The sequence below is a fragment of the Pseudomonas sp. T1.Ur genome (assembly GCF_023516725.1).
GTDB lineage: Bacteria > Pseudomonadota > Gammaproteobacteria > Pseudomonadales > Pseudomonadaceae > Aquipseudomonas > Aquipseudomonas alvandae.
The window spans coordinates 55,353-113,023 of record NZ_JAMGSN010000001.1 but is presented as its reverse complement, the minus strand read 5'-3'; the positions used below and the strand labels follow the sequence as shown (position 1 = coordinate 113,023).

The window sequence follows — 57,671 nt, the reverse complement described above, 5'->3', positions numbered from 1 at the left end:
CTTCGCAGACCGGCTCCTCAGCTAGCAAGCTGAAGCAGCTACTCGGTAGCGATGCACAAGACGCCGAGGAAATCAGCGCCGAAGAATTGTTGGACGCTGCTGTACAAGCGCGCCAACCGAACGAGCGCATCAGCTACTACGCTTTCACTGCGACGCCCAAACCCAAGACCCTAGAGCTGTTCGGTCGTCCGGCTGACCCTACGCTGCCGGCCAGTTCCAGCAATAAGCCCGAGCCCTTCCACCTTTACTCCATGCGCCAGGCTATCGAGGAAGGTTTCATTCTCGACGTGCTGCGTAACTACACCACCTACAGCACCGCCTGGAAGATCGCCCACCCGGATGGCGAAGATGACGAGGTGGAGAGCAAAAAGGCGCGTATCAAGCTAGCTCGCTGGGTGCGCTTGCATCCTTACAACATCAGTCAAAAGGTTGAAGTGATCGTCGAGCACTTCCGCGGCAATATCCGCAATTTGCTCAATGGCCAAGCCAAGGCCATGGTGGTGACCAGCAGCCGCCAGGAAGCGGTGCGTTATCAGTTAGCGGTGAGGGCTTATGTAAAGCAGATGGGTTACAACGATGTGCACCCGCTGGTGGCATTCTCTGGCAGCGTGCTGCCCGATGAGGCGATCCCTGAAGAGGTGACGGAAAGCAGCAGCCTGCTCAACCCTGGCCTAAATGGCCGCGACCTGGCGCTGGCATTCGATACCCCAGACTTCAACGTGATGATCGCGGCCAACAAGTATCAGACTGGATTCGATCAGCCCAAGCTGTGTGCCATGTACGTGGATAAGAAACTGCAAGGCGTGGATTGCGTGCAGACCCTGTCGCGGCTGAACCGTACTTTCGGCGACAGCAAAGAAACTTTCATCCTCGATTTCTTCAACGAGCCGCAGGATATTCTCGACGCCTTCTTGCCGTACTACACCAAGGCCGAGCTGAGCGATGTGACCGACCCACAAATAATCTACGACCTTCAGAAGAAGCTGGATGCCGAGGGAATCTACTACTGGCAGGAAGTCGAGGCGTTCGCCATGGCCTTCTTCGACCCCAAGGCTGCGGCCAGTAAGCTCAGCTATTACTGCGCGCCGGCCAAGGAGCGCTTTGCCAAGCGTTACGCCATGTCGTTAGAGTCGCGCCAGCAGGCACTAGACTTCAAACGTGTGGCCGAAGCCAACAGTGATAGTAACGGACTGAAAAAAGCAGAGTTCGCGCTGAAAGAGGCTGGCGAACAAATAGATCAACTCGACCTGTTCCGAAAAAACTTACAGAGCTTCGTGCGCCTGTACGAATTCCTCTCGCAGATTGTGGCTTACGAGGACCGCGAGCTGGAGCAGCTTTGCGTCTACGCCAAGCATTTGCACCCACTGCTGCGGTTGGATCGCCTGCAACAAGACGACGTGGACGTGGGCGAGCTGCAACTGACCCATTACCGACTGAGCAAGCGTGCCGAGCATCAACTGCACCTGAGCGAGGAACAAGGTAAGTACCAGTTAAAGCCTGGCAGCGACGTGGGCAGCGGTAAACCTCATGACCCGGAGAAAAAACGCTTATCGGAAATCATTGAGGCCCTCAACGAGATATTTGGCGCCGAAGTGAGTGACGACGACCAGTTGCAATTCCTCGCTGGTATCGCTCAACGCATCAGTCGTCAGGAAGATGTGATGGCGCAGGTAAATAACCACTCGATCGAACAAGTGATGCACGGCCTGTTCCCGAAGCGAGTGCTAAACACCGTACTGGACGCCATGACCGACCACGAAAAACTGTCGCTGGAAGTTTTGGACAACGAAACCAAAAGTCGGGCGTTTGCGCTGGTGATTCTAAAGATGCTGAAGACGACGGCTGGTTTCGATGAGGATCCACGGCACGGTGCCTAATGGGTTATTCATCGGGAAAACTCAATTACTAAAACGACGGGGGAATTTACGGTGCAGGAAAGCTCTGCCACATCAGTCCTCCGGCTACACAATAGCTTACGCTTTGATAGCGCCACGACTCACTCGCTATGGGCTGCCTGAGAAACCGTAACTTATACTCGCTCCTCGACCGCAAAAAGTAGCCATCACAGGGAAGCGTCCATGTCCGTTCCAACCTACGATCAGTTCATCGAACCTATCCTGCGCTTTCTCGCTACCAAACCTGCCGGAGCCCTTGCTCGGGATGCCCATGAGGCGGCAGCCAAGATGCTGCAACTGACCGTAGAACAACGTGAAGAAGTAATCGCCAGTGGGCAAGCCACCTATAAAAACAGAGCGGGCTGGGCGCATGATCGGCTGAAGCGCGCCGGCCTATCCAGTAGCGCCAAACGTGGATATTGGGAACTGACGGAGACAGGTGCGACTTACGCCAAAGACCATCCGGCTCCCTTGCCGTCCGATGAAGTGGAACATTTAGCCATCGGCTATATGAATGTGAAGCTGAAGGTTGCCCCCGACGCTGCCCCGCTTGATGACGAAACGCCTATTGGGCCTGACGTAACCTCCGCAACCGCGAGCCCAGATGATCGCCTCGAACAAGCACTCCAGGAATTACGCAACGCAACCGCTGCCGATTTGTTGGACAACTTATTACAGGTGAGCCCTAACCGCTTCGAAGTCATCGTACTTGATGTGCTCCATCGCCTGGGTTACGGCGCCAGCCGCAATGACCTACAGCGGGTCGGGGGCTCTGGCGATGCCGGCATCGACGGCATTATTTCGCTCGATAAGTTGGGACTCGAGAAGGTTTACGTGCAAGCCAAGCGATGGCAAAACACAGTGGGTCGCCCTGAGCTGCAGGCCTTCTACGGTGCGCTCGCCGGGCAAAAAGCCAAACGCGGCGTTTTCATCACAACATCTGGTTTCACCGCTCATGCGATCGACTTCGCTAAATCGGTAGAAGGCATCGTGTTGGTGGACGGCATGCGGCTGGTGCACTTGATGATGGATCACGAAGTGGGCGTTACATCACGAATCTTGCGGCTGCCGACGTTGGATCGCGATTATTTCGATGAGGAATGAGCTGCAGCTTTTCTGACAGAGGGACCATAACCGCATAACTGTTGTGGTCTTGAGTGATGGCATATTAGAATCAACCCGCATGCCCTACTAGACCCCTCGGGTTGAGGGTTGGGGAACAGCTAGGACGGCGCCCATTAGATATGCGTAGGTCAAGGAGACCGCTATGTCAGACGCCAGAAGCATCAAAGATCAGTACTACGTCTACCATCTGACTTCTATTGAAAACCTGGATGGGATCTTCTCTGCAGGCCTGAAGCCTCGGGCCAGCCTCGCCAATTTCACTGATGTTGCCGACAGTGAGATTCTCAAGAAACGCAAAGCTCTCAACCTTGACCGCTATGTCCCCTTTCACTGGTTCGCCGGTAATCCGTTTGATGGCCGCGTGCAGCTTGATCACCCCGAATCAACGTTCGTGCTGATCTCAGTTTTCAGAACATTTGCCAAGGAAAAGGGCTGGAAGATCATCCCGCAGCATCCACTTGCAGATGAGGCAATTCAGGTCCTCGACTACAGCGCGGGGTTCCAAGCCATCAATTGGGAGCTCATGAATACCCGCGAATATCAAAACCACGAGTGCAAAAACGTTTGCATGGCTGAATGCTTGTCTCCCTACGTGGTTGCGCCAAAAAATTTTTCCAGGATTTACGTCCCAAACGATGAAGTGAAACAGCTTTGTGAGGCTAAAATGCGCCCCATCAATCTAGCGACTCCCATCAGTGTGAACCCTGGAATGTTCCTATAAATGATCTACAGCAGACTGAATCCAGAGAAGGCTCTGATTTGGCGTATTGTCCATCGGGACAACCTGCCTTGGATTCTGGACAACGGTCTGCACTGTGCAAATTCGAACGTTCAGTCACCGCAGTACGTAAACATCGGCAACCCTGACTTGATCGACAAGCGCCGAACCCGCCACGTCCCCATAGCACCGGGAGGGGTATTGGCCGACTACGTGCCCTTCTATTTCACACCCTTCTCTGTGATGATGAAAAACATCCACTCGGGGTGGAGTGTTCAACAGCGCAGCAATGACGAGATCGTGATTTTGGTTTCTAGCCTGTACCGCGTTGAGGAGATGGGCCTTCCGTTTGTCTACACGACCGCGCATGCCTACCCGGATTGGACAGACTATTACAGCGACCTAGCGAATCTCGGCCAGATCGATTGGTCTATCATCCAACGACGCGACTTTAAGCGCGACCCTGACGACCCCCGGAAGATGGAGCGGTATCAGGCCGAAGCGCTGATCCACAACCATCTACCCATTACAGGACTCCTTGGCATCATGTGCTACACCGATGCAATGAAAAAACGCATAGAACGAGACGTAGCCGCTCGAGGCCTGACGTTGGCTGTTCATGCGCGTCCAGGATGGTATTTCCAATGATCAGGTTTACCCAAGGCAACCTTCTAGAAGCCAAAACCGAAGCCCTCGTCAACACGGTGAATACCGTGGGCGTGATGGGTAAAGGTATCGCGCTGATGTTCAAAGAGCGCTTCACGGAGAATTACCGCCTGTACTTGGCTGCCTGCAAGGCTGGCGAAGTGGAGACGGGCAAGGTTCACGTGACCGCGGTCAGCGAACTGGAGGGGCCACGCTGGATTGTGAACTTCCCGACCAAACGTCACTGGCGCTCACCTTCGCAGATGGCGTGGATAACCGAAGGTCTGCACGACCTACGTCGCTTTCTGATCGAAAACGATGTGAAGTCCGTGGCGGTTCCACCGCTGGGCGCTGGTAACGGTGGTTTGAAGTGGCCCGAGGTTCGCGAGCAGATTGTTGAAGTCTTGAGCGATCTGGATATCGATGTGCTGGTGTTTGAGCCTTCCAACCAGTATCTGAACGTTGCTAAACGCAGCGGCGTGGAAAAGCTTACGCCGGCTCGTGCACTGATTGCTGAATTGGTTCGTCGCTACTGGGTCCTGGGTATGGAATGCAGCCTGCTTGAGATTCAGAAACTGGCTTGGTTTCTTGAGCGCGCCATCGAAAAGCTGCCAAACACTGAAAACCCTCTCAATCTTCAGTTTGTTGCTCATAAGTACGGACCCTATGCCAACCGGTTGGAGCATCTGCTCAACAATCTGGACGGCAGCTACCTGCATTGCGACAAGCGCATCAGTGATGCGGGTATTAGCGATGTGATCTGGTTTGACGAAGGGCGCAAAGCGTTCTTACAGACCTATCTTCAAACAGAGGCCAAGGAGTACGCCCAGGCCTTGGAGCGTACCGCCGAGTTGATCGATGGTTTTGAGTCGCCTTTTGGCATGGAATTGTTGGCTACGGTTGATTGGTTGCTGAGCCAGGATGGGATTTCCCCGACTGTTCCTGCCGTGCGCGAGGCGTTGAAGCATTGGGATGGCGGAGCGGGTGCTGCGGCTCGTAAAAGCAAGCTGTTCGATGATCAGGCGCTTGATATCGCGCTGAAGCGGCTGACTTCCAGTAGTTTCAGGCCGGAGGTTGCGACCTGTTAGGGGTAACGTATGACTTGGACAATTATCCAACAGGTTGTTGGACAATTTGGGCGCTCGTCGCTTCAGGCCAGAGTCAGCTGCCTGCTAGCTTTATTCCCTAGCGCTTACGTGGTGCAAGTAGCTCAGAGCGACCGATCTGTTCTCGATTTCTTTCTGGCGCTCGAGGCCCCGAGAAACCTGCCTCGGTAATAGCCGTATCCAGTCCCCGAAAGTGCGGAGATGATTTTGGGCTACGTAGCGTCTCCATACCTTCATTCCATGCATGCACCATGTGTTTGGCCACATCTCGCCAAGCGGGCTCGTTCTTTGCGGCTTCGATAACCTCTTTACCCACGGCGACAGCAGATTCGCACAGTTGCTCGACCATTGCCGCGTACTGACGCGGAGGGATGTTTAAGCGACCGTTGAAAAACTGCTCAAGCGTGCGCCCCGGCGTCCATGTTTGCCGACCGCCTACGGACAAACCTGGCGGGTTCGCGGCAAAACGCGGATAGGCTTGAGTGGTCACCAAGTCATAGACTGGCGTAAACGCTACGTCTGCTCGCGAGGTGTAATAAAGCGCAATGTTTTTGGCATGGCAGTCGGCGTTACGGACTACGTAGTTCGTCAGCAGATGCCAACCGAAGTGTTCACGCTGTTCTCGCAATCGCTCTCCAGAAATGTATGCCCGAGTGGCGTTCCACACTCTTTCCGTAGTGGTCGCGTATTTCTCATGGGGCGGCAAGCCCAGGAGTCCACATGCGTCCTCCAGCCCACAGCGCGGTAGGCCGTTTTCATCGACATCAAAACGATTCACCACCAGAACTCGACCATCGTCTGACATACGGCACGTTGCTACCGGTACGACCTGCAACCGCTCCAGCACACGCATGGTGTAGAACTCGTTAAAGCCCAGGTAAGGCGTCGTATCGTCTGAGCCTTTGATGATGTGAAACCCGGTACGTAGAGTGGGTTTGCCCAGGGGCAACGCGTCATGCCCAACATCCTGCGCGATGAACTTGGGCACGACGCCAGAAATAGCCGCGCGTGCATAATGGCGTACCAGCGTCGCAAAATGCTCGGTTGTGTTTTCAGCGGTCAGCAGATGATCTATTTCCAAGGGCTCCATTTCGACGCCCGGCATGATGCCTTCCGGTGTTACCGTCACACGCCCAACGCCTGCACCGCCAATTACGGCTAGCAGTGATAAGTCCGTGCCATCCAGCAAGGCGCCAAACTCTTCACGGATAACTCCCAACAAGTACCCTTCAGGTAAGTTCTGCCGAAAAAACGGGAACAGGTCACGAGGCCAGCGCCACGGCTCTTCACGCACGGGTAATGCCAAACTGACAAAGTCCGTCGCAGCTGTACCCGGAAGGTATTTCAGGACGTACTCATCACGCTCTCGGTAAAGTTTGGCGACCGTTTTGCCGCTGACGTGTACGTCTAAGATCATTATTCAGAAACTCCGGAACGCTGCTCGGCAAGAATGTCCTCAACCGTGCGCTCATGACCAGCTTTCACCAGTTTCAAGTCGTATCCAGCCGCTTCCAATAATCGGACGAGGGCCGAGACACTCATGTCCCCCTTTGCCATTGTTTCCATACGTGCCACTGTTGAACGGGATACGCCAGCGCGAGTGGCCAAGGCATCCTGGCTCAAATCGGCTTCACCTCGCGCCTGTTTCAGCATTTCAGCTACATCGAACAAGGTGGTCATTTGTAGCCCCCGAGCATCAAAAATCTAGATTCTGGCCGATACTGTAGCCCTGGAGACACAACACCACAAGCTTTCCTATTTTGCAGTAGTGCAGCACCCTGTCGCACAAATTGAGCGACGAATCTTCTGACGCTCCAAACCTGAAGCGCCTATTCAAATCTCTCGCCCACAAAAAAGGTCTTGCCAAGCAAGACCTTTTTTACGCCTGGAGGGCAGTAGCGCCCCGCCCTATCTCACCTCAACAATATCCAAAGCCCGATTCGCCAACAGTTCACTCACCTCAATCACCTGCAAAATCCCCATCGCAACACGCCGTCGCGACCCATCCAGATCAAACGCCAAATCACTGATCATGGCATTTGCCGAAGCCAGGTTTTCACTGAGGCTGGCAAGCAAACATTCCGAATCAACATCCGGCGCAATACGGAAAATGCTGTTGGGATTGTCAGACGTTTCCGTCTTCGGCGTAGGCTTCAGATAAAAATCCAAAGCCCGATTGGCAGCATCATCAAGCTTCTTGTTACGAGCAGACTGAGCGCGAGACACATGCTCATCTGGAGTTGGCGGGTTTGGTGTAATTTTAGCCATGGTAAAGCTCCTAGAGTCTGTTGGAGCTACCACCATTCGCTGCGAAACGAAGTTGGGGTGGCAGCTGTACGCGGGTTCGCAGACCGGGACTCTAGGGACCGGCAGACCCATGGGGTCTCCCACGCACAGCCACCTCTGACGAAATAACAGACATAGGACAATCTGCTTTCGAAGGTGACGTTGTGCGCCTATAGAGTCCGGGCTGCGAAACCCGATCACTGATGCTCAGTGACAAGACTCAAACTACCGACGGGCCCCAAAACGCACAAGCCGGCCGATTCTGGCGTAGTTGTAGGCAATGGCGCAAGAAAACGTCAGTCGCGCCCTGGATTCCAAGCACCCAATAAACACCGCGCCGCGCCACCCCACCAAGAGAGGATAACGTGTCGCCGTTTTGTGATTTCTGCGACACGTTCCGCCCTCATGTCGCTGCCGACGACATGAGAGTAAAACGTGTCGTCAAAACGGCGTTTTAGCGACATGACAGCTAAAGCGACTCCGCGGGCCTGACTCGCCCCTCACCCCAACGTATTCAAACAAACCACCTTCGGCTGGGTCATTTCCTCATACGCAAACCGCACCCCTTCCCTGCCCAAGCTGCCGTACTTGGAGCCGCCAAACGGCATCGCATCGAACCGGAAATCCGACGAGTCATTGATCATCACGCCCCCCGCCTCGATTCGTCGCGCAGCGCTCATTGCCGTGGACAAATCATTCGTGAAAATCCCGGCATGAAGCGCGTACTCAGGCTCATTAGCCAACGCAATCGCCTCATCGAACGTCTCGAACACCTGCAACACCACCACCGGCGCAAACGCTTCGTTGCGCCAGAGTCGGCTGGTGTGGTCGACGTTTTCCAGGACGGTGGCGGCGTAGCAATTGCCCTGACGCCGATGCCCGCAGAGCAACGTGGCGCCTTGTTGCAGCGCTTCGTTCACCACCTGCTCAGCATTTTGCGCGGCTTGTTGGGTGATCATCGGGCCGATGTCGGTGTTGGCGAGCAGCGGGTTGCCGACCACCAACGCTTGGGCCTGGTTGACGAAGCGTTCGCGAAAGGCTTCGTAGATCGGCGCGTGAATGAGCAGCCGTTGAGTACCAATGCAGTTTTGCCCGGCGGCCCAGAAGGCACCGGAGACGCAGCTGTCGACGGCGGCGTCGAGGTTGCAATCGCCCATGACGATGACGGGGGCGTTGCCGCCGAGGTCCATGGCAAGTTTTTTCAGGCCGGCGGTGCGGGCGATTTGTTCGCCGGTGACGAAGCCCCCGGTGAAGGAGATCATCCGCACGTCGCGGGCGGCGACCAGGGCTTTGCCGAGTTCGGCGCCGCCGGTGGCGACGGTGACGACGGTTTCGGGGAGGCCGGCGGCAACCAGGTACGAGACCAGTTTGAGGGCCGACAGCGGCGCCAGCTCGGACGGTTTGAGGATCACCGCGTTGCCGCCGGCGATGGCCGGGCCGAGTTTGTGGGCGACCAGGTTGAGCGGGTCGTTGTAGGGGGTGATGGCGACGATCAGGCCGAGGGGTTCGCGGGTGAACCAGCCTTGGCGCGATTCGGCGCCTTCGTAGGCGTCGAACGGGACGATTTCGCCGGCGTTGCGCTTGGCTTCTTCGGCGGAGAGTTTGAGGGTGTTGACGCAGCGTTTGACTTCTTTTTCGGCCTGTTTGAGGGTCTTGCCGGCTTCGTCGACGATCAGTCGGGCGAAGGCTTTGGCGTCGCGTTCGATGTTGAGCGCGGCGTGTTCGAGGATGCTGGCGCGGCGATGACGCGGCAGTGCGGCGCAGGCTTTTGCGCCACTGCGTCCGGTCTCGAGCAGGTGTGGGACTTCTGAGGCTTTGAGGTCGGCGACGGTGCCGACGACGCTGCCGTCAAAGGGGTTGAGGACTTCGATGTGCGGTTCGACGACCGCCAGGGCCAGGCGCGATACGTTCACAGGGTGTGCTCCTGTTTGCGGGTTGCCGATTGGTGGATGTGGATGATGTCGGACAGCAGCGCGAAGGCGGTTTCGGTGCGACCTGCGCCCGGGCCGGAGACGGTGACGGCGCCGAGCAGTTCGCTGGTGAAGGACACGGCGTTGGTGGCGCCGCTGATGCTCGCCAGAGGATGGTTGTTGCTCAGCAGGCGTGGTTCGACGCTGGCGCTGATGGAGCCGTCGGCATTGCGGGTGGCGGCGCCGATGAGTTTCCAGCGAGCGCCGTCGCGGCGGGCTTTTTCGATGTCGGCGAGGCTGAGGGCGGAGATGCCTTTGCAGTTGACGTCGTTGACGGTGAGCTTGGCGTCGAGCAGTTCGTTGGCGAGGATCACCACTTTGAGACGCACGTCGTAGCCTTCGACATCGGCCGTTGGGTCGGCTTCGGCGTAGCCCAGGGCTTGGGCCTGGCTGACGGCTTCGGCGAACCCTAGGCCGCCTTCCATGGCCGTGAGGACGAAGTTGGAGGTGCCGTTGAGGATGCCTTCGAAACCGGTGATGGAGCTGCCGGCCAGGGCTTGTTTGGCCAGGTGAATGACCGGGGTGCCGCTCATGACCGAGCCTTCGTATTCGAAGGCGACGTTGTTGCGTTGGGCCAGGGCCTTGAGTTCGGCGCCGTGCAGGGCGATGGGGCCTTTGTTGGTGGTGACGACGTGTTTGCCACGCTCCAGGGCCCAGCGGCAGAAAGAGGTGGCGGGCTCGCCGTCCACCGGGTTGGTGAAGGTGGCTTCGGCGATGATGTCAGCGCCGCAGTCTTTGATCACGGCTTCGTTGAGGGCGTCGACGGTGCCGCCGGGGAGTTGGGCCATGGCGCCTTTGCTGGCGGGCAGCCGGGCGAGTGAGGCGGCGTCGAGGCCATGGCGGTTCATCACCGAACCAAGGAACAGGTCGGTCACGCCGACGATTTTCAGGGTGAAGCCGAGTTCGGTTTTCCACTGCTGGTTGCGCTCGGCAATCAGTTGGGCCAATGCCCGGTTTACACCGCCGAAGCCGACCAGCGCCAGTTTGTATTCAGTCATTTTTGTTGTGTCCCTTGATCCGGGTGATGAGGTTTGTTGGATCAAGATTAGGGGTGCGGGGTGGGCAGTTAAATAGGCCAATTTGCTCTATTTTCTGGGCGTTTTGACCAGGGGGTGGGCGAAGTGGTGGGTGGGGGAAAGCCGACAGAATCGACTGGCCGAACACAGGCCACTGTGGGAGCGAGCTTGCTCGCGATGGGGCCAGGTCAGGCAACATTGACGGTGGCTGGGGTACCGCTATCGCGAGCAAGCTCGCTCCCACAGGTATTTCCCAGTGTTTGGTCCATCGGCGTTTAGCCATGCACCGCCGGCCGGCTCTTGTGGCGAGGGAGCTTGCTCCCTCGCCACGGGGGTTGTGGTGGCTGGCTTGTCTGTGGACACCATCAGCGGCGGCGAGTAGGCGGCGCCTGGGTGAACACATTCCTCTGTGGGAGCGAGCTTGCTCGCGATGGGGCCAGGTCAGGCAACATCGATGGCGGCTGGTGTACCGCTATCGCGAGCAAGCCCGCTCCCACAGGTACTTGGGTGCCAGCCATTATTGTGGTGAGGCTTCAGACCACCGACGACAACACAAACGACGTCACGGTGTTCTCTACCCCGGGCAGCGCCGAGATCTCTTTCCACACCTTGTGCACCCGCTCCGGGTTCGCCGCGCCGACCCGCAGCATCAAGTCAAACTCGCCGCTCATCACATCGCACTGAAGCACTTCCGGCATGGCCTGCAACGCTTGCAAGACCTCGGCACCGCGCATGCGGTCGTAGCGGTAGACGAAGATCACCGCGTTGATGTTTGACGACGCTTGCGCGCCCTCCCCCGTGCGAACGGTGTAGCCCTGGATCACGCCGTCGCGTTCGAGGCGTTCGATGCGTTGGCGGACGGCGTTGCGCGAGAGGTTGACCTTGGTCGCCAGCTCGGCGTGGGCGGCGCGGGCGTTGAGGCGCAGTTCGGCGATGATGCGTTCGTCGAGGGGGTCGAGAATTCGCTTCATGGGGCCTCCGGTTATAGCGAGCCGAGCAGTTGATGGAGGGCGCCGAGGTCGTCCGGCTGGATGCGATGGATCTGCGCCGGGCCCTGCTCTGACATCGGGCGTTTTTGCGCCGCCACGGGGATCCCCAACTTACCGAGCAACACCGCCGATTTAACCGGTGAAATCTCGCCCAGGGTCACCATCGGCGCCACCAGGCTGCGGCGGTACAAGCGCGCCGCGAGCACGCCGGTGGCGGTGTGTGGATCGATGACGTAGCCGGTGTCGCGATACAGCGACGTGATCTCGTTCAACGTCTGTTCATCGCTGACCGCGTACGAGTCGATGATCATCCGCGCCTTTAGCCAGAACTCGTTGCCAATGGTCATTTCGCCGTCGGTTTCGAAGGTGTGCATCAACGCGCTGACGGCTTGATCGTCGTGGCCATAGAGCTCCCAGAGAAGCCGTTCCAGGTTGGAAAAGATCGACAAGTCCATGGCCGGCGAAAGGGTCTTGCTCGCACGCAACCGCGAGTAGTGGTTCTTTAAAAAGAACTGATGCAGCGCGTCATTCTGGTTGGTGGCGACGATCATTTGCGTGATCGGCAACCCCATCTTCTGCGCGATGTAGCCGGCATAGACTTCGGCAAAACTCGCCGCCGGCACGCTGAAACCGATGGGCCGTTGACCGCCGCCCAACTGCAACACCGCGTGGAAATAAAACACCAGCTGCGCCATGACGCTGACCCAGTTGCTGGAGTTGAAGCTGATCGCCTCATGCGCTCGGAACAGTTGCGTGACGAGGGTCTGGCATTCATCGAAACTGCCCTCCACCGCCACTTGATGCACCCGCGGATGGGCCGTCGCTTGCAGGTCTTGAAGCTGGTCTTGCGGTACGCCGGCCTCGGGATAAATCACCACCACGTCGGTCTCGTCGCAGTGCTTGAAGGCCTCGATGGCGGCCAGGCCGGTGTCGCCGTTGGTCACGCCGATCACCACGGCGCGACGCCCGCGTTTGCGCAGGAAGTACTGCACCAGCCGCGCCTGCAACTGCGCGGCGAAATCCTTCGAGGAGCGGGTCGGCCCATGGAACAATTCCAGGACCCATTCGTTGCGGTCCACCTGATGCAACGGCGCCAGGGAGCGGTGGCTGAACTGGCTGCCGGCCTCCTTGAGCAAACGCTTGAAGTCAGCCTCGGGGATCGCCTCGCCCACGAACGGGCGCATCACTCGATAGGCCAGTTCGTCGTAGGACAAGGTCGACCAGTTGGCGATGTCCTGGGGTTCGAACAGCGGCAGCTCGACCGGGACAAACAGCCCGCCATCCTCGGCGATGGCCGACAGCACGACTTTTTCGAAATCGACCTGCACGGCGGAATTTCGGGTACTCACATAGCGCATGGTCAACTCCGCAAACTCAGATAGAACAGCTCATTTGTAGCGATGCGCCTGCTCCACCAGCCAGGTGGAAAACCGCGCCGCGTCCGGGTGTTGCTCGGCCCCGGAACTGCGCACCAGGTAGAACGATTCACTGGCTTCGATGCGCTGGGCGAAGGGCTCGACCAGGCGTCCGTCTTCCAGCAATTCACTGACCATCGACGACCGCGCCAGGGCGATGCCCTGCCCCAGTTCGGCCATGCGCAAGGTGCAGACCAGGGTGTCGAACTGCATGCCGGTCGAGGAGTCGACGCTGTCGACGCCGACCCTGTTCAGCCAGTAACCCCAGCCTTCTTCGTAGCCCAACACGTGCAGCAATGGATGCTTGGCCACGTCCGCAGGCACTTTCAGCGTCGCCAGCAAGGCCGGCGAGCACACCGGGAACAAGGTATCCCAGGTCAGCCGTTGCGACACCAGGCCGGGCCATTGGCCGTGGCCCCAGCGAATCTCCATGTCGTCTTCACCGTCCAGCTCCTTGACCCAGATGTTGCTGATGTAGCGGATGTCGACGTGCGGGTGCGCCTGACGGAAATCCACCAGTTTCGGTGCCAGCCAGTGGACGAAAAACGCCAGGCTGCCGCGCACCTTGATCGGCCGGCGTTTGTGCTGGCCGAAGATTTCGTTGGTGCCCACCGCCAGTCGCGTGATCGCGTCCTGCACCACCGGCAGGTAGGCCTGGCCCTCTTCCGTCAGGCCCAGGCCACGGGGCAAGCGCTTGAACAGCGCCACCCCGAGATGGCTTTCCAATTGACGGATCTGCTGGCTGACCGCGCCCTGGGTCAAGAACAATTCATCGGCGGCGTGGGTGAAGTTCAGGCAGCGGGCGGACACTTCGAACGCCCGCAGCCAGTTCAACGGGGGCAACGTTTTTTGCTTCATGGTCTTACCTCGTTAGCCCCCATGCACCGGGCCCGTTTGCCCGCCCCGTCGATGCGGTTTAGAACGCGTCGGACGGTTGTGCCACGAGGGCGACCGACAAGCGTCGCTCGCGGCTTTTGCGGGTAATGTAATACACGAAGTAACACCAGGCGATGAACGGCAAGCCGAAGTACAGCGCCACTCGCTGTTCAGGGTCGAAGGCGATGCCGACACACGCCAGGCTGCAGCACACCAGCGCACCCAGCGGCACCCACGGGTAACCACGAACGCGGAACTTGAGGTCGCGAATGTCGCCGCCGTTGGCGACGTAGTGACGGCGAAAGCCGATCTGGCTCGCGGCGATGCTCATCCACACCACCACCACGGCCAGGCCGGAGATCGACACCAGCGCCAGGTAGATGGTGTCGGCGGCAAACACGCTGCTGAGCAACGACGCGGCGCCGCCGGCCATGCTGACGATGATCGCGTTGAGCGGCGTGCCCATGCGGGTCAGGGCCGAGAACTGCTTGGGCAGGTGGCCTTGGTCGCTGAGGGTCCAGAGCATGCGCGAGGCGGCATACAGCCCGGAGTTCGCCGCCGACAACAGGGCGGTGATAATCACGAAGTTCATGATGTCGGCGGAGTACGGAATGCCGATGTAGGTGAAGACGGTGACGAACGGACTTTCCACCAGGCCGGCCTGTTCGCGGGGCAACAGCGTCGCGAGGACAAAAATGGTCCCGACAAAAAACACCGCCAGGCGCAGCACCGTGGTGCGGATGGCGCGGGGCACGTTGCGTTGCGGGTCCTTGGTTTCCCCGGCAGCGATGCCGATCAGCTCAGTGCCGGAAAACGCGAAGGAAACTGCCAGCAGCGTCATCGCAATCGGCATGAAGCCCGTAGGAAAAAGCCCTTCGCGAGTGAAGTTGCTTAACCCGATGCTGTGGGCCTGGTCGATGTTCAGCAAACCGAGAATCGCACCACCGCCGATCAGCAGGAACACCACCACGGTCAGCACTTTGATCAACGACAACCAGAACTCGGTTTCGGCGAACAAACGCACCGAGACCACGTTGGTGAGGAACACCACGCCGGCGAACAGCGCACTCCAGATCCACACCGGCGTGTCGGGAAACCAGCGGGTCATGAGGATGCCGGCGGCGGTGAATTCGGAACCGATCGCCACCGTCCACGTAAGCCAGTACAGCCACGCCACGGTGTAGCCGGTGCCGGGGCCGAGGAAGCGGGTGGCGTAGGTGCTGAAGGAACCGGTTTCCGGCATCTGCACCGCCAGCTCACCGAGGCACATCATCACCATATAGACCATGAGCGCGCCGATGACGTACGCGATGACCGCGCCCATCGGGCCGGCCTGGTTGACGGTGTAGCCGGAAGTCAGGAAGAGCCCGGTGCCGATCACGCCGCCCAAGGCGAGCATGACGATATGGCGCGTCTGCATTTCCTGCTTGAAGCCGTTCCGCGTGCTGCTTTGTTGTTCTGTTATGGACATGGTTGTTTCTCATGAAATGTCAGGGCGCGCATCGACGTCTACGCGAGTCAGACAAGCGCCGCAGAGCTTTTATTATTATTCCTATTCATGAACGCCCCGCTGACAGCCTTGTCGCGGGGTTATCAACTTGCTGACTTCAGTTTGCGGTCTCGGTGAGCACTTCATTGAGTTGCGGGTCGAGGGACTTCCTGGCGAAGGCGAAGGCCTGTTTCAGGTCATCCAACAAGTCGTCGGTGTCTTCGATGCCGACCGACACCCGCACCAGCCCTTCGGAAATCCCCAGGGCCAGGCGTTCTTCCAAAGTGTTTTCGACATGGCTGGTGGTGCGGGCCGGGCCGTAGATGGTTTCGACGGCGCCGAGATTGCCCGCGCAATGAGCAAAGCGCAGGCGCGGCAACAGCACCTTGACCGTCTCCATGCCACCCTTCAGCACAAAACTGACGATGGCGCCGAACCCGGACATTTGCGCGCAGGCCACGGCGTGGTTCGGATGGCTCGGCAAGCCGGGATAGTTGACCGACTCCACCAGCGGTTCGGTGCAGAGAAAGTCCGCCAAGGCACGGGCGCTGGACTGTTGCTGGCGCATGCGCAGGGCCAGGGTCTTCATGCCGCGGATGATCATGTAGGCCGAGAACGGATCGAGCGTGGCGCCGTTGATTTCGCGGTAATGACGCACCTTCGCCATCAAGGCTTCGCTGCCGCACACCAGGCCGCCGAGCACATCGCCGTGGCCGCTGAGGAACTTGGTCGCGCTGTGGACCACCACGTCGACGCCCAGTGCCAATGGGTTCTGGTTCAGCGGGGTGGCGAAGGTGTTGTCTGCCACCACCAGCGCGCCGACACGTTTCGCCGCCGCAACCAGGCGTGGGATATCGAGGATTTTCAGGGTCGGGTTGGTCGGCGTTTCCAGGTACAGGACCTGGCAGCCCTTGGCGATTTCCCGCTCGATTTCTTCATGGTCGAAGGTTTCGCACAGGGTTACGGCGACGCCGGTGCGCGGCAGGAATTCTTCGAAGATTTTGTTGGTGCCGCCGTAGCTGTCCTTGGTCGACACCACGCGATCGCCATTGGCGAGGAAGGTGTAGAGCACGCTGCTGATCGCCGCCATGCCGCTGCTGAACGCCACGGCGGATTCGGCCATTTCCAGTTCGCGGATTTTCGCTTCGACGGTCTCGACGGTGGGGTTGCTCATGCGGCTGTAGATAAAGCCCGGCGCCTTGCCCAGCGCGACGTCGTACCAGACGTCGATGTCGTCGTAACCGTATGCGGCGCTGACGACGATGGGGGTCTGGGTGGCGTTGTAAGGATGCCTGACTTGCTCCCCGCCCCACACCGCCCGGGTGCCCGCTCCTGCGTTGATAAGCCCTGCGCTGTCAGGTTTTTTGTTCATTGTGACTACTCGCACTGAGGGGGCGGACGTTGAGCCATCCGCCGGAATCTGAGGGCCAATATAGGGAAAAGCCGCGCCCCCGAGAAACGATGTTATCGGTGCCAAAGGGGTGGTTTTTTTAATGGCTGGATGAGGCCCAGCAAGTAAGTTGGTAATACAAAAAACCTGTGGGAGCGAGCTTGCTCGCGATAGGGATGTGTCTGCTGCAGAGATGTTGACTGACCCACCGCTATCGCGAGCAAGCTCGCTCCCACAAGGGGTTTGGTGGGGTGCTTGCCTATTCGGGACCAATTAAAGATTTGCCCTACAGACCCCGCCTACTTTCCTGACTTATTTCTCCAGCCATCCCCGGCAAAGTCTCGCGCCCACTTCAGCGTTGCGAGAGGCCTACATGTCCATCAACGACAAAATCCTTGCCCAGGGCAACGTCATTGGTTCGTTGGTGATGGCGCTCATGGACTCGGACCAGCCGGATGTCGAGGCGGTGTTGCAGGACTTTCGCCACTGCCTGAACGACTACGACAGTTGGGCGGAACGTTTCTGGACGGGTCGGGCGTTGGACATCGAGCAGATGTTCAAGGTGGGCAACGAGGTGTCGCTCGCACCCGCGAAAAATGGCGGCAAGCAGGTCAGCGCCGTAGTGGCGGCCTGCCCCGCCCAAGGCCCGCTGACGCTCGTGCACATGTTCCAGTCCTCGCGCTTCGTGCCGATTGGCAACACACCCGTGATGCTGGAACCGATCATTGGGGGCGAGCCGGGGAAGGAAATTTTCGGCGAGCCTATCCGTCACGAGATCGGGCCGAGCGGCATCCTGGAAGTCAGCGAATGCGACCGAGGAAAGCGCTACCGCATCACCTTTTTTCCTGATGTAACGACTGCTCATGTCGAGGCGCTGTACGCGTCCTACCAGAAGGTGATTGGCGAGCTCGAACGCTGGCTGAGTGCCGAGTGGGACGAGTTTCAACCGCTGTGGAAAGAGTTCTCCGACAGCGGCTTCGCGAAGCGCTTCAATGTGCTCCAGCAAGCCGAGCTTCGCGGCTTTGAAAGAGCCGTGTACGGACTGTGGGACAGCGTCAAACAGCTTTTCGAGCTGCTGGCGGACCTGCAAGCCAACAGCGAAAAGCTGTTGGAATACCTTACCGAGGCCGAGCTTGAGCAACTGCTGGAAGCGTCATCCGAAGCGATTGCCAAAGGCCTGATGATCCTCAGCGATGAGCCCTTGCTCTTCGTCTACACGGCGGCCTTTACGAGTTGGCTGCGGATGATGCCGCCGCAGTACAGCGCCGAGGTCATGGGTGAGTTGCGCGCCTCGGTGCTGATCAACTTCCTGTTGGCGGCGGTTACCGGTGGACTAGGCGTCGGCCTGCGCATGACCGGCAAGGTGCTGCGTCATGTCCGCTCGGAACGCGTCCGGACGTGGCTGCAGGCCTCGAGCCAACGCCTGGGACAACTCGGTGGCGACAGCCTTAACGCCCATGCCGATGTGCTCAAGCCGGTCGTGATTGCCGGCCGAGGACCATCCGTAGGCCCCGCTCCCGTCACACCGTTGCACATCACCGCTGGGGATTCCGCACCGCTGTCGGTCAGCAACCCGGCTCCGGTCGTGCGGGAAAAAGCCCAGCCCTCTACCCGATTAAGCAAACAAGAACACCACGACGACGCCTCCACTCAATCGACAAACCCCAACGGCGACCCGGCCGACAGCGCCGCCCAGACCCGCACCCACGGCTGCCCGGTGTCGATGGTCACCGGCGAAGAACTGCTGACCCTGGACGACGGCACCCTCGACGGATGCCTGCCGTTTATCTTCACCCGGCTCTATCGCACCAGCGCCGCCGAACTGGACATCGGCCTCGGCCGCGGGTGGAGCCATGCCCTGGCCCATCGCCTGTTGCTCGAAGGCGAGCAGGTCATCTGGATCGACCAGGAAAACCGCCGCACCACCTTCCCCCGGCCCAACCTGCAACGCCCGGCGATCCACAACAGCCTGGCCCGCGCGGCGATCTACCTGAGCAATGAGCCGGACGAACTGATCATCGCCCAGCCCGGCGAAGACGCTCCTTTCCTACACTTTCGCGACGGTTGTCTGATCGCCCTGAGCGATCGGTACGACAACCGCCTGACCCTCCAGCGCAACATCTACGGCGACATCAGCCGCCTGGACAACGGCGCTGGACGCTGTCTGCGCTTGCGCTACGAACACCGTCACCTGGTTGCCATCGACTATCAGAGTTTTCAGCCGACGCCGACTCGCGACGAAAGCTGGCGCACCGAACACACGCTGGTTTCCTACCGCTACGACGGCCGTTTCCGACTGATTGAAGCGACTAACGCCGCTGGCGAAAGCGAACGCTACGACTACGACGACCAGCACGTCATCCTCCAGCGGCAACTGGCCGGGGGCGCGAGTTTTTACTGGGAGTGGCAAGGCCTCGGTCCCGCGGCGCGCTGCGTGCGGCATTGGGCGTCGTTCGCGCAAATGGACAGCCGCTACACCTGGGGCGAGGACGGCAGCGTCACCGTCCATAACCTCGATGGCAGCGAGGAGGTCTACGTTCACGACGACCGCGCGCGACTGGTGCGCCAGGTCGATCCCGCTGGCGGCGAGCACCTCAAGGCCTATGACGAACAGGGCCGCTTGATCGCCGAGCAAGACCCCCTCGGCGCCGTCACTGAATACCGCTACGACGAAGTCGGACGGCTGGTGGCGCTGATTCCGCCTGAAGACGAGCCCACGTCCTACGAATACCGAAACGGTTTCCTGCACGCTCGGCAGCGCGGCAAAGCCGTGTGGACCTACCGCCGCAACGACCAGGGCGATGTCATCGAGGCCATCGACTCGGACGGCCAAAGCACCTGGTACCACTACGACGGCCAAGGGCAACTGAAAACCATCAGCTACCCGGACGCCAGCGCCCATTATTTTGTGCGCAACCGCCTGGGCCAGTTGACGGAAGAAACCCTGCCCGATGGAAGCCAGCGGTGTTTTTCCTACGACGCCCTCGGACGTTTGCTGACCCGCCAGGACGAACACGGCGCCATCACCCATTACCAATGGGACGCCGTGGGCCGCTTGCTGCAAACCACCTTGCCCACCGGCGCGACCCGCGCCTGGCGCTACAACGCCTACGGCAAGGTCATCGCCGAGCGGGACGAACTGGGCCGCACCACCCGTTACGAATACGCCGACGACCTGCACCTGATCAGCCGCCGCCTCAACCCCGACGGCAGCGAACTGAAGTACCGCTACGACTCGGCGCGGCTGTTGCTGACGGACATCGAGAACGAATCCGGCGAACACTATCGGCTGGACTACACGCCCAACGGACTGATCCGACAGGAAACCGGCTTCGACGGCCAGCGCACCGGTTATGCCTACGACCTCAACGGTCACTTGCTGGAAAAGACTGAACACGGCGCAGATGGCAGCCAGCGGATCACTGCCTATCAACGCGACAGCGCTGGCCGCCTGCTGCGCAAGATCGTGCCAGATGGCGAGGCGGTCGATTACCGCTACGACGCCCTCGGCCGCTTGGTCAGCGTCGACGACGGGCATTGGCCGCTGGCTTATGAATATGACCACCAGGACCGTTTAGTCGCCGAACACCAGGGCTGGGCGACCCTGCGTTATCGCTACGACAGCGTCGGTCGCCTGATCCACTGTCGCCTGCCCGACCGCAGCACCCTCGACTACCGCCACGCCCGCGGCGGCGCGCTGATCGCCATCGACCTCAACGGCACCTGCCTGACCGAACACCGTTTCAAGGGCGGCCGCGAAACCCAACGCCAGCAGGGCTTGCTGCTCAGCGACTACCGCTACGACGAACAAGGCCGGCTCAAGGCCCAGACCGTCTGGCAAACCCAGCAGCACCAACTGTTCTGGCGCGATTACTCCTACAGCGCCAGCGGCAACCTCGCCGCGCTTTCTGACAAGCGAAACCGCCGCAGCTATCAGTACGACGCACAAGATCGCCTGCTCCGCATCGACCATGCTCACAGCCAAGGCCCCGAACGCTTCGCCCACGACCCGGCCGGCAACCTCTTGCTGCAAGACCGCCCCGGCCCGACCACCCTCAAGGGCAACCGCCTGCTCATGGAGGGCGACCGCCACTACGACTACGACGCCTACGGCAACCTCATCCGCGAACGCCGCGGCAAGGCCCATTGCCTGGTGACGCACTACCGCTACGACAGCCAACACCGCCTCATCGGCGTCACCAGCCCGGACGGCAGCGAAACGTCCTACCGCTACGACGCCTTCGGCCGACGCATCGAAAAGACCGTGGCCGGCCACACCACGGAATTCATCTGGCAAGGCGACCAAGTCATCGCCGAAAGCAGCGATAGCCACTACCAAAGCTACGTCTACGAACCCGGCACCTTCCGCCCCCTCGCCCTGCTCGAAGGCGAAGGCCCACAAAACGCCACGCCATTCCACTACCACAACGACCACCTCGGCACGCCCCAGGAACTGACCAGCCACCAAGGCGAAATCGTCTGGCGCGCACGCTACAACGGCTACGGCAAACTCACGGAACTGCGGCACGGCGACGGCAAGCGCGTTGAACAACCGCTGCGCTTCCAGGGCCAATACCACGACCGGGAAAGCGGCCTGCACTACAACCGGCACCGGTACTACAATCCGGAGACGGGGCGCTATCTGACGTTTGACCCGAGCAAGCTCAAGGGCGGGCTCAATGGGTATCGGTACACCCTGAACCCGACGGGGTGGGTGGATCCGTTGGGGTTGGTGGATTGTCCGGGGAAGGATGGGTGTAAAAAGCCCTCGGTTGGCGAACAGGATCCGGCGGCGAAGGTTGGGGTTGATGAAGGTGAAGTACCCCCACCAAAACCGACATATCTTTATCGAGGAGACTTGAGGGGCCCAGACGTGATTTTTTCAGAAGGCTTTTTGAGCCGGGGCAAGAGTACTGACCTAGCTCTCCACGTCGCGGATAACAAAGACCCACCAAGCAACTTCGTAAGCACCACAACCGACAGAAATGTCGGAATCTACTTTGGAACAGACTACAAAACAAAAAAAGGATATCTTTACATATTAAAAAAAATACATGGGCACGACATAAACAAAGAGCTTCATCCAAATGATGTTCTATACAGTTACGAGAAGGAAATAGCCATCCCTGACCGAATAAAATCCGAGGACATTATAGGAGTTACTCCACTGAAATCTGATGGCTCCTATGTAGGATACTCACTACCCAACCCCAGAGAAACCAAATAATGAAAAATAGAAAAACCATCCCCATCATTAGAAACGACCAGAGGGAGGAAGCATTGCTGGACATCGACAGAGAAACACCATGCATCATACTTACATTAAAGAACAACGACCCAGAAACCTACTCTGGAGCGGACATCTATGACTGCCTTGGAAATATGATAAAAAAGCACGTCAATATTAAATTTCTTTGCAAGGGTGCAAAACGGACCGTGCGCCCATCAAGCATGTCCTCACAAATGTCGTCCGGCATAGCGGCTTACGAACATACACTAGGCAAGCACGTTTCACTCACCGACATCGTCAATATATTTGATTATGAAGATCAAGATATAATTAATGACCCGCAACTACAAAAAGACCACTTTCTTCTTTGGGTAGAGTCCATACGGCAGATAAACGACTGAAAACACACCTTGAATGGAGATGACACCGATAGCAAATCGGCGGTGCGCAGTGGCCTCCCCAAGCCTGCTCTAGCGGCATCCGTTATTTATTGATAACACCCCAGAACCCATAGCATTTATTACGGAGAAAACTATCAGAAGGATGAAAACTGAATTTAAAGAATTACATTATTTCTTTGATACCTACTTCCATCAAGATTGGATGTGCGAGTCGCCAGACCCTGATGACATTATAAGAAATTTTGTTTCGGCCTCTGCACCTGAAATCATAGCCATGGTTAAAAATGAAATCTCGGTACATTAAAGTTTAAATTTAGCGACGAAGAGATCAGAGAACTTATTATGGTTGAGATGCCATGCAACTATTGCTATTGGATGGATTGGGAGTCTGGCGAAATGTGGTTAAAGCATATTTTGCAAGTTATGACTCACACTGATGCCTCCCAGCTCGGCAATGATTAATGGAGGCAGCTGTACGCAGGTTAGCAGACCGGGGAAACAAGAAACCGGCGCGTCCGGGGACGCCCTGCGCACAGCCACCATCAAGTACAGGATGAACAATTCCTGACTGGATGACGCCTTGCACAACCTGTTTCACCACGAGCTGCTAAACCCGATCACTGATGAGCAGTGACGGGATTCAAGCTACCGGCGTGGGCCCAGGCGCACAAGCCGGCGGATTCTGGCGTAGTTGTAGGCAAAGGCGCAAGGCGGTGTCGGCAAGCTGTCATGGCTGCGGATTTGGATGGCATCAGGTCAGTTAAACCACTCTCGACTGACACACCGCCATCGCGAGCAAGCTCGCTCCCACAAGGGATCACCTAAAGGCCAGAGCCGTATTTCGAGCCGGCCACCGAGCCGATAATCAAAAAAACGGAACCCAATCCCAACGCTCCCTCTCAACTTTAGAGAGACCAACCCCGAGACGGAGCCCGCCGCCATGAACCACCCAACCCTCACCTTCGCCCAACTCCACCCCGGTGACCGCTTCACCTTGCCCGCCGATCACCGCTTATTCACCAAGCTCACCGACAGCACTGCCCGTGAGCACAGCGTGCATTCGATCAATCTGAAGGAAGAAGGCTACGGTTACGCCGAAGACCCTATAAAAGACCTGCCCGGGGAAGCGCCGATCGAGTACGTCCCGGTCGGTGGGCCGTTGCGGGCTGGGGGCTAGGGCTCCTGCCGACGTTATAAACGCCGCGACATCAGCCATTGCTCCTTGCCCCACGCCTCGAAGCGCTGCAGCACTTCCCAGCCAAGCTTGGCGTAGTAATCCCGTTCGCTGTGGGTGTGCAGGTACAACGTCGCGAAGCCAGCCTCTTTGGCATGGTTGCAAATGCCTTCGATCAATCGCGCGGCGAGGCCTCGGCGGCGGGCGTCCGGGTGGACGAATACGCAGGCCAGCCAGGGGCCGAGGTCGGGGCGTTCGGGCAGGTCGTCGTTTGCCAGCGAGGCGCCGCCCAGTAGCCGGTCGTGTTCCAGGGCGACCAGGCATTTCCAGCGACCATCGCGCTGCCCTGCCGAGAACTCCTCTTGCCAATGGGCCAACGACTGATGGGCAAATTCATACCTGAACTCTTGATATAGCCATTCAGCCATCAGGTTGCATGTGTCCATGTGGTTAACAAGCCAATCCACTCGCAGCATTTGTACGGTCCTTATCGAGTCGCTCCACCAGCGCGAATACCTCGGCAGATGCCTACCCGCGCGCATTCCCAGCAAATACCCACCTGCAACGCCCCAACCTATCGTAATCTCGCATCTGCACAAGCCCTGCCCCGAATCCGGCCGAGATCACAGTCCATATGCCTTCCATCTATCAACTCAAGCCCGCTTTCCAGAATCTGCTTCGCCCCACCGTACAGCGCCTTTACGACAAGGGCGTCACCGCCAACCAGGTGACCTTGCTCGCGGGCATCGTTTCCGTGCTGGTGGGGGCGGTGATTGCGTGGTTCGCCAGCCATCCGTGGGTTTTCGTCCTGGTGCCGGTGTGGATGTTCCTGCGCATGGCGTTGAATGCAGTGGATGGCATGCTGGCGCGGGAGTTTGGCCAGCAATCGAATCTGGGCGCCTACCTCAATGAGCTATGCGATATCATCGCCGACGCTGCCTTGATCCTGCCTTTTGCCCTGTTTCCCGATACCAGCCTGTTGCTCGTGTTGTTGGTCACGCTGTTGGCGTTGTTCAGCGAATACGCCGGCGTGCTCGGGGCGATGGTCGGCGCTTCGCGGCGCTATGACGGGCCGATGGGCAAGAGTGATCGCGCCTTTGTGTTTGGCGTGCTGGCGACCGGTATTGCCCTGGGTTGGCTCGGGGCGCTGTGGGTTGATGGTGTGATGGCGGTGGTTGCCGCCCTGCTGGTTTATACCTTGGTCAATCGGGTCCGTCATGGCCTGAGCCAAGTGACGGAAAACGCTCCCTCAGCATAAGGAAGTTGCAATGCGCGAAGCCCAGGAACTGACGTTCACCACCCACGATGGCGTGGAGTTGTTCTACCGGCACTGGCCGGCTGTCGAGGCCACGGCGGGTGAACCCCGCCAGGCTGTGTTGTTGTTTCACCGTGGTCACGAGCACTCGGGGCGCATCGCCCACCTGGTGGATGAGCTGGACTTGCCCGGGTTCGAATTTTTCGCCTGGGACGCACGCGGCCATGGCCGGTCGCCTGGCGAACGGGGCGACAGCCCGAGCTTTGCCACCAGCGCCCGCGACGTGCAGACCTTCTGCGATCACATCGGCGCGACGCACCAGATCGACGAGCAGAACATTGCCGTGGTGGCGCAAAGCGTCGGCGCGGTGATCGCCTCCACCTGGGTCCACGACTACGCGCCGCGCATTCGCTCGCTGGTGCTGGCGTCGCCGGCCTTCAAGGTCAAGCTCTACGTGCCGTTCGCCCGTCCGGGCCTGGCGCTGATGCGCAAGTTCCGTGGCAATTTCTTCGTCAACAGCTACGTCAAGGCCAAGTTCCTCAGCCATGACCCGGAGCGAGTCGCGTCCTACGACAGCGATCCGCTGATCACCAAGGCCATTTCGGTGAATGTGCTGCTGGGCCTGTACGAAGCGGCCGACCGGGTTGTAGCCGATGCCCAGGCGATCCAGGTGCCGACGCAGCTGTTGATCTCCGGTTCCGACTTCGTGGTGCATCGCAAACCCCAGGAGCAATTCTTCGAGCGGCTGGGCAGCCTGCACAAGGAAAAGCACATCCTGCCGGGCTTCTTCCATGACACCCTGGGCGAGAAAAACCGTGCGCCCGCCATCGCCAGCGCCCGCCGTTTCATCCTGCAGAATTTTGCCCGCCCGCTGGAACGCCCTTCCCTGCTGGACGCCGATCGCCTCGGCGTGACCTGCGCCGAAGCCGAAACCCTGGCGACGCCGCTGCCGCACAACTCGTTGCGCGATCTTTACTGGCGCATGACCCGCGCCAGCATGCGCTTTGGCAGCAAGCTGTCCGCCGGTGTGAAGCTGGGCTTCGACACCGGGTTCGACTCCGGCAGCACGCTGGATTATGTCTATCGCAATCGCCCCACCGGCACCTCGGCGCTGGGCAAGATGATCGACCAGAATTACCTGAACTCCATCGGCTGGCGCGGCATTCGCCAGCGCAAGGTGCACGTCGAAGAACTGCTGCGCCTGGCGATGGCCGAATTGCGCGCCCAGGATCGCGAGGTGCGCATCGTCGACATCGCCGCCGGTCATGGCCGCTACATCCTCGAAGCGCTGCAAGGCGTCAGCCCGTTGCCGGAGTCGATCCTGCTGCGCGACTACAGCGACATCAACGTGCGTGACGGCAGTGCGCTGATCCTTGAGAAAGGCCTCGGCGACATCGCGCGCTTCGTCAAGGGCGATGCCTTCGACCGCCAGGACCTGGCAGCGCTCGAACCGAAGCCGACCCTCGCCGTGGTCTCCGGCCTGTATGAATTGTTCGCCGATAACCAGATGGTCGGCGGCTCCCTCGCCGGCCTGGCCGAAGCGGTGGAGCCCGGCGGTTTCCTCGTCTACACCGGCCAACCGTGGCACCCGCAGCTCGAACTGATCGCCCGCGCCCTGACCAGCCACCGCGCCGGCCAGGCGTGGGTGATGCGTCGACGTACCCAGGCGGAAATGGACCAGCTGGTCGAGGCAGCAGGCTTCCGCAAGATCACCCTGCGGGTCGATGAGTGGGGCATTTTCAGCGTTTCGCTGGCGCAGCGGGTCCAGTAATGAGCGCCGTCATCGCTCCGGCCCGCGAACCCGCGCTGCTGAAACCGGCGGTGCTGTGGCTGCTGTTGCTGGCGCCGCTGTTCTTCACCACGTACGGCTTCGCCACCTGGGTCACGGCCCAGCGTGACGACGTCGGCAGCCTGGTGTTCGACTGGGAAAGCCACATGCCGTTCATGGCCTGGACCATCGTGCCGTACTGGTCGATTGACCTGTTGTACGGCTTGTCCCTGCTATTGCCCAACAGCCGCGACGAACTCAAGCGCCACGCCTTGCGCCTGCTCACGGCCCAGGTCATCGCCGTCAGTTGCTTCCTGCTCTGGCCGCTGACGTTCACCTTCCCCCGGCCGGAAATGGACGGGGTGTTTGGCTGGTTGTTCGAGGTGCTGGCGGGCTTCGACAAACCGTTCAACCAGGCGCCGTCGCTGCACATCGCGTTGCTGGTGGTGCTCTGGGTTTGTTATGAGCGCCACCTGCAAGGCGCCTGGCGCTGGTTGATGCACGGCTGGTTCGCGTTGATTGGCGTGTCGGTGCTGACCACGTATCAACACCATTTTGTCGACGTGCCGACCGGTGCGCTGGCCGGTTGGTTGTGTGTCTGGTTGTGGCCGCTGGACCGGCCGAGTCCGCTGTTCAGTGCCCGACTGGCGACAGATCCTGTCCGTCGCCGCCTGGCCTTGCGTTATGGCTTGGGCGCGGCGGCGATGTTTATCCCGGCGTTTGCTTTCGGTGGCGCGTGGCTCTGGCTGATCTGGCCGGCGGTCGCGGTGCTGATGGTGGCGCTGAATTATCTGCTGTTCGGCGCAAGCGGGTTCCAGAAGCGCGAAGACGGCCGGCTGAGCCCGGCGGTGCGTTGGTTGCTGGCGCCTTATCTGGCGGCGGCATGGATCAATTCCCGCCTGTGGACGCGCAAGCACCCGCAGCCGGATCAGATCATGGATGACGTGTGGCTCGGGCGGATTCCTACATCCGCCGCGTTGAAGGACAGCCCGTTCAGCGCCGTGCTCGACCTGTGCGCCGAGTTGTCCCTGGACAGCACGGCCATCGCCTATCGCACCGTGCCGGTACTTGACCTGACCGCACCGACCGCCGAGCAATGCCTGGACGCCGCGCAGAAGATCGAGCAACTGCGCCAGCACGGGCCGGTGCTGGTCTGCTGCGCCTTGGGTTATTCGCGCAGCGCCACCGCCGTGGCGGCGTGGTTGCTGCACAGTGGCCGTGCCGACAGTGTCGATGCGGCAATCGCATTGATCCGCCGTGCGCGCCCGGGTGTCGTATTGCACCCGGCCCATCGCCAGGTGCTGGAGCAAATGTCCAGGGGGAATCGCCATGAGCAGTGACATCGAGCTGCACACCGTGGCGAGCCTGTTGCGCCGCGGTCAATCGCTGGACCATCTGTCCACCGGCCTGACGCTGCTGGCAGCGCTGATCGGCCTGGGCCAATGGCTGGTGGGTAGCGTCGATCCGTGGCTGCTGTTGTTGAGCTTTGGCGTGTTCGTCCTCGGCATGCAGGAAAAATACCTGGCGTTTCGCGTGGCCTTTGATGCCGATCTGTTTCAGATCGTCGCGGATGCCAGCAAGCCATTGACCGAACGCACCCAGGCATTGGACGAGGCCCTCGCCAATCTCGGCCTGCAACCGGTCGAGCGTGGCGGGCGGTCCTGGCCCGAGCGCAGCCATGGTTCGATGCGACTGCTGCGCCGCCAAGCCTGGCTGGTGGCTATCCAGGCGCTGTTGACGGTGAGCTTCGTCCTGGCGAGTCCCTGGCTGGTTTACTCGGGTCTTGGGATTAAATAATAAACGGATGGCTTTTTGTGGAGAGGGAGCTTGCTCCCGCTGGGTTGTGTGTAGGAGCTGGCGAAGCCTGCGATCTTTTGATCTTGATCTTGATCTTTTGCTTGAGACTCAACTGTCTGGGACAAGATCGCAGCCTCGTTGCACTCGTCAGCTCCTACACAGCTCCTACAAGGCCCAGCGGGAGCAAGCTTCCTCGCCACATGGTTTGCCTGCGATAGATGTCGCATAACTTCAAGCTTTCGGGACAAGGAATCCTCATGTTCGAACCCGTGGTCGCCAACCTCATCACCTCCGCCGCGCGCATGGTCACCGGCGCTCGCAGCCTGTGGCTCGGCTGTGCGCCCAAGCCCGTGCAGCGGATCTACTTCGCCAACCACAGCAGCCACGGTGATTTCGTGTTGCTCTGGGCCTCGCTGCCGCCGGCGCTGCGCAAGCTCACCCGCCCGGTGGCCGGGGCCGATTATTGGCAAACCAGCCCGATGCGCCGCTACATCATCAACCGGGTGTTCAACGGCGTGCTGGTGGATCGCGAGCGCAAGGATCCTTCCTACAGCCCCTTGCAGCCGATGCTCGACGCACTGGAAAACGGTGACTCGCTGATCATCTTCCCCGAGGGCACGCGCAACCCGGAGGAAGGCTTGTTGCCGTTCAAGAGCGGGATCTACCACTTGATGAAAAGCCACCCCGAGGTGGAGGTGATCCCGGTGTGGATCGCCAACCTCAACCGCGTCATGCCCAAGGGCCGCGTGTTGCCGTTGCCGCTGCTGTGCACGACCAGTTTCGGCGCGCCGCTGTGCATCGAGGAAGGCGAAAGCAAAGAGCAATTTCTAGAACGCAGCCGCGCCGCACTGCTGGCACTGGCCCCGGAGCACGTCTGACATGGATCGATATACCCTGATGTTGTTTGGTGGGATCGGCGCGATTCTGGTGCTGGCCTCGTTGGTCGGTTTCATCCTCAAGCTGCGAACCAAAGGCGCGCCGAACTCGGTCATCGAGAACCTCAACGCGCGGATCAACGCCTGGTGGATCATGGTGCTGGTGATCGGCATCGCGTTCTGGCTGGGTAACGCGGCGGTGATCCTGCTGTTCTACGCAGTCTCGTTCTATGCCCTGCGGGAATTCCTGACCCTGACGCCGACGCGGCGCAGTGACTACCCGGCCCTGGTGGCGGCGTTCTACCTGGCGCTGCCGCTGCAATACCTGTTGATCTACTACGACTGGTACGGACTGTTCTCGATCTTCATTCCGGTGTACGTGTTCCTCCTGCTGCCGATCCTGGCGTCGCTGGGCGGCGACAGCACGCACTTCCTGGAGCGTGCTTCGAAAGTGCAGTGGGGGTTGATGATCGCGGTGTTCTGCATCTCCTTCGTGCCGGCCTTGTTGACCCTGGACATCGCCGGTTTCGAAGGACGCAACCTGTTGCTGATCGCCTACTTGGTGATCGTGGTGCAGCTCTCGGATGTGTTGCAGTACGTCTGCGGCAAGTTGTTCGGCAAACGCAAGATCGCGCCCAACCTGTCGCCCTCGAAAACCGTGGAAGGTTTTGTCGGCGGTATTTTCCTGGCCTCGCTGATCGGCGGTGCGTTGTGGTGGATCACGCCGTTCAACCCGTGGCAGTCGTTCCTCGTCGCCCTGCTGATCAACCTGCTGGGCTTTGCCGGCGGCATCGTCATGTCGGCGATCAAGCGCGACCGTGGGGTCAAGGATTGGGGCCACATGATCGAAGGCCACGGCGGCATGCTCGACCGCCTGGACTCGGTGTGCTTCGCCGCACCGATCTTCTTTCATCTGGTCCGGTATTGGTGGACTTGAAGTAACTGACATACCGCTTACCTGTGGCGAGGGAGCTTGCTCCCGCTGGGGTGTGTAGGAGCTGGCGAAGGCTCGGGCCGCGTTCGGACGATCTTTTGATCTTTGCTTTGACTCAAGGGACCTGCGAAAAGATCGCAGCCTCGCTTCGCTCGGCAGCTCCTACAGGACCCCGCCGTGGCAGGCTCTTTTTGCCAGAAAGAGCGAGCTCAATGCGCCAGCATATTGTGATGCACGCTGTACATGATCCACAGCGACAGCCCCACCAGCAGCGCAATCACCACCGCCGAGAACACCAGCGCCGTGACGTTCCAGCGTTGTTGCGGCGAGAAGTCGAGGTGCAGGAAGTAGATCAGGTGCACGACGACCTGGATCACCGCGAAGATCGCCACGACGCCAGCCGTCACAGGCTTGGGCAGCGTGGGATACATCACCAGGGCGAAGGGAATGACGGTGAGGATGACCGACAGCACGAACCCGGTGAGGTAGGATTTCGCGCTGCCGTGACTGGCGTCGACGCTGCCATGAAGATTGCTCATTTACATCACTCCAAACAGATAGACCACGGTAAACACGCAGATCCACACCACGTCGAGGAAGTGCCAGAACAGGCTCAGGCAGCCCATGCGGGTGGCGTTGACGGCGGTCAGGCCATTGCGCTGGACCTGGAACATCACCACCGCCATCCAGATCAAGCCCGTGGTGACGTGCAGGCCGTGGGTGCCGACCAGCGTGAAGAAGCCCGTGAGAAACGCGCTGCGGTCGGGGCCGTAGCCTTCGCCGATGAGCGTCTGGAACTCATGGATTTCCATGCCGATAAACGCCAGGCCGAGGACGAAGGTCAGGCCGAGCCAGGCCAGCACCTTCTGCTTCTGCCCGGCGCTCAGGGCGAGCATGGCGAAGCCGTAGGTAATGCTGCTGAACAGCAGGATGAAGGTTTCCGTGAGGACGTAGGGCAATTCGAAAATATCGGCGGCGCCGGGGCCACCGGCCACGCTCTGCCCGAGCACCGCATAGGTCGCAAACAGCGTTGCGAACAAAATGCAGTCGGTCATCAGGTAGATCCAGAACCCGAACAGGGTCATGGAGCTTGCGTCCGAATGCCCGTGTTCGGATTCCGGCGCGGTGGCGTTTGGCTGGACGAGATTGGACATGATCAAGCCTCCGCCAACATCTTGATGCGTTGATTTTCGATGCGCGCCACCTCTTCGGCGGGCACGTAGTAGTCGATGTCATCATCGGCGCTGCGCCAGATCACGCCGCCGATGGTGGCGACGAGCCCGACGATGGCCAGCCACCAGATATGCCACACCAGGGCAAAGCACATGATCAGGCTGAACAGACTGATGACCAGGCCCATGGCGGTGTTGCGCGGCATGTGGATGTTCTGGAAATCGGCCTCGACGGCGGTTTTCTGGCCGCGCTCCTTCATGCCCCAATAGGCATCGATGCCCTCCACCACCGGTTGCTGGGCGAAGTTGTAGAACGGTGGCGGCGAGGCGGTTGACCATTCCAGCGTGCGCCCGTCCCATGGATCCCCCGTCAGGTCGCGGTTCTGGTGGCGCTGGCGGATGCTGAAGTAGAACTGCAGGATCTGGCAGCTGACCCCACACAGGATGATGCCCACGCCCAACAGCTCCGCCAGCAGCCATGGCTCCCATTCGGGCACGTTGAAGTGGTTCAAGCGCCGGGTCATGCCCATGAAACCGAGGAAGTAGGACGGCATGAAGGCGAAATAGAACCCGATGATCCAGCACCAGAACGCCGCCCGGCCCAAGCGGTCGTGGAGCTTGAAGCCGAAGGCCTTGGGGAACCAGTAGGTCAGGCCGCACATATAGCCGAACACCGCGCCGCCGATGATCACGTTGTGGAAGTGGGCGATCAGGAACAGGCTGTTGTGCAGCAGGAAATCCGCCCCGGGCACCGCCAGCAGCACCCCGGTCATGCCGCCGATGCTGAACGTGACGATAAAGCCCACCGTCCACAGCATCGGCGTTTCGAAGCGCACCCGCCCGCGGTACATGGTGAACAGCCAGGTGAAGATTTTCACCCCGGTGGGCACGGCGATGATCATGGTCATGATGCCGAAGAACGCGTTGACGTTCGCCCCCGAGCCCATGGTGAAGAAGTGGTGCACCCAGACGATGAACGACAGGATGGTGATGACGATCGTCGCCCACACCAGCGAGTGATAGCCGAACAGGCGCTTGCGGCTGAAGGTCGACGCCACCTCGGAAAAGATGCCGAACGCCGGCAGGATCAGGATGTACACCTCCGGGTGGCCCCAGGCCCAGATGAGGTTGACGTACATCATCGGGTTGCCGCCCAGCTCGTTGGTGAAGAAATGCATGTCCAGGTAGCGGTCGAGGCTGAGCATGAACAACGTGGCGGTGAGGATCGGGAACGACGCGAGGATCAGCACCGCCGTGCACAACACCGTCCAGGTGAACACCGGCATGCGGAAAAGGGTCATGCCCGGTGTACGCATTTTCAGGATCGTGACGAAGAAATTCACCCCGGTGAGCAACGTCCCGACGCCGGATATCTGCAACGACCAGATGTAGTAATCCACGCCGACCCCGGGGCTGTAGGAAAGCCCCGATAACGGTGGATAAGCCACCCAACCCGTGCGGGCGAATTCACCCACCGCCAGGGAGACGTTCACCAACATCGCCCCGGCGACGAACAGCCAGAAACTCAACGCATTGAGGAACGGGAACGCCACGTCCCGGGCGCCGATCTGCAAGGGCACGACGATGTTCATCAAGCCCACCACCAGCGGCATCGCCATGAAGAAAATCATGATCACGCCATGGGCGGTAAAGATCTGGTCGTAGTGCTCCGGCGGCAGGTAGCCGGGCGAACCGTCGGACGCCATCGCCTGTTGCGTGCGCATCATGATCGCGTCGGAGAAGCCGCGCAGCAGCATCACCAGGCCGACCACGATGTACATCACGCCGATGCGCTTGTGGTCCACCGAGGTAAACCACTCGTTCCACAGGTAGGTCCACTTGCGGTAGTAGGTGATGGCGGCGATGCCAGCCAAGGCGATCAGCGCCACTACGGCGAGGGTCCACATGATGATGGGCTCATCCGTCGGGATCGCCTCAAGGTTGAGTTTTCCAAACATGCTGTTCTACTCCAGATCGTGTTACTGCCCTTGCTGCCGGGCCCCGACGGGTGATTCGATGCTGCCTTGCATGTGCTCCATGCGATGCTCGACTTCACGGGAGCGGTTCATGCCTTCGTACTTATCGATGATGCTCTGGAACAAATCCGGCTGGATCGAGGCGTAGTGCTCAACCGGGTGCTTGACCGTAGGCCGGGCGAGTCGCGCGTAACTGTCCTTGTCCAAACGCCCCTGCCCCGCCCGTACGCCGGCGACCCACTTGTCGAAGCCCGCCGCGTCGGTGGCCAGGGTCCGGAAGTGCATGTCGGAAAAGCCCGGGCCGTTGTAGTTGGCGGCGATGCCTCGATATTCCCCCGCCTCGTTGGCGATCAGGTGCAGTTGGGTCTGCATGCCGGCCATGGCATAGATCTGCCCGCCCAGCGCCGGGATGAAGAACGAGGTCATGGCGCCGTCGGACGTCACGCGAAAGTTCACCGGCGTGTCCAGCGGCATGGCCAGTTCGTTGACCGAGGCGATGCCCAGTTCCGGGTAGATGAACAGCCATTTCCAATCGGTGGCAACCACCTGCACCACCAACGGCTTGACGTCGGAATCCAGCGGTCGATAAGGATCGAGCGCATGGGTGGACTTCCAAGTGACCACCCCCAGAATGATGATGATCACCAGCGGCACACCCCAGACCACGGTTTCGATCTTGCGCGAGTGCGCCCACTCCGGCGTGTATTTCGCCTTTGTGTTGGAGGCGCGGTATTTCACGGAAAAGATGAACGCCATGACGATGACAGGTACCACCACCAGCAACATCAACAGCGTCGAGAGAATGATCAAGTTGCGCTGGTCAACGCCGACCTGTCCCTTGGGATTGAACAACACCATGTCGCAACCGCCGAGCAACAGCATCCCGCCGACCAGCAACAACCTTGATACGTAACAAGGCAGTCGAGTTCGCATGTCTTGGGCTTCGCTTATGGGTTGTTTGTCAGTTGCCGTGCGATCTTGTCCTTGATCGACAGGCGCTGCTCCTTGAGCCTGCGGAGGTCGTCATCCTCGACGTTGCCCGCCGAAATCGATTCGGCCGCCAACACTTGGTTATCCACATCCGTGTATTCGTCGAGCAGGCGGTCAAGCTCCGGGTCTTGCTGGCGCCGCTGTTGAACCGCCTCTTTGCTGCAATTCAAATCCTGGTAAAGATCGTGAGAAGCAGGCATGGCCTTCTCCTTTCAGCAGTGTTGTTGGGTACACGATTTTTAGAATTGACCCCTACGCCTTAGTTGAGAGAAACATCCGGATACGGTGACGAACGGCATCGCTGGCAAAAAAAAGCCCACGAGACGCGGGCAAAGGGAAAGCTGTCATGGCAGGGAGTGGTCAGGAGGATTGCCTACCGGCGGCCGAGGGCATTGCCGTGGAATCCACCCGCACCGTACGCGACTGAAGAATTGCCTTCTCCCACTCCCTGGCATCGTGGCTGCAAAAAATCTCGACGTGCCCGTCCTGGACCCGCGCCAGTTCCCGCAGGCGATCCTGATTGCGCATCCGTGCCGGGCGGTAGGTGTCCATCATGTATTGGTAGAACTTCAGGCCTGGCGGGCAACGGCGCTCGGCTTGATGGACTTCATCATGAAAAAAATACGCGTCGCCGGCATGCAGCATCCAGCCGTCAGGCGTGCGCAGGGCGATCCCGGCATGGCCGGCGGTATGCCCTTGCAGCGGCACCAGGAAAATGTCCTCTTCTTCGGCACCGATCAGCGCCCGCACCGAATCGAAGCCGAACCAGGTGTCGCCGTCCGGGGCGTAGAACTCCCAATTATCGACACCCTGCCACTGGCGCGCCTGGAACCGACGGCGGCTGATCCAACTGTCGGCGGAGCGCGCCGCTGCCATTTCGTCGCGCATGACATGCACCCGCGCCTGGGGAAAATCCTGGAGTCCGCCGGCGTGATCGAAATCCAGATGGGTCAGCAGGATATGCCGCACGTCGTTGGCATCGAAACCCAGGCGCCGCACCTGATCCAGGGCCGTCAGGCGATGTTCGAACTTGATGTTGTTGAACGCCCGGAAAAATCGACTCAATCGCTCGGGAGTCTGCACGTCCCGCTGGCCAAACCCGGTGTCCACCAGGACCAGGCCGTTGGTGTCGGTTTCGATCAGCAGGCAATGGCACACCAGGCACGCCGTCAGCCCCCTGCTGTAACCGTCGAACAGCTTCCCGCCCACCGGGCACATGCAACCGCAGTTCAGGTGGTGGATATGCATGGAGGCCTCCTGCACGCATGGCGCGTCGATTTCCGTTTTTTCATGGACTCTTTGAAATCGACAGGAAGGCGACAGGCGCAATTCCGCAAAGGCGACAGGCGGTGCCCCCGCCCGTGCTGACATATACCTCTGTGTGTGGGCTTGCTCACGAAGATGGTCGTAGGAGCTGCCGAGTGCAACGAGGCTGCGATCTTTCCCCAGACACTTGAGTCTTGAATGAAAGAGCAAAAGATCGTCCGAACGCGGCCCGAGCCTGCGGCAGCTCCTTGTATCTCGACTATCGCTCCGTCAGGAGCGATAGTTCTCGACTGATCATCGAGGGAGGGACTTGGAAGCCGCGCAGCTCCTTAGGCTTTTTGCCTGTGATGTAGATCGTGCTCCAGCCCTCCACACTCACTCGTACAGTTCGCACGGTATCTTGGGCCCGCCTCCGGCTAGAGCCCGCATTCGCAAGGTTGGACCGAGTGACGTGATGATCGCAAAAGGGAACAAGTGGAGAAACGATCATGTCTGGTTTCGTTGGCGTCGACGTTGCAAAGAACACTTTTGATATCGCTACACACCTGCCCAACGGCAAGCACAAAACCAAGGCCAAGCTGGCCAACAATCCAAAAGGTTTTAAAGAGTTTGAGGCTTGGCTAGACACAAACGTCGAGCGTTCGGCCCTGATCGTGATGGAAGCCACCAGCGTCTACCACTTGGAGCTCGCCGAGTTCGTTTACAACAAAGGCTTCCGAATCTGCGTCGTGAACCCGGCTACGACCAAAGCGTACGCTGACAGCGAGCTGCGCCGCATCAAGACCGATAAAAGCGATGCCAAACTCATCGCCGACTTCGCCCGGGAAAAGGATCAGAAGCTTCAGCCATGGGCACCTGAGCCACTGAAGTATCGCCAGTTGAAAGCTATGGTGCGCCGCCTGGATGACCTTCAGGAAATGGAACAAATGGAGCTTAATCGTCTGGACGTGTCTGACGAAAAGGTCAAAGACTCGATCAACTCCGTTCTGCGCCATATCGAAAAAGAGATCGTTGAAACACATAAGGCGATCAAAAAGCACATCGATGACGACCCGGATATGCGTCAGATGCGGGATCTGATCGTAACCATCGACGGTATCGGACAAAAAACGCTTGAGCGATTGCTAGCCGAACTGGGCGACTTGCGCAAATACAGCGATCCTCGCCAATTGGTCGCCGCTGCGGGGCTGAATCCCAAGCTGCAAGAATCAGGAAAGCTTAAAGGTCATACCCTAATTTCGAGAATCGGGTCAGCACGGCTTCGTGCAGGCCTTTACATGCCTGGCATGGTGGCGCTGAAACACAATAAGGCGATCATGGCGATGAAAGAACGCCTGGAGGCCAACGGCAAGGCCCCCAAACAAATCATCTGCGCGGCAATGCGCAAACTGCTGCACTTCGTTTACGGAGTGCTCAAGTCAGGACTGCCATATGACCCGAAACTTGCGCTTGCCCGGTGAGACTTAAGACGGTATCTACACAAGCGCTGCGTGAGCAAGCTCGCTCGCCAATGTATCAGTCGAGGATCAGGTGCGGCAGGAACCGGCTGGAGTCCTTGGTGATCAGGCTGTTGTCTTCCCGCACGCCAATGCCGGCCGCCTGGTCGCCGATGACCCAGGAACCGATCAGGGTATAGCTGTCGCCAAAGCGTGGCAGTGGCGCAAACTCCTGGAGGATGAACGGTGCATCGGTATACGGGCCGTCTTCCTTGACGATCAAGCCGTCAGCGGTCTGCAACTCGATGTTGGCGCCTTCCCGGGAAAAGAACGGCTTGCGCACCCAGCCCTTGGGCACCGCTTTGCTGGTGTCGGTGTCGAGGTGAGCCGCGAGCAGGTTCGGGTGGCCTTTGTTGAATTCCCACAGCAGCGGCAGGATGCCTTTGTTCGAGATGATCGACTTCCAGGCCGGTTCGAAAAACTGCGTGTCGCATTGGGCGATCGCAGCACCGAAGGGCTCGTGGAAGATGAACTCCCAAGCGTGCAGCTTGAACAAGTGCGGGATCCAGCGCTCTTCCAGATCGACGAAACGTCCGTCGCTGTTGAGGCCGATGTCTTCGATATCAATGTGCCGCGATTCGATGCCGACCTTCTCCGCGATCAGTCGCAAGTAGTCCGTGGTGCCCTTGTCTTCCACCGAGCCTTTCATCGAGGCGAAATAAAATGGCTCGGTGAGCTGCAACTGGGCGAAGGCCTGGTGCAGCTTGGTGTCGATGCTATTGAACTGGTCGGCATGGACCGGCAGCATCCCGCGCTCGATGCATTGCTCCAGCCAGCCCCACTGGAACGCCGCCGCCTCGTAGAGGCTGGTCGGCGTGTCGTAGTTGAGCTCCAACAGCTTGGCCGGGCCCGTGCCGTTGTAGGAGAAATCCATGCGCCCATACAGGTGCGGATGGCCTTCAAGCCATGAGGTACGCACCAGGTCGAAGAACGGCGCGGGGATGCTCAGGCGCTCCAGCAATTCTTCGCTCCGGACCACGCGGGCCACGAGGTCCATGCACATCTCATGGAGCTCGGTGGTCGGGTCTTCCAGGTCATCCTCAATCTGCTTGAGGGTGAACTGGTAGTACGCGCTTTCGTCCCAATAGGGTTCGTCGTCGATGGTGTGGAACAGAAAGCCGAGCTGCTCGGCGGTCTGCTTCCAGTCAGGACGTTCTGCGCACTGGATCTTCTTCATGGCGCTGGTTCCTCAACCGCCGGAGCTGCTGGAACCGCCCCAACCGCTGCGGGCGCTGGAGCTGCTGCCGAAACCACCACGGGACGTGGAGGACGAGACGGACATCGCCTTGCTGCTCTTGATGGAGTCGGTGTAGCTGCCGTACCGCGCCTGGTTGGACTTGTTGAAGGTCGAACCTCTCGACACTCGCTGGCTGAGCGTCGAAGACCCGAAGTCGCCCCGGTCATCGCGGTAGCGGTAGACCGGCTCGGAGTAATAGCTGTTGCGGTTGCTGCTCAACATGTTGCCGATCAGCATGCCCGTCAGCAGGTTGCCGAAGCCTGAACCACCGACGTTCGCTTCCGACACCGGCAATTGGGCCCGGGCGGCGTCGACCTGGGATTGCGTGACTTCGCCATCGGCGCTCAGCTCGAAACCCCCGAGCTTGGGGATGAACTTGCCGGCCGAGTCCTGCTGGCACCAATCCGGGACAAAGTCGGCATCGCAATCAGCCTGGCTATCGTAGGTCGGCGCGATGCGACGGTGCTCGGCCATGGCGGTCATGTAGGCGTCGGCGCAGATGTCCACCGGCAGCTTTTCATCGACACATTGCTGGACGGACTGGAAGTTGTACTTCTTCTGCAACTTGTAGGTTTTTTCCGTTGGCCCGCAGCCGGATATCGCCAGGGCGACCGATGCAGCCAGCGAAAGCTGGACGTACTTGCTTCGTTTCATCGGGATCTCCGTGGCGCGATCAGTTCGTGGAAGGCGTCATGCACGCGGCATTCAACATGCCGACGCTGATGGCCACGGCGGCGATGTAGATACCAGCGGCGATTTCACCGTTCTTGATGCGCGCCGAAGCGCCCTTGAGCACCAGGCTGGTCACCAGGAACGCCAGCAACTGGACGACCGCGGCGATCACCGCCCAGACGACGAAGTCCAGCATGTTGATCGAGTAGGCAATCACGTTACTGGCCGGAATGGCGAAACCAATGACGGCACCGCCCAGGGCGATGGCCGCGGCCACGTTGCCCGAACGGATCAGTTCGAATTCCTTGTGCGGCGTGACACGGGTGTAGATGAACTGGAACAGCGCGAACAGCACGGCGGCGCCGAGGATGTACATGACAAAGCCGAGCACGGCGGCTTTGTTCAGGGAAATGGAGAGCGCTTCAAGCATGGACTTCTTCCTTATTCAAAAAGTGTTCAGATCAGTGGTGTACAGGGAAATACCCAGCGAAGTGCTCAGGCTGACGGTGCCTTCGGCGTCCTCTTCGACGGAAAACAGCAAGAACTCCCGGCGATCCGTCAGGCCGGTGTCGCGGGCGTACAGCATCGAACGGTGTTCGACGTTGTAGGACTCGTCCGGATTGCTCACGCGCTCGTTCAACACCACCAGCTCCGTCTGTCCCGCCTCGGTGCCCCATTCGCGGGTGTATTCGACGCCGTCGTGGGTGTAGGTCGGCAGGCCGATCAGGCTTTCGGGACCGGCGAGGCGACGCAACTCTGCCTCACTGTTGATCGTGACGTAGCTGAGGTAGTTGAACAGGATCACCGACTCGACCTGCCCGGCGACGTCACCGCTGGTGTGCACCTGCAACCAGTAGTCCTCGTCGTTCATGTAGGCGCGCGACAGCCAGTTCGACTGCCCGAGGTCGACGATGCCCAGGCTCCAGATCTGCTGGTTGGCCGGGATCACCACGGCGCTGTTGCCGTCGAGCAGCAATTTGAGCGTGGCATCGAACATGACCTGCTTGCCGGAGGCCAGGCCCAGCGGCCCAACGATAGGCGCGCTGGCTGTCGTGTTCGCGTTCGGGGCCTCAAGCCCCATCAACTGTTTAAACCACCCCATGGGAAATGTCCTTGAGACGCGTGGAAGCGATGTAGAAAAGTTCGCCGCCCATGACGTGGGTGGCGCCAGGCGGGTTGATCGATGGATGTCGGGCGCCCTTTGCGCGGTAACCGATCAGCGTCGCGTTGTGCTGCTCCTTCAACCGGGTATAGAGGTCGCCGAAGGTCGCTTCGAACGCCTCGGGCAGTTTCATCAGGTACTGGGTGGCGCCTTGGCCTACGCAGAGCAATTCGTTGATGACCACGGACGAGCCCGGGTCCTGGGAAGCACGCACCAGCATTTCGATCGCCATGCTCGAGGTGCACTCCAGGCTCGGCGCGTAGGCGCTGGCGAGGGCGGCCACTTCGCTGTCATTGAAATGGGCGACCACATGCCCGACAGGCCCCAGTCGATTGACCGCCAGCACGGTGGCCAGGGTCAGGTCGTCGGAATGGGTGCGCACCAACACGCGTTCGGCGCCCGGCACGCCGGCACGTTGCAACAACGCGACGGAGGACAGGCTGTCGCCCCTGATGTACGTGGCCTTGCCGGGCATGGGGTTTTCTTCGAGATCGCAATCGCAGATGACGATCAGGTTGTCATTGGACGTTTCGTCCTGCAGCAGCAGTTCAATGACCCGCTCGCTGGAAGCACCTTCCCAACCGATCAGAACCGTGTGACCGCTCTTACCGGTGAAATCGCCTTTGCCCTTCATGCCTTTTCTCCATACATCGATGACGCTGCTGGTGGTTTTGCCGATGACCGTCGTCAACAGGGCAATGCCCCCGAGCATGATCCAGGTCGCCACGAAAATTCGCCCGGCGGATGTCTGCGGCAACAGATCGCCATAGCCGACGGTGAGCGTGGTGGTGAGATAGAAGTAGATAAACGTGGCGGCGGTGATGAGGTGCTGCTCGCCCAGCAGCACCAGGCCGATCCAGGCGATGGAAAGGTGTACGCCCAACGCAATGGCCAGCCCCGCCCAACCGAAGCGATGGAAAAAGGACGACGCGTAAGTGCGCAACAAAAGGAAAATCGACATTTCGTCCCTGACTCCGTGGGGCTTGGTTCCTGGCGGGCTAATCGCTCTGTCATCCGAGTGCCCGAGCGTAGTGGCCGGACAGCATTAAACCTGCTGTGGGACTTGGAGAGAAGTACCTGCACCACAATTAAATCCATGGCGTGCCGGACACCGCCGTGGCGAGGAAGCTTGCTCCCGCTGATCCGTCGGAACCCTGTGCGGAACTCATAGGCGCTGCGCAGGAGCCGCGCAGGAGCCGCGCAGAACTGCGTAGGAGCTGCGTAGGAGCTGCGTAGGAGCTGCGTAGGAGCTGCCGAGTGAAACGAGGCTGCGATCTTTCCAAAGACACTTGAATCTCAAGCGAAAGATCAAGATCAAGATCAAGATCAAGATCAAGATCAAGATCAAAAGATCGCAGGCTTCGCCAGCTCCTACAGAGCCCAGCGGGAGCAAGCTCCCTGGGGTCGGTGTGTACGAACCGATTACTCAGCCGATTTTTTCTTCAGCCGCTCCAGGATCGCATTGGCGCTGCCTTCGTTCGGCGTGATGCCCGCATCGCGCAGCTTGCGCTCCAGGTCGGAGCCGGTCGAAGCCTCGGCCAGTTCGTCCTGGGCTTGCAGTTCAGCGGCACGTTGTTGTTGCTTGGCCTGCAGGCGGTTGAGGGTTCCGACGGCGGTTTCCAACTTGCCATTGGCGCCGCCGCTGGCGATCGAGGCGCTGACCTGGGCCTTCTGCACGCTTTCCCGGGCCTTGGCCATGTCCACTTGCTGGCGCAGGCTCTTGATCCGGCTTTCGGCCTTGGTGATGTCCTTGCGCATGTTGTCCGCGTAGCCACCGAACTCGGTCGCGTGCTTTTGCTCGGCGTCCAGTTCGTTGGTCAGGGTCGAAATGGCTTCGGCCACTTCCAGCGCCAGGTCTTCGCGGTTGGCCTGGATCGCGGCCAGGGCCTTGGCTTCCAGGTCCTTGATCTTGGCGTTGTATTCAGCGACGCGATCGGTCGCCAGCTTGTGCTTGGCCATGATGGTGACCAGCTCACGCTTGGCGTTGGCCAGCGCCGTGTCGGCATCGCGGATTTCCTGGTCGAGGATGCGCAGGGCTTGCTGGTCGACGATCGATTCGCCGACTTCGTTGGCACCGCCACGCAGTGCGGTGAACAACTTGCTCCAGATGGACTGAGTCATGGGAGGGTTCCTATTCGGCGAATTAAATGAAGAAGCGTTCGAAGGCTTCGCTGGCGCGCTGGACGTTGTCGACGAGGGTTTTGACCTCGGTGACGACGTTGGTCAGGCTGGAACCGGCGCTCAGGGAGCCGAACATGTTGTAGACGACCTGCCCGTTGGGCATGGACTCGATGCCGATGGACGACAGCGGGAACATTTCCCGGCTGCGCAACACGGCGTCGTTGAAGGCCGCGACGTCGTTGATCGACTCGACATCCACCAGCACGGTATCGACGATGATCTGGTCGCCGACCACGGCGATGTAGATCGGCAAGCCACCGAAGTCATTCATTTCCAACTTGATGCTGGACTCGGCACCTTGGACGAGGGAGAGGGTGATGTCGTTCGCGACCACTTCGTCCAGGGCCTGAAGGGCGCTGTAGAGGCGATCGATATTCCAGTTGTTACCTGCGCTCATGTAATCCTCCGACATGAATGGGCCAGCCAGAATCGGTTGGCGTAGCTGTTTCTCCATTTGCTTGAGCAGGCTTCGGTTTTCAGGAAGCACCCAAGTCTCGTGTTTCACATACCCGGCGGCACTCAGGCCCGCGCGCATCTGCTTCATGTAGAAGCTCGACGGCTTTTTCGCGGAGGGTTTGGCGCGCTCTCCCGTGCGGCTCGCTGAATCGGTCACAGACCCGTCATCTGGGTCCGATGGAGAGCTGGTTGACATGGTACTGACCCCACTGTGAAAAACTCACGCGTGAGAAACACTACAGGCAACCTGGCGGTCTCACAATGCTCACGCGTGAGATTTTTTGTCACGAATGCAGACAAACTGTTACTGGCTCACTCCTGAGCTATGTAGGAGCTGGCGAAGCCTGCGATCCTTTGATCTTTTGCCTCAACTCAATCGGCTGTGAAAAGATCGCAGCCTCGCTTCGCTCGACAGCGCCTACAGGGCCCTGCGGGTGCCATAGGGTTTATGGGTAGCTGAAGCTCTTGACCAACGTCAGCTCGCCCACCGCGCGCATTGGCACCACGAAGGTCTCCATCTTCTCGCTCGGCGTGCCTTCTTCGGTGATGACGGTGACTTTCGCCGTGGTCAGGGCTTGTTGCGCTTGCTCGACCTGTTCGCCGTCACCCTCTTCATCCTCATCACTGCGGTACCCGCCGCCGTAGTAGTTCACATACACCAGGTACTGGCCTTTGATCGGCGCGGGCATGGCGAAGATTTCCGGGCCGTAGCCGGTGGTGACGTCGACGTCGAGGGCGGCGCCGTTGGGGGCGGCGCGGTCGCCGTACCAGATGTGGGCGCCGTCAGGCGTCACGAGGTGCAGGTCCAGGTCGGTGCCGTCACTGTCCCAGGTCAGCAGAACCCGCAGCTTGGCCGGCGTGGCGCCGCCGCTGGTGTTGAGGAATTGCGTGCGGTGGCGCTGCTGGCCATCGGCACTGCGCACTTCGACGCTGTTGCTGCCATTGGGGAACGAGAACGGCCGATCAAAGCGACCTTCCTCGTCAACCTTCAACGGCAGGCTTACGCCGTTGACGATGAGCTGACCCGGCTCGCCGGTATCCTTCGGCGTGCCTTTGATCTGGCCGCTGATGCGCGCCGTGTTCGCCTGGCCCGGCGGCGTGTTGACCGACGAGGCCGGGTAATTGACGGTTTGGCTGAAACTTTCGTCTTCACCGCCCGGCGCACCGCTGCGCCAGCCGCCAATGGGGGTGTCGAGCTTGATGGAGTCGGCAGCCATGGCCGGTGATAACGCGGTCAGGGCGCAGAGCAACAGCAAGACCTGTGGATAACGGAGTGTCATGGTCTATTCCAGCAAGAGGTGACGGGCGAGCCCTTCGATGTAGGTTTCGTCCTGGCCATTGGGGTGAGCCTCAAAGGCCAGGTGCAGATATTCATGGGTCAGGTCGAGGCGGTCTTGCAGCGACAGCACGCCGCGCACGTAGATGCGCTGGCGCTCTCGGTCGACATACGGCCGGCCGAAGGCGACGCGGCAGACCGCGAAGGCGCTGATTTCGTTGTAGCCGACTTCGCTTTCCAACCGCTCACGCCAACCACGTCGCTGCTTCAGCAGCCACGCCTGGGCGGCAGGCAGTGCTTCGCAGGACGCCACCGGATTGTCCCAACGGCTGAGGCTGGCGCGCGGGTAGGCATGCAGCAAGATCGCGTCGTAGCGCTGGCCGCCGTTGGCTTGCTCGACGGCCTGGGCCCAGGACAACTTGTCCGGGCCGGGTTGATCGGAGTGATACGTCACATCGGTGCCGGCCAGGACCAGGTCGCTGGTCCACGCGGCAATCGCTCGGGTTTCAGGCGCCGCCGGACGCGGCGCGACGCGCTGGCGATGGCTGCTGTCGTCGATGCTCAGGCAATCGCCGTTGCGCTGGGCGTTTTGCAACAGGTAGGTGCGGATCGCCACGGCCAATGCCTTGGCCGCTTCGGCGGGTTCGGCCTTGGCTTCGCGCTGCAGGACCCGAGCGACGTATTCTTCCCGGTCCAACCGCGCGACCAGTTTGCCAGGCAGCAGGAACAGTTCGCCGTCGCTGTGGATATCCAGCTGGTTGCCGTTGCTGAACTCGACGCGGTAGTCGCCGCGCAGTTGTCCCGGCGCGGCTGGACGCTCACCGGACATCACCCCTTGCAAGGGATAGCGGGCAAACAATCCCACTTCCACGCAACGCCCGGTTTCCGCCGGCCAACGGGATGGCAGTGCCGTGGCCAAGCCATCGCCATATTGCTTCAAGACCTGCTGGCTGGTACCGCGTCCACCAGCCCAGACGGGCGTGCCGTCGACCAGCCAACCGGCGAAACCGCCCTGGCGCGACGAAGGCCCTTGATCGCCCAGCCAGCTCCAGGTCTTGACCCGCAGGCGACCGCCCAACTGACCGACCAACCGACCATCCGCCGCGCCAAGCACCACGTCGAGCAACACCCGGCGAGCCTGATCCTGGGCCGGCAGCGTCGCCAGCGCCTTGAGCAGCTCTGCCACGGGCACCTGGGTTTGCGGCTGCAAGGCCGGCAAGTCCAGCAACCATTTCGGCGCCTGCCGCGCTTGCCAGTAATCCCGCCAGCCAGGCACAGACAGCCCGAGCCGCTGGGGCTCGAAATACAAACCACAGGACTTCACCAGTGCCTGGTCGCGGCCAATGCTCTGCCCGGCGTTGCAGCAGTAGACTTCTTCTTTCGATTCGCCCCGGCACTCATAAGCCGGCTCGCGGGCATCGGTGTCCACCAGCCAGGCGTAGACGAAGAGTTTCCACACGCTACCCAGCGGTGCCTGCAACGAGTCGGGCAACGGCTGGTGGTCCAGCACCTGGGTCTGGCTTACGCGCAACAGTTGACCGTCGAAGGCCAGGCGCAGCGGCTCCTCCTGCGCTGTCGCCAGCGCAGGAATCAAGCACAACCACCACCAGCCCCAACGCCTGCGCATGTCAGTCGACCGTCACCTGACCGAGCGCCGGTTTCTGTTCGCGGGCCTGGTTCTGTGGCGCGTAGACCTGAGTGAAGCGCACCGGCGGCAAGCTGAACTGCCCCTTCTGGGAGAAACGCACCAAGTGCCGCAGGCGCAGCTCGCCACTGAGGGCGTCCACCGGCACCGCGTATGCCATCTGGCCCGGCTCGAAGCGGGCCTTCTCCAGGGACGTCGGCTCGCTGTCGGCCTTGCCCATCAATTGGATGCCCCAGGTGGTGCGTTCCACATCGGCGCCCGGCGGCAGCGGCACTTCGAGCATGCCGTAGCGCAGCGGCGTCGCGGCCTTGCTGTTGATGATCACTTCATCCAGATAGAGGGCGTCACTGGACAACGGCTTGTTGCCCACGGCTTCAAGCTTGAAGGTGAACGCCTCGTCGCCCGGCACCAGGCGCGACAGGCGCCGGGTGATGGACACGGCCATCGGCGCCACGGGGGCTTGCTGGCTCTGGAAGCTCAACGCCGCTTGCAATGGACGCTCCTGGGCGCCGGTCAGGGTCAGCTGCGTTGGAAGCTGCGCGCCCTGCCATTGCCAGTAGGTTTCGCCGGTCGCGCCTTGCTTGGCTTTCCAACCTTCGCCCGGCGCCAGGGCCACGGCCGGCGCGGCCTGTTCGATGCTGCGCTGCAGCCAGGTCAGGGCCAGGGCGCGCTCCAGGGTGGACTGCTGCGGCAGCACGCGCTCCAGCAATGCGCTGGCGCGAGCCTGATCGAAGCCTTGCACCGACAACAACAGGGCCTCGACGAACGGCTGGGAGCTCAGTTCCAGTTGCTGTTGCGCGGCGTCGGCCTGACGGCTGAACGCTGCCGGCAGCGGCACTTTCGCCTGCTTGGCGAGGGACGCGGTCAGCACTCGGGCGCTGGCCAGGCCAAGGGCCGAATCCGGCGCGTACATGACCAGGCTGTCCTCGCCGCTGTCCAGCACGCTCTCGGTGCTGTCTTCACTGGCCTTGGCCAGATCATCCATCAGACCGCTGAGCAAAGTGTTCACCGGCAATTGCATCTGCTTGGCGAACGACAGGATCAACGCCCGTTGCAACAGCGGTGTATCGCCTGCCTGCTTGGCATAGACCTCCAGCACCCGCTGCCAGTGTTCCGGCGGCAGGTTCAGGTCCAGGGCCTTGCTGGCGTTCCAGTCGGCGTAATAGGCATAGGCAGTGAGGAACGCGTCCGGCTCGCCGTCCTGGCCCCACCAGGTGAAACTCGCCGAAGGCCCGGCCATCTGCACCAGGCGCAGGCGGCTGTTTTGCATGATCAACCGCAAGCGGTCGCGGATCTGCGGGTTCGACGCCAGCGTCGGATACGCGATGCTCAACGGCAGCAGGCGGCTGGCGGTTTGCTCGACGCCGCCATACGGATAGCCGAGCAGGTCGTCCAGGGCCGAACGGAACAGCGCTTGCGGGCTGTCATCCAGGCGCAGGCGGATATCGCTGGCGTCCGCCGGCAAGTTCAGTGGTGTGTCGCCGCTGGCCACGTCGAGGCGTTGGCTCTGGGTGACTTGCCAACCGTTGCCGCTGGCATTGAGGTGCATCGCCAGGGCGTCCTGGGTCTCACCGTTCAACTGCAACTGGACGGTCAGGTCGCCGTCGCTCAAGGCCATGGCTGGCAGCGCGACGTAGTTGATGCCGTTCTTCAGGTCCGCCACCACGCGCTGTTCGGCGCCGGCGTAACGGATCAGCAACTCGGCCTTCAACGGTTTCTCGGACTGGCTGAAAGCGAACAGGCCCAGTTGCGGCTTGTCGCCCGTGCGGAAGCGGGTCGGGCCGCTCCACTTCAGGTACAGCGGTTTTTCCGAGGCGATGAACTGTTTCTTCTGGCCGACTTGGCCATCGTCGGCGATCGCCTTGGCGGTGATGCGCCAGCGGGTCAACGAGTCCGGCATCTTGAAGGTAAAGCGGGCCTTGCCGTTGGCGTCGGTGACCAGCTCCGGTTGCCAGGCGGCGGTGTCGACGTCTTCGCGACGCGGCCGCTCCAGCACCTTGACCCCACGCTCGCTGCGGTTGGCCTTGCCCGGCGCGCCGGGGCTGCCCGGCAGCGCCACGTCGTAGCTGATGAACGACAGGCTGGCGCTGGTGCGCACGTTGTTGCGGCGCGGGTGATAGAAGAACTGGTCGATGGTCGGCGCGACTTCCGGTTGCAGCGCATAGACCATTTCATCGACAACGCTGACGGTCAGGTGCGCGGGAATCGCCTTGCCGGCGAATTGGGTGCCCAGGTCGACGGTCACCGTGTCGCCGGGGCGATAGGTGGCTTTGTCGGTGGTGATCGCGACGTCGATCTGCGGTGTAATGACCTTGATGCCGGCGTTCTGGAAGCTGTATTGGCCGCCCTTGGTGTACAACACGGAGAAGGTCAGGTTCGGCGCGAAGTGATCCTTCACGGCAATGCGTGCGCGGTACTGGGTGTCGCTGAGTTTCTCCATTTTCAGCCAGCCGGCGCCTTTGGAGAGCATCGCGGTGGCCTCGACCTTGTCCCGCTCCAGCGACAACAGCGCATCGCTGACCGGTTCAGGGAAGGTGATCAGCGCCAGGGCTTCGTCACCGGTCTTGTATTCGGTTTTGTCGAGGACGATTTCGACCGTGCCCGGCACGGCCTTGATGCCTTCGCCCGTCACCGCATGGCTGGTCGCGCCGATGACTCGGCCATGATCATCCTTGAGCGTCAGGTTGTAGGTGCCGGGGCGGTCGAAGGTCAGGCTGAAGCCCTTGTCCTTGGCGGCCAGTTTGCCTTCGCCGGTGGTCTGGTCTTCCAGCCGCACCCAGCCATAGCTGCCCGGTGTCACGGCCTTGCTTTGTTCGTTGCCACCTTCGTTGGCGTAGCTGAACGCGACTTTCTCGCCGGCTGCGCTGAAACGGCGGGGCGCGCCCAGGCGGAAATTCGCCGCGCCGCGGTCGATGAGGATTTCCTTGGTGGTCTTGACCCGATACGCCGCGCCATCACTGGCGAACACGGTGAGGGTGTAGCGGCTCGGCTTGTCGGCGGCCGGCAGGTCGAGCGTGGCGTTGCCCTTGGCATCGGTGGTGACTTCACTGCTGGTCAGCTCGACCGGGAATTGCCCCAGGTATTGCAGCTCGTTATCGACCATCGACAGTTGCTGGGCGCGCAGGCTCAGGCTGACCTTGGCGTTCGCCACCGGTTTGCCGTCGGGGTACAGCAGCACCAGGCTGCCCTTGACCGGCTCGCCGGTGCGGTAGTCCTGCTTGGCCAGGTTCAGCGCGATCTCGAAGTGCGGCTTGATATATTCGGCTACGCGGAAGGCGCTGCTGTAGAGCTGGTCCTTGTAGCTGAAGCGCAGCTCGTAGCCACCGGCCACGGCGTTTTCCGGCAGTTGGAAACGGCCTTGGGTGCCGGCCTTGGAATCGAGCTTCAGGGCCAGGGTTTGCAGCGCGGTGCCGGTGGCATCGAGCACGCTGACGTTGACGTCGGCGGCGGTCGGTTGCACCGAATCACGGGCGTTCTTGAACTCACGGCCAACGATTTTCAGCGACACCCAATCCCCCGGCCGGTACAGCGGCCGATCGGTGAAGGCGTAGAGCTTGGTGTCGTAGATTTCGCTGTCGTAATAGAAGTTCTCGGAGACGAATACCCCGCCCTCCTCGTCTTCACCGATGACGAACGAACGCTCCGGGCTGACGTGCTTGAGGCGCAACAGGCCGTCTTCATCGGTGGCCCCGCTGCTCATCACGCCCAGGCCGTCGGTCCACAACACGTTCACCTTGGGCACCGAGCGCCCTTCATGCTTGCGTGCGGCCCAGACCAGCAGTTCGTCACCGGCGATCTTGCTCACGGCCACAGTGTTGGAGACGAAGACCATGGTGGTCGCGCGGTACTTGCCGATCAGCGCTTCCACCAGGTACAGGCCCGGCTTCAACTGGCCCAGCGGCACGTAGACGTTGCCCGGCGCGACGCTGACGAACTCGCTGGACGAACCGGCCAGGTTGACGCCCGCCGGCGGCTGGATCGGCTTGGCCTGCCACAGCGGGTAGCGGAACTGGCTGACCACCGGCAAACCGGGGATCAAGGCGAATTGCGCCGGTGCGTCGTACGGCGTCGGCGCGACCAGGGCGTCGCCGATCTTCAGCTCCGGCACTTCTTCGGTGACCTGCTGGCGGGACTCGTAGGAGAACGCCCGCTGCATCACCCGACGGGATTTGCGGTACCAGTTGTCCCACAGGTACGCCAGGGTGTTCGACAGGCCTTCGCCCTTGAACTGGCCGTCGCTGACCACGCGGTGCAGGTTCTTCTGGCGCTTGAGGAACTCCAGCGGTTTTTCGATCCGATAGACGCGGATATCAGCGCCGCCGTAGGGCTCCATGCGGAACCGACGGTAGTCGCGCCCCGGTGCCTCGAGGCGAACCATGGCTTGCTCGTCGCTGGCGAAGCTGCTGTCCGCCAGCAGGAAGAAGCTTTCACCGGACACCGGCGTATAGCCGCTGGGCTCCACGGTGTCTTCGGCATTCACCAGGGGCGCCAGCAACAGGGCGAACAGCAGGGGCAGTTTTGAACACAAGCGCAGCATGCGGGCACCGGTCATTGGGTGAGAAAGTTGAGTCGATAGACGCCGATGAAGTTGGGGTTGGCTGCGTCGGGTATCCATCGGGTGTCCTTCCAGTTCATGAGTTGTTGCAGGCTTGCGGAGCGCATGCCGTTGTCGGTTGGGGTGGTCGTGCCGGTGTGATAGGCGATGTAGCGGCCCATCCAGATCATCAGGTGCTGGTCGTCGCCCTGGTCGAAGAACATCAGGTCGCCGGGTCGGGCCTGGGTGACATCCCGGCCCACCAGGCGGCTGTTGAACTGGATCAGCTTGATCGCGTTGACGTAGGGCCCGACCTTGCCGCCGCCCTGCTGCCATTGCTGGGCGAGGCTGCGTTGCGCATCGCTGAGCGGCAGCTCCGGCGGCAGGTAGCGATTGGACAGGCCATTGCTGCGCAGCCATTTTTCATCGTGGATCTTCAGTGCTTCGTTGGCGGCGAAGCGCACCAGCCCGGCGCAATCCTGCTGATACCAGCGCGGGCTCGGGCCTTTGGTCAGTTGTTCCTGGGCGATGCGCACGAACCAGGCACGGAATACCTGGGACTGCTGCGCGTCCAGCGCCGGCGCCTCGACGGCAAGCGCAGGCCCGCCGAGCAGCAACGCCAGCAGCAACCCATACGCGCGGTGGCGGATCAGTCCTGTCACAGCGCTTTCCATTCCAGCGGCAGCCACTGCCAATGGCCGTCCGGCTCGCTGCCTGCTGGCAAGGTCAGGGCGTATTTGCCGTAGCCGCCAAGGGTGCGCAGTTTCGGGATCAGGTAGGTTTGCGCGGCGTTGTAGAACACCGGCTCCATGTCCTGGGGCAGGCTGTCGAGGGTTTCGCGCTGCATCAGTTGCGCCATGGAATCCGGGCCGAAGTAGACCGGCATCAGCAGGTCCTTGGGCACCACGTCGGCCATGGGCGGGAAGCGTTTGTCGAGGGTGCCGAGGGCCTTGTCGACCAACTTGTCATCCAGGGAGAACAGCAAGGTCGAACCGTGGCGTGCCAGGCTGACGCGCATGAACGCCTTGCCGGTGATCGCCTCGGGCTGCTGCGCTTCCTTGGCCGAATAAGGCCCGAAGTTGGAACTGACCTGGCGTTGCCATTGGTGCGTCGAACCTTCTTGCTTCTCCACCACCGGGAACGCGTGTTCGGCGACGTTGTTTTCATAGGCCCCGACCATCGAACCGAACAGGTTGCCCAGGTCGGCGTCGAGCTTGCCGTCGTCTTCGTTCAGGCTCGCCACCAGCAGCGGCGTGTACAGCCGGGAATCGGCGTACCAGCACAGGCCCGCCGCGCCCGCGACGTGATCGACCATGGCCTGGGCGGCTTTTTCCTCGGCGCCGAGCTTGACCAGCAACGGTTTCTGCTGCTCCGCGGCCAGGGGCAAGGCCACGCAGGCACTGGCGCCCATGGGCATGGCTTGCCAGATTGGCTTGAAGTCGAAATCCGGCTGGTTTTCCAACTCGTCCATGGCCAGGAAGCTGTGCCAGCCCTTGTCGTCCATGTCGAAGCGCAAGCCGGCGAAGTTCGGGATGAACCGCTGGTAGCCCATGGCGAGGACACTGGCGTTGACCGAGATGCGTTGCTTGACCTCCGGGGCCTTGGCCGTGAGGCCGAAGGCTTCGGGGAAGAGTTTTTCGCCGGCCAGCAGCGCCTCGAGGGCCTGGGTCGACACCATGCCCGCTTCATCGGTGGGGCCATTGCCCTTGTCGTAAAGCTTGGTCGGGTTGGACAGCACGACCAACTTGTCGCCATGGGAGGCGAAGACCAGGGATTTGCTCGCGTTATAGCTGAGCTGGTAGAGCGCAACGTCATCGCCGCTCACCTTCAAGTCACCCAGCTTGCTCAACTGGGTGTCATCCAGCGCGACTTTCGCCAGCGGCTCCAGCACCTTCGCCAGCCCGCCGCGATCCATCACCAGCAGGAAATCCTTGAGACGGCCATCCGCCCCGCGCCACAACGCCACGTCCGCCGGCTGGTCGAACAGCTGCTCGATCAGGCTGTCCTGCAGCTTGAGGTCATGCTCGTAGATGATCCGGCGCAGGCTGCCGATCAGGCCGAGGCGGTCGGCGTGGGCTTCGTAATAGAAGACGAAGTCCTCGGTGAGGGTGGCCTTGAGGAACGGCACCGCCAGGAGATCCTTGGGCAACTGGCTCAGGGAATGGGCCTCGATCAAGCCGTCGGGACGACTCACGCCGAGTTTTTCCAACGCCAGCTCCATGGGCGGCGCCTTGGGCTTGGTCATGAACCAGCCCAACCCGCCGGCCGCGCCGGCCACCAGGCACAGCCCGAGCAGAATCACCGGCCAGCGGCGTCCAGGTTTGGCGACAGGTGTCGGCGTGGTCGGGGAAGCAGTGTTGTCGCTCATATTCACAAGGGCCTGTTCATCCGAGGAACGGATTAGTAATTGAAAGTCTTGACCAGCAACAGATCGCCAATGGCGCGCAGGGGCACGACAAAGGTCTCGCGTCTTTCATCGACGGTGTTTTCGTTGAGCACCAGGTTGATCTGCGAGGTGATCACCTCGTTCTGGTTGCTGGTTTCATCGAAGTTGTAGCCGCCGTCGCCGTAGTTGCCCCAATAGTTCACGTAGACCAGGTAGGTGCCGTGCATCGGCGCGGTCATGGTGAACATTTCGGGACCGGGACCGTCGACCCCGTCCGGGTCCAGGCCGCCGCCGTTGCTCAGGGCCGGCTGGCCAAAGAAGGCATGTTGGCCGTCGGGTGTGACGATATGCAGGTCGAGTTCGGCGTTCGGATCGTCCCAGCCCAGCACCACGCGGATCTGCGCCGGGGTGCGCAAGTGGTTGGCTTCATAGAACTGCACGCGCTTGAGAGACTGGCCCTCGGAGCTGCGCACTTCGACACTGTTGGAGCCGGCGCCGAACGCATACGGCCGGGCGAAGCGGCCCTCTTCATCGGTGTAGAGATTCAGCGGGTTGCCGTTGACCGACAGGCTGTGGGGCTGGCGCGCCGTGCCCATGTCCTTGATCCGGCCCTCGATCATCGTGCGATTGCGCTGGATGCCGCGGTCGATGGGCGGCGTGGGATAGGCGACCTGGGGGTTTTCCGTGCGATCGAGCAAGCCGCTGTAGCGCCAGCCGCCGACCGGCTCCGACATTTCAGCCGAAGGCCCGGCCCACGCCAGCGGCGCACCGAGCAACACGATCAGTAAAGAAAGAAAACGCACGTAAGCCTCCTGCCATGCACGACGCAACCCGACACCCTTCCCGGGGCGCTGTTTGTCATTATTCGGGTTTCGTCTGAAGGCCCCGTTACGAGGGGCCGAAGATGGCGCGAAGAGTAGCCATTTGACGGATTTTTCACAATCGGGGAACACGCGATTCTGTGTGGGAAATCACGTACTGAGAAGGGCATGAGCCGAATAGCGCTATTATTCGGCTCAATTCATTCTGGACAGGCCCATGGCACCCCACTGGATCTGGCAACAGCCCGATTGGCCCGACTTTCGCTGGCATGCTGAAACATTGGCACCGCTGCTGCGCGAATGCGTGCAGGCCCAAGGCCAACTGCTTGGCATGACGGGCGCGGTCACGGCTTCGCTCAACGCCCAGAATGAATTGGATGCCTTGCTGCAAAACATCGTGACCTCCTCGGCCATTGAAGGAGAACAACTGAATGTGGGCTCGGTGCGCTCGTCCCTGGCCCGTCGACTAGGTCTGGAGCCCGTCGACAATAACCCCGCCAGCCCACGCAGCGAGGGCTTGGCGAATCTGTTGCTGGACGCAACCCGGCATTTCAACCAGCCGCTGACTGTCGAGCGCTTGCTGGATTGGCACGAGTGGCTGTTTCCTGATCAAACCAGCGATCTGGCTCATCGGCAGATCCGCGTCGGCACGCTACGCGGCGATGAACCGATGCAAGTGGTCTCGGGCAGGCTGGACCGACCTACCGTTCACTTCGAGCCCCCCCCGCGCCAGGGTCTTGAAGAGCAGTTGCAGCAGTTTGTCGACTGGTTCGAGGCAAGCCGTCATCAGGTCGATCTCGACCCATTGCTGCGAGCCGGCATCGCTCATTTCTGGTTCGTCACCCTGCACCCATTCGACGATGGCAATGGCCGCCTGACCCGCACCCTGACCGACCTGGCATTGGCTCAGGGCGAGGCCCAGGCGATCCGCTTCTACGCCATGTCCGTAAGCATCCTGGATGACCGCGCCGGTTATTACCGAATCCTTGAAAACAGCCAGAAGGCCACGCTGGATATCACCGCCTGGCTGACCTGGTTTCTGCAAACGCTGTTGCGCAGCCTGCACACAGCGATGGCGCAAATCGAAAGCGTGCTGGGCAAGACACGGTTCTGGCAGGCCCATCGCGCCTCAGCGCTCACCCCTGAACAGACCAAAGTGCTTGACCGGCTACTCGATGGAGGTGAAAAAGGGTTCGAACAGGGGATCAGTGCCGCTCAATACCAGGCCGTGGCCAAGGTCTCAAAGGCGACGGCCACGCGACACCTGGCGGAACTGCTGGAAAAAGGCTGCCTGGAGCGGATGCCCGGTGGCGGACGCAGCACCCGGTACAGAATCAACTATCCAGACAACTGAATACCCGATTGTGGCGAGGGAGCTTGCTCCCGCTGGGCTGCGCCCCGTAGGAGCTGGCGAAGCCTGCGATCTTTTGATCTTTTGATCTTTTGATCTTTTGATCTTTTGATCTTTCGCTTGAGATTCAAGTGTCTCGGGAAAGATCGCAGCCTCGCTTCGCTCGACAGCTCCTACACAGCCCAGCGGGAGCAAGCTCCCTCGCCACAAAAGCCCTGGATCACAGCCCGCGTTACCCCGCCCTGATTTGCCCGAACACCCCATGTCTGCTAGTGTCGCGCCGGTTTAACAGTCAACCGGAATAGCCGCCATGGCCCGCAAAAAAGCTGCACTGGATTTCGAACAATCTCTGGCCGACCTGCAAACACTGGTCGAACGGCTGGAGAACGGCGAATTGTCGCTGGAAGACTCGCTGACTGCTTTCGAGCAAGGTATCGGCTTGACTCGCGACTGCCAGGCGGCATTGGCCCAGGCCGAGCAGAAGGTGCAATTGCTGCTTGAGCGCGACGGTGAGTTGACCGAAGAACCATTCGACGCGGAACAGCCTGAATGATCGGCGCGTATCAGGCCAGCAGCCAGGCCCGGGTCAATGCTGCACTGGATAGCTTGTTCAGCGCCCCGAGTCCGGAACTGGCGCGGCTGTACGAAGCCATGCGCTACAGCGTGATGAACGGCGGCAAGCGCGTGCGGCCGCTGCTCGCCTATGCGGCGTGCGAAGCCCTCGGCGGCGCGGCCGAGCAGGCCAACGGCGCTGCCTGCGCGGTTGAGCTGATTCACGCCTATTCCCTGGTGCATGACGACCTGCCGGCCATGGACGATGACGACCTGCGTCGCGGCCAGCCAACGACCCACAAAAAATTCGACGAAGCTTGCGCGATCCTGGCCGGTGATGGCCTGCAGAGCCTGGCCTTCAGTGCACTGCTGGACCCGACCCTGAGCGATTGCCCGGCGCAGGTTCGCCTGGACATGGTCAGCGCCCTGGCTTTGGCGGCAGGCCCTGCAGGAATGGTCGGAGGCCAGGCCATCGACCTCGGTTCGGTGGGCTTGAAGCTCGATCAGGACGCGCTGGAATACATGCACCGGCACAAGACCGGCGCGCTGATCGAAGCCAGCGTCAAGCTCGGCGCCCTGGCCAGCGGCCGGGCCACGCCCGCACAGCTGCAAGCCTTGCAGATCTACGCCCGGGCCATCGGCCTGGCATTCCAGGTGCAGGACGACATTCTCGACGTCGAAAGCGATACCCAGACCCTGGGCAAGCGCCAAGGCGCCGACATCGCGCGGGACAAGCCGACCTACCCGGCCCTGCTCGGCCTCGATGCCGCCAAGGCCTACGCCCTGGAACTGCGCGACCAGGCCCTGGCTGCGCTGCGACCCTTTGACGCGGCGGCCGAACCGTTGCGCGATCTGGCGCGTTATATCGTCGAACGACGCAGCTGATACACGGTCAACCCATTTAAGTGCGTATCGGCCAAGTTCCGGCCGACGCGTGGGCAGCTTGCGATGCATAAGGTAAACTGCCGCCTCTTTCTATACCTATAACGATTCGCCTGATGCCCACGACGTTCCAAGAGATTCCCCGCAAGCGCCCGACCACGCCCCTGCTGGACCGCGCCAACACGCCGGACGGCCTGCGTCGCCTGGGTGAAGCCGAGCTGGAAACCCTGGCCGATGAGTTGCGCCTGGAACTGCTCTACACGGTCGGCCAGACCGGTGGGCACTTCGGCGCGGGCCTTGGCGTCATCGAGCTGACCATCGCGTTGCATTACGTGTTCGACACCCCGGACGACCGGCTGGTGTGGGACGTCGGGCACCAGGCGTATCCGCATAAAATCCTCACCGGGCGTCGCGACCGCATGGGCACGCTGCGCCAGAAGGACGGCATCGCCGCCTTCCCGCGTCGCTCCGAGAGCGAATACGACACCTTTGGCGTCGGCCACTCCAGCACCTCCATCAGCGCCGCCCTGGGCATGGCGATTGCCGCCCGCCTGCAAAACAGCGAACGCAAGGCGATCGCCGTGATCGGCGACGGCGCACTGACCGCCGGCATGGCCTTCGAGGCGCTGAACCATGCGCCGGAAGTCGACGCCAACATGCTGGTGATCCTCAACGACAACGACATGTCGATCTCGCGCAACGTTGGCGGCTTGTCCAACTACCTGGCGAAGATCCTTTCCAGCCGCACCTACGCCAGCATGCGCGAAGGCAGCAAGAAGGTCTTGTCGCGCCTGCCCGGCGCCTGGGAAATCGCCCGCCGCACCGAAGAATACGCCAAGGGCATGCTGGTCCCCGGCACGCTGTTCGAAGAGCTGGGCTGGAACTACATCGGCCCTATCGACGGCCACGACCTGCCCACGCTGATCGCCACGTTGCGCAACATGCGCGACCTCAAGGGCCCGCAGTTCCTGCACGTGGTCACCAAGAAAGGCAAAGGCTTCGCCCCGGCGGAAGTCGACCCGATCGGCTACCACGCCATCACCAAGCTCGAACCCCTGGACGCCCCGGCGGCCGCGCCGAAAAAGGCCGGCGGACCGAAGTATTCCGGCGTGTTCGGCCAATGGCTGTGCGACATGGCCGCCGCCGACCCGCGCCTGGTGGGCATCACCCCGGCAATGAAGGAAGGCTCGGACCTGGTGGCCTTCAGCGAACGCTACCCGCAGCGTTATTTCGACGTGGCGATTGCCGAACAACACGCGGTG

The 57,671-nt window shown here is 60.8% G+C and carries 50 protein-coding genes (2 of these 50 cut by a window edge); 20 read left to right on the top strand and 30 right to left on the bottom strand.

Annotated elements, in window-relative coordinates; all coding sequences use genetic code 11:
• From M8Q45_RS00540 to darG, 5 genes are all read left to right on the top strand, one after another.
• Positions 1–1,877, top strand: partial view of a type I restriction endonuclease subunit R gene (locus M8Q45_RS00540; protein ID WP_249873197.1) — the 3' portion only. It extends 1,324 nt beyond the left edge of the window; the window shows 1,877 of its 3,201 coding nt (coding positions 1,325–3,201); its start codon lies off the left edge, out of view; it ends in the stop codon at positions 1,875–1,877.
• Between the two features lie 201 nt (positions 1,878–2,078).
• Complete coding sequence (locus M8Q45_RS00535; protein WP_249873196.1) at positions 2,079–2,999, top strand: restriction endonuclease; 921 nt, start codon at positions 2,079–2,081, stop codon at positions 2,997–2,999.
• Positions 3,000–3,162: 163 nt separating this feature from the next.
• On the top strand, positions 3,163–3,741 hold the full coding sequence (locus M8Q45_RS00530) for a DarT ssDNA thymidine ADP-ribosyltransferase family protein (protein WP_249873195.1): 579 nt from the start codon (positions 3,163–3,165) through the stop codon (positions 3,739–3,741).
• Complete coding sequence (gene darT, locus M8Q45_RS00525; RefSeq protein ID WP_249873194.1) at positions 3,742–4,386, top strand: type II toxin-antitoxin system toxin DNA ADP-ribosyl transferase DarT; 645 nt, start codon at positions 3,742–3,744, stop codon at positions 4,384–4,386. It begins immediately after the preceding gene.
• A complete protein-coding gene (gene darG / locus M8Q45_RS00520) occupies positions 4,383–5,471 on the top strand; it encodes a type II toxin-antitoxin system antitoxin DNA ADP-ribosyl glycohydrolase DarG (RefSeq protein ID WP_249873193.1) in 1,089 nt (362 codons plus the stop codon). Before darT ends, darG begins: the two co-directional genes overlap by 4 nt.
• A gap of 97 nt (positions 5,472–5,568) precedes the next feature.
• On the opposite strand, the gene M8Q45_RS00515 is transcribed toward darG, so the two are convergent.
• The 10 genes from M8Q45_RS00515 to M8Q45_RS00470 form a co-directional block, all read right to left on the bottom strand.
• On the bottom strand, positions 5,569–6,906 hold the full coding sequence (locus M8Q45_RS00515) for a type II toxin-antitoxin system HipA family toxin (RefSeq protein ID WP_249873192.1): 1,338 nt from the start codon (positions 6,904–6,906) through the stop codon (positions 5,569–5,571).
• On the bottom strand, positions 6,906–7,169 hold the full coding sequence (locus M8Q45_RS00510; protein WP_249873191.1) for a helix-turn-helix transcriptional regulator: 264 nt from the start codon (positions 7,167–7,169) through the stop codon (positions 6,906–6,908). Before M8Q45_RS00510 ends, M8Q45_RS00515 begins: the two co-directional genes overlap by 1 nt.
• Before the next feature lie 228 nt (positions 7,170–7,397).
• Positions 7,398–7,757, bottom strand: coding sequence for a DUF6124 family protein (locus M8Q45_RS00505; protein ID WP_249873190.1), 360 nt, complete (start codon positions 7,755–7,757; stop codon positions 7,398–7,400).
• A gap of 518 nt (positions 7,758–8,275) precedes the next feature.
• Positions 8,276–9,688, bottom strand: a complete 1,413-nt coding sequence (locus M8Q45_RS00500; protein WP_249873189.1) for an aldehyde dehydrogenase family protein — start codon at positions 9,686–9,688, stop codon at positions 8,276–8,278.
• On the bottom strand, positions 9,685–10,743 hold the full coding sequence (locus M8Q45_RS00495) for a homoserine dehydrogenase (RefSeq protein WP_249873188.1): 1,059 nt from the start codon (positions 10,741–10,743) through the stop codon (positions 9,685–9,687). Before M8Q45_RS00495 ends, M8Q45_RS00500 begins: the two co-directional genes overlap by 4 nt.
• 551 nt (positions 10,744–11,294) lie before the next feature.
• A complete protein-coding gene (locus M8Q45_RS00490) occupies positions 11,295–11,732 on the bottom strand; it encodes an Lrp/AsnC family transcriptional regulator (RefSeq protein ID WP_249873187.1) in 438 nt (145 codons plus the stop codon).
• An 11-nt stretch (positions 11,733–11,743) separates the two neighbouring features.
• Positions 11,744–13,108 carry a threonine synthase gene (gene thrC / locus M8Q45_RS00485; protein ID WP_249873186.1) on the bottom strand — a complete coding sequence of 455 codons (1,365 nt, stop codon included), beginning with the start codon at positions 13,106–13,108 and terminating at the stop codon, positions 11,744–11,746.
• Positions 13,109–13,138: 30 nt separating this feature from the next.
• Complete coding sequence (locus tag M8Q45_RS00480) at positions 13,139–14,023, bottom strand: LysR substrate-binding domain-containing protein (RefSeq protein WP_249873185.1); 885 nt, start codon at positions 14,021–14,023, stop codon at positions 13,139–13,141.
• Positions 14,024–14,081: 58 nt separating this feature from the next.
• Positions 14,082–15,512 carry an amino acid permease gene (locus tag M8Q45_RS00475; protein WP_249873184.1) on the bottom strand — a complete coding sequence of 477 codons (1,431 nt, stop codon included), beginning with the start codon at positions 15,510–15,512 and terminating at the stop codon, positions 14,082–14,084.
• Between the two features lie 136 nt (positions 15,513–15,648).
• Positions 15,649–16,902 carry a cystathionine gamma-synthase family protein gene (locus tag M8Q45_RS00470; protein ID WP_249873183.1) on the bottom strand — a complete coding sequence of 418 codons (1,254 nt, stop codon included), beginning with the start codon at positions 16,900–16,902 and terminating at the stop codon, positions 15,649–15,651.
• Between the two features lie 391 nt (positions 16,903–17,293).
• On the opposite strand from M8Q45_RS00470, the gene M8Q45_RS00465 reads away from it, so the two are divergent.
• From M8Q45_RS00465 to M8Q45_RS00455, 4 genes are all read left to right on the top strand, one after another.
• Positions 17,294–22,147, top strand: coding sequence for an RHS repeat-associated core domain-containing protein (locus M8Q45_RS00465; protein ID WP_249873182.1), 4,854 nt, complete (start codon positions 17,294–17,296; stop codon positions 22,145–22,147).
• A complete protein-coding gene (locus M8Q45_RS00460) occupies positions 22,147–22,551 on the top strand; it encodes a hypothetical protein (RefSeq protein WP_249873181.1) in 405 nt (134 codons plus the stop codon). Before M8Q45_RS00465 ends, M8Q45_RS00460 begins: the two co-directional genes overlap by 1 nt.
• A gap of 142 nt (positions 22,552–22,693) precedes the next feature.
• On the top strand, positions 22,694–22,855 hold the full coding sequence (locus tag M8Q45_RS28490) for a contact-dependent growth inhibition system immunity protein (protein WP_502940188.1): 162 nt from the start codon (positions 22,694–22,696) through the stop codon (positions 22,853–22,855).
• A gap of 636 nt (positions 22,856–23,491) precedes the next feature.
• Positions 23,492–23,728 carry a hypothetical protein gene (locus tag M8Q45_RS00455; protein ID WP_249873180.1) on the top strand — a complete coding sequence of 79 codons (237 nt, stop codon included), beginning with the start codon at positions 23,492–23,494 and terminating at the stop codon, positions 23,726–23,728.
• Positions 23,729–23,742: 14 nt separating this feature from the next.
• On the opposite strand, the gene M8Q45_RS00450 is transcribed toward M8Q45_RS00455, so the two are convergent.
• Positions 23,743–24,201, bottom strand: coding sequence for a GNAT family N-acetyltransferase (locus M8Q45_RS00450; RefSeq protein WP_249873179.1), 459 nt, complete (start codon positions 24,199–24,201; stop codon positions 23,743–23,745).
• 158 nt (positions 24,202–24,359) lie between these two features.
• On the opposite strand from M8Q45_RS00450, the gene M8Q45_RS00445 reads away from it, so the two are divergent.
• The 6 genes from M8Q45_RS00445 (at position 24,360) to M8Q45_RS00420 (ending at position 30,357) form a co-directional block, all read left to right on the top strand.
• Complete coding sequence (locus M8Q45_RS00445; protein WP_249873178.1) at positions 24,360–24,983, top strand: CDP-alcohol phosphatidyltransferase family protein; 624 nt, start codon at positions 24,360–24,362, stop codon at positions 24,981–24,983.
• A gap of 10 nt (positions 24,984–24,993) precedes the next feature.
• Positions 24,994–26,751: a bifunctional alpha/beta hydrolase/class I SAM-dependent methyltransferase gene (locus M8Q45_RS00440; RefSeq protein WP_249873177.1), complete on the top strand. Its 1,758-nt coding sequence runs from the start codon at positions 24,994–24,996 to the stop codon at positions 26,749–26,751.
• Positions 26,751–28,088 carry a phosphatase PAP2/dual specificity phosphatase family protein gene (locus M8Q45_RS00435; protein WP_249873176.1) on the top strand — a complete coding sequence of 446 codons (1,338 nt, stop codon included), beginning with the start codon at positions 26,751–26,753 and terminating at the stop codon, positions 28,086–28,088. The genes M8Q45_RS00440 and M8Q45_RS00435 overlap by 1 nt, the downstream gene beginning before the upstream one ends.
• Positions 28,078–28,545: a hypothetical protein gene (locus M8Q45_RS00430; protein ID WP_249873175.1), complete on the top strand. Its 468-nt coding sequence runs from the start codon at positions 28,078–28,080 to the stop codon at positions 28,543–28,545. The genes M8Q45_RS00435 and M8Q45_RS00430 overlap by 11 nt, the downstream gene beginning before the upstream one ends.
• Before the next feature lie 257 nt (positions 28,546–28,802).
• On the top strand, positions 28,803–29,423 hold the full coding sequence (locus M8Q45_RS00425; protein WP_181289778.1) for a lysophospholipid acyltransferase family protein: 621 nt from the start codon (positions 28,803–28,805) through the stop codon (positions 29,421–29,423).
• A gap of 1 nt (position 29,424) precedes the next feature.
• Complete coding sequence (locus M8Q45_RS00420) at positions 29,425–30,357, top strand: phosphatidate cytidylyltransferase (RefSeq protein ID WP_249873174.1); 933 nt, start codon at positions 29,425–29,427, stop codon at positions 30,355–30,357.
• Between the two features lie 206 nt (positions 30,358–30,563).
• Here the strand turns inward: M8Q45_RS00420 and cyoD are convergent, their stop codons facing one another.
• The 6 genes from cyoD to M8Q45_RS00390 form a co-directional block, all read right to left on the bottom strand.
• On the bottom strand, positions 30,564–30,893 hold the full coding sequence (gene cyoD, locus M8Q45_RS00415) for a cytochrome o ubiquinol oxidase subunit IV (protein ID WP_249873173.1): 330 nt from the start codon (positions 30,891–30,893) through the stop codon (positions 30,564–30,566).
• The gene (gene cyoC / locus M8Q45_RS00410) at positions 30,894–31,508 is read right to left on the bottom strand and encodes a cytochrome o ubiquinol oxidase subunit III (protein WP_249873172.1); all 615 of its coding nucleotides are present in this window, start codon (positions 31,506–31,508) and stop codon (positions 30,894–30,896) included.
• Between the two features lie 2 nt (positions 31,509–31,510).
• Complete coding sequence (gene cyoB, locus M8Q45_RS00405; protein WP_249873171.1) at positions 31,511–33,484, bottom strand: cytochrome o ubiquinol oxidase subunit I; 1,974 nt, start codon at positions 33,482–33,484, stop codon at positions 31,511–31,513.
• Positions 33,485–33,505: 21 nt separating this feature from the next.
• Positions 33,506–34,435 (bottom strand): ubiquinol oxidase subunit II, encoded by a 930-nt coding sequence (gene cyoA, locus M8Q45_RS00400; RefSeq protein WP_249873170.1) that lies wholly within the window; start codon positions 34,433–34,435, stop codon positions 33,506–33,508.
• A gap of 14 nt (positions 34,436–34,449) precedes the next feature.
• Positions 34,450–34,692 (bottom strand): HP1242/YdcH family protein, encoded by a 243-nt coding sequence (locus M8Q45_RS00395; protein ID WP_249873169.1) that lies wholly within the window; start codon positions 34,690–34,692, stop codon positions 34,450–34,452.
• A 160-nt stretch (positions 34,693–34,852) separates the two neighbouring features.
• A complete protein-coding gene (locus M8Q45_RS00390) occupies positions 34,853–35,740 on the bottom strand; it encodes an MBL fold metallo-hydrolase (protein ID WP_249873168.1) in 888 nt (295 codons plus the stop codon).
• A gap of 506 nt (positions 35,741–36,246) precedes the next feature.
• Between M8Q45_RS00390 and M8Q45_RS00385 the strand changes: the two genes are divergently transcribed.
• A complete protein-coding gene (locus M8Q45_RS00385; protein ID WP_249873132.1) occupies positions 36,247–37,218 on the top strand; it encodes an IS110 family RNA-guided transposase in 972 nt (323 codons plus the stop codon).
• Between the two features lie 55 nt (positions 37,219–37,273).
• Here M8Q45_RS00385 and M8Q45_RS00380 read toward each other — a convergent pair whose 3' ends face one another.
• The 13 genes from M8Q45_RS00380 to M8Q45_RS00320 all read right to left on the bottom strand — a co-directional run bounded on the left by M8Q45_RS00380 (position 37,274) and on the right by M8Q45_RS00320 (position 53,606).
• Entirely contained in the window at positions 37,274–38,431 is a 1,158-nt protein-coding gene (locus M8Q45_RS00380; protein WP_249873167.1) for a glutathionylspermidine synthase family protein, read from the bottom strand.
• Positions 38,432–38,443: 12 nt separating this feature from the next.
• Positions 38,444–39,145 (bottom strand): DUF1190 domain-containing protein, encoded by a 702-nt coding sequence (locus tag M8Q45_RS00375; protein ID WP_249873166.1) that lies wholly within the window; start codon positions 39,143–39,145, stop codon positions 38,444–38,446.
• Positions 39,146–39,164: 19 nt separating this feature from the next.
• A complete protein-coding gene (locus M8Q45_RS00370) occupies positions 39,165–39,593 on the bottom strand; it encodes a DUF350 domain-containing protein (protein ID WP_030140438.1) in 429 nt (142 codons plus the stop codon).
• 15 nt (positions 39,594–39,608) lie between these two features.
• Complete coding sequence (locus M8Q45_RS00365) at positions 39,609–40,265, bottom strand: DUF2491 family protein (protein WP_249873165.1); 657 nt, start codon at positions 40,263–40,265, stop codon at positions 39,609–39,611.
• Positions 40,252–41,286 carry an ion channel gene (locus tag M8Q45_RS00360; protein ID WP_249873164.1) on the bottom strand — a complete coding sequence of 345 codons (1,035 nt, stop codon included), beginning with the start codon at positions 41,284–41,286 and terminating at the stop codon, positions 40,252–40,254. The genes M8Q45_RS00365 and M8Q45_RS00360 overlap by 14 nt, the downstream gene beginning before the upstream one ends.
• Positions 41,287–41,747: 461 nt before the next feature.
• Positions 41,748–42,446, bottom strand: coding sequence for a PspA/IM30 family protein (locus tag M8Q45_RS00355; RefSeq protein ID WP_039594249.1), 699 nt, complete (start codon positions 42,444–42,446; stop codon positions 41,748–41,750).
• A 22-nt stretch (positions 42,447–42,468) separates the two neighbouring features.
• Positions 42,469–43,050 (bottom strand): YjfI family protein, encoded by a 582-nt coding sequence (locus tag M8Q45_RS00350; protein WP_198796680.1) that lies wholly within the window; start codon positions 43,048–43,050, stop codon positions 42,469–42,471.
• Between the two features lie 358 nt (positions 43,051–43,408).
• Positions 43,409–44,242: a YfaP family protein gene (locus tag M8Q45_RS00345; protein ID WP_249873163.1), complete on the bottom strand. Its 834-nt coding sequence runs from the start codon at positions 44,240–44,242 to the stop codon at positions 43,409–43,411.
• Between the two features lie 3 nt (positions 44,243–44,245).
• Positions 44,246–45,865 carry a DUF2300 domain-containing protein gene (locus tag M8Q45_RS00340; protein ID WP_249873162.1) on the bottom strand — a complete coding sequence of 540 codons (1,620 nt, stop codon included), beginning with the start codon at positions 45,863–45,865 and terminating at the stop codon, positions 44,246–44,248.
• Position 45,866: 1 nt separating this feature from the next.
• The gene (locus M8Q45_RS00335) at positions 45,867–50,435 is read right to left on the bottom strand and encodes an alpha-2-macroglobulin family protein (protein WP_249877245.1); all 4,569 of its coding nucleotides are present in this window, start codon (positions 50,433–50,435) and stop codon (positions 45,867–45,869) included.
• The gene (locus M8Q45_RS00330) at positions 50,432–51,091 is read right to left on the bottom strand and encodes a DUF1175 domain-containing protein (protein WP_249873161.1); all 660 of its coding nucleotides are present in this window, start codon (positions 51,089–51,091) and stop codon (positions 50,432–50,434) included. Before M8Q45_RS00330 ends, M8Q45_RS00335 begins: the two co-directional genes overlap by 4 nt.
• Positions 51,076–52,785 (bottom strand): DUF2138 domain-containing protein, encoded by a 1,710-nt coding sequence (locus M8Q45_RS00325; protein WP_249873160.1) that lies wholly within the window; start codon positions 52,783–52,785, stop codon positions 51,076–51,078. The genes M8Q45_RS00330 and M8Q45_RS00325 overlap by 16 nt, the downstream gene beginning before the upstream one ends.
• A gap of 32 nt (positions 52,786–52,817) precedes the next feature.
• On the bottom strand, positions 52,818–53,606 hold the full coding sequence (locus M8Q45_RS00320) for a YfaP family protein (protein WP_249873159.1): 789 nt from the start codon (positions 53,604–53,606) through the stop codon (positions 52,818–52,820).
• Between the two features lie 235 nt (positions 53,607–53,841).
• Between M8Q45_RS00320 and M8Q45_RS00315 the strand changes: the two genes are divergently transcribed.
• The 4 genes from M8Q45_RS00315 to dxs all read left to right on the top strand — a co-directional run.
• Positions 53,842–54,978, top strand: coding sequence for a Fic family protein (locus tag M8Q45_RS00315; protein ID WP_249873158.1), 1,137 nt, complete (start codon positions 53,842–53,844; stop codon positions 54,976–54,978).
• Positions 54,979–55,285: 307 nt separating this feature from the next.
• Positions 55,286–55,528, top strand: coding sequence for an exodeoxyribonuclease VII small subunit (locus M8Q45_RS00310; RefSeq protein ID WP_003185917.1), 243 nt, complete (start codon positions 55,286–55,288; stop codon positions 55,526–55,528).
• Positions 55,525–56,412 carry a (2E,6E)-farnesyl diphosphate synthase gene (gene ispA, locus M8Q45_RS00305; RefSeq protein WP_249873157.1) on the top strand — a complete coding sequence of 296 codons (888 nt, stop codon included), beginning with the start codon at positions 55,525–55,527 and terminating at the stop codon, positions 56,410–56,412. Before M8Q45_RS00310 ends, ispA begins: the two co-directional genes overlap by 4 nt.
• A 113-nt stretch (positions 56,413–56,525) precedes the next feature.
• A protein-coding gene (gene dxs / locus M8Q45_RS00300; RefSeq protein ID WP_249873156.1) for a 1-deoxy-D-xylulose-5-phosphate synthase crosses the window boundary here: on the top strand, positions 56,526–57,671 show its 5' portion. It continues 753 nt past the right edge of the window; only the first 1,146 of its 1,899 coding nucleotides appear in the window; the start codon lies at positions 56,526–56,528; the stop codon falls past the right edge of the window.

Excerpts from the sequence above, each read along its gene's own strand:
- M8Q45_RS00535 (WP_249873196.1), top strand. The coding sequence starts at position 2,079 with ATGTCCGTTCCAACCTACGATCAGTTCATCGAACCTATCCTGCGCTTT.
- M8Q45_RS00530 (WP_249873195.1), top strand. The coding sequence starts at position 3,163 with ATGTCAGACGCCAGAAGCATCAAAGATCAGTACTACGTCTACCATCTG.
- darT (WP_249873194.1), top strand. The coding sequence starts at position 3,742 with ATGATCTACAGCAGACTGAATCCAGAGAAGGCTCTGATTTGGCGTATT.
- darG (WP_249873193.1), top strand. The coding sequence starts at position 4,383 with ATGATCAGGTTTACCCAAGGCAACCTTCTAGAAGCCAAAACCGAAGCC.
- M8Q45_RS00515 (WP_249873192.1), bottom strand. The coding sequence starts at position 6,906 with ATGATCTTAGACGTACACGTCAGCGGCAAAACGGTCGCCAAACTTTAC.
- M8Q45_RS00510 (WP_249873191.1), bottom strand. The coding sequence starts at position 7,169 with ATGACCACCTTGTTCGATGTAGCTGAAATGCTGAAACAGGCGCGAGGT.
- M8Q45_RS00505 (WP_249873190.1), bottom strand. The coding sequence starts at position 7,757 with ATGGCTAAAATTACACCAAACCCGCCAACTCCAGATGAGCATGTGTCT.
- M8Q45_RS00495 (WP_249873188.1), bottom strand. The coding sequence starts at position 10,743 with ATGACTGAATACAAACTGGCGCTGGTCGGCTTCGGCGGTGTAAACCGG.
- M8Q45_RS00490 (WP_249873187.1), bottom strand. The coding sequence starts at position 11,732 with ATGAAGCGAATTCTCGACCCCCTCGACGAACGCATCATCGCCGAACTG.
- thrC (WP_249873186.1), bottom strand. The coding sequence starts at position 13,108 with ATGCGCTATGTGAGTACCCGAAATTCCGCCGTGCAGGTCGATTTCGAA.
- M8Q45_RS00480 (WP_249873185.1), bottom strand. The coding sequence starts at position 14,023 with ATGAAGCAAAAAACGTTGCCCCCGTTGAACTGGCTGCGGGCGTTCGAA.
- M8Q45_RS00475 (WP_249873184.1), bottom strand. The coding sequence starts at position 15,512 with ATGTCCATAACAGAACAACAAAGCAGCACGCGGAACGGCTTCAAGCAG.
- M8Q45_RS00470 (WP_249873183.1), bottom strand. The coding sequence starts at position 16,902 with ATGAACAAAAAACCTGACAGCGCAGGGCTTATCAACGCAGGAGCGGGC.
- M8Q45_RS00465 (WP_249873182.1), top strand. The coding sequence starts at position 17,294 with ATGTCCATCAACGACAAAATCCTTGCCCAGGGCAACGTCATTGGTTCG.
- M8Q45_RS00460 (WP_249873181.1), top strand. The coding sequence starts at position 22,147 with ATGAAAAATAGAAAAACCATCCCCATCATTAGAAACGACCAGAGGGAG.
- M8Q45_RS28490 (WP_502940188.1), top strand. The coding sequence starts at position 22,694 with ATGAAAACTGAATTTAAAGAATTACATTATTTCTTTGATACCTACTTC.
- M8Q45_RS00455 (WP_249873180.1), top strand. The coding sequence starts at position 23,492 with ATGAACCACCCAACCCTCACCTTCGCCCAACTCCACCCCGGTGACCGC.
- M8Q45_RS00450 (WP_249873179.1), bottom strand. The coding sequence starts at position 24,201 with ATGCTGCGAGTGGATTGGCTTGTTAACCACATGGACACATGCAACCTG.
- M8Q45_RS00445 (WP_249873178.1), top strand. The coding sequence starts at position 24,360 with ATGCCTTCCATCTATCAACTCAAGCCCGCTTTCCAGAATCTGCTTCGC.
- M8Q45_RS00440 (WP_249873177.1), top strand. The coding sequence starts at position 24,994 with ATGCGCGAAGCCCAGGAACTGACGTTCACCACCCACGATGGCGTGGAG.
- M8Q45_RS00435 (WP_249873176.1), top strand. The coding sequence starts at position 26,751 with ATGAGCGCCGTCATCGCTCCGGCCCGCGAACCCGCGCTGCTGAAACCG.
- M8Q45_RS00430 (WP_249873175.1), top strand. The coding sequence starts at position 28,078 with ATGAGCAGTGACATCGAGCTGCACACCGTGGCGAGCCTGTTGCGCCGC.
- M8Q45_RS00425 (WP_181289778.1), top strand. The coding sequence starts at position 28,803 with ATGTTCGAACCCGTGGTCGCCAACCTCATCACCTCCGCCGCGCGCATG.
- M8Q45_RS00420 (WP_249873174.1), top strand. The coding sequence starts at position 29,425 with ATGGATCGATATACCCTGATGTTGTTTGGTGGGATCGGCGCGATTCTG.
- cyoD (WP_249873173.1), bottom strand. The coding sequence starts at position 30,893 with ATGAGCAATCTTCATGGCAGCGTCGACGCCAGTCACGGCAGCGCGAAA.
- cyoC (WP_249873172.1), bottom strand. The coding sequence starts at position 31,508 with ATGTCCAATCTCGTCCAGCCAAACGCCACCGCGCCGGAATCCGAACAC.
- cyoB (WP_249873171.1), bottom strand. The coding sequence starts at position 33,484 with ATGTTTGGAAAACTCAACCTTGAGGCGATCCCGACGGATGAGCCCATC.
- cyoA (WP_249873170.1), bottom strand. The coding sequence starts at position 34,435 with ATGCGAACTCGACTGCCTTGTTACGTATCAAGGTTGTTGCTGGTCGGC.
- M8Q45_RS00395 (WP_249873169.1), bottom strand. The coding sequence starts at position 34,692 with ATGCCTGCTTCTCACGATCTTTACCAGGATTTGAATTGCAGCAAAGAG.
- M8Q45_RS00390 (WP_249873168.1), bottom strand. The coding sequence starts at position 35,740 with ATGCATATCCACCACCTGAACTGCGGTTGCATGTGCCCGGTGGGCGGG.
- M8Q45_RS00385 (WP_249873132.1), top strand. The coding sequence starts at position 36,247 with ATGTCTGGTTTCGTTGGCGTCGACGTTGCAAAGAACACTTTTGATATC.
- M8Q45_RS00380 (WP_249873167.1), bottom strand. The coding sequence starts at position 38,431 with ATGAAGAAGATCCAGTGCGCAGAACGTCCTGACTGGAAGCAGACCGCC.
- M8Q45_RS00375 (WP_249873166.1), bottom strand. The coding sequence starts at position 39,145 with ATGAAACGAAGCAAGTACGTCCAGCTTTCGCTGGCTGCATCGGTCGCC.
- M8Q45_RS00370 (WP_030140438.1), bottom strand. The coding sequence starts at position 39,593 with ATGCTTGAAGCGCTCTCCATTTCCCTGAACAAAGCCGCCGTGCTCGGC.
- M8Q45_RS00365 (WP_249873165.1), bottom strand. The coding sequence starts at position 40,265 with ATGGGGTGGTTTAAACAGTTGATGGGGCTTGAGGCCCCGAACGCGAAC.
- M8Q45_RS00360 (WP_249873164.1), bottom strand. The coding sequence starts at position 41,286 with ATGTCGATTTTCCTTTTGTTGCGCACTTACGCGTCGTCCTTTTTCCAT.
- M8Q45_RS00355 (WP_039594249.1), bottom strand. The coding sequence starts at position 42,446 with ATGACTCAGTCCATCTGGAGCAAGTTGTTCACCGCACTGCGTGGCGGT.
- M8Q45_RS00350 (WP_198796680.1), bottom strand. The coding sequence starts at position 43,050 with ATGAAGCAGATGCGCGCGGGCCTGAGTGCCGCCGGGTATGTGAAACAC.
- M8Q45_RS00345 (WP_249873163.1), bottom strand. The coding sequence starts at position 44,242 with ATGACACTCCGTTATCCACAGGTCTTGCTGTTGCTCTGCGCCCTGACC.
- M8Q45_RS00340 (WP_249873162.1), bottom strand. The coding sequence starts at position 45,865 with ATGCGCAGGCGTTGGGGCTGGTGGTGGTTGTGCTTGATTCCTGCGCTG.
- M8Q45_RS00335 (WP_249877245.1), bottom strand. The coding sequence starts at position 50,435 with ATGACCGGTGCCCGCATGCTGCGCTTGTGTTCAAAACTGCCCCTGCTG.
- M8Q45_RS00330 (WP_249873161.1), bottom strand. The coding sequence starts at position 51,091 with ATGGAAAGCGCTGTGACAGGACTGATCCGCCACCGCGCGTATGGGTTG.
- M8Q45_RS00325 (WP_249873160.1), bottom strand. The coding sequence starts at position 52,785 with ATGAGCGACAACACTGCTTCCCCGACCACGCCGACACCTGTCGCCAAA.
- M8Q45_RS00315 (WP_249873158.1), top strand. The coding sequence starts at position 53,842 with ATGGCACCCCACTGGATCTGGCAACAGCCCGATTGGCCCGACTTTCGC.
- M8Q45_RS00310 (WP_003185917.1), top strand. The coding sequence starts at position 55,286 with ATGGCCCGCAAAAAAGCTGCACTGGATTTCGAACAATCTCTGGCCGAC.
- ispA (WP_249873157.1), top strand. The coding sequence starts at position 55,525 with ATGATCGGCGCGTATCAGGCCAGCAGCCAGGCCCGGGTCAATGCTGCA.